The organism is Gemmatimonadaceae bacterium (genome assembly GCA_020846935.1).
GTDB lineage: Bacteria > Gemmatimonadota > Gemmatimonadetes > Gemmatimonadales > Gemmatimonadaceae > RBC101.
Genome location: JADLCY010000011.1, coordinates 576,714 through 622,061 on the forward strand (window position 1 = coordinate 576,714; position 45,348 = coordinate 622,061).

36 protein-coding genes (1 of these 36 cut by a window edge) are annotated in these 45,348 nt (G+C 66.9%); 11 read left to right on the plus strand and 25 right to left on the minus strand.

The genetic code is table 11. The features are described from left to right. Positions 1–2,584 carry the 5' portion of an Ig-like domain-containing protein gene (locus IT361_14980; GenBank protein MCC6318981.1) on the minus strand. Its footprint begins 797 nt before the window's first position, so the window shows 2,584 of its 3,381 coding nt (coding positions 1–2,584); its start codon is at positions 2,582–2,584; its stop codon lies off the left edge, out of view. A gap of 687 nt (positions 2,585–3,271) precedes the next feature. Between IT361_14980 and IT361_14985 the strand changes: the two genes are divergently transcribed. Next, entirely contained in the window at positions 3,272–5,359 is a 2,088-nt protein-coding gene (locus IT361_14985; protein MCC6318982.1) for an ATP-dependent helicase, read from the plus strand. 103 nt (positions 5,360–5,462) lie between these two features. Here the strand turns inward: IT361_14985 and IT361_14990 are convergent, their stop codons facing one another. Continuing rightward, positions 5,463–6,548: an aminopeptidase gene (locus IT361_14990; protein MCC6318983.1), complete on the minus strand. Its 1,086-nt coding sequence runs from the start codon at positions 6,546–6,548 to the stop codon at positions 5,463–5,465. A 380-nt stretch (positions 6,549–6,928) separates the two neighbouring features. On the opposite strand from IT361_14990, the gene dnaE reads away from it, so the two are divergent. From dnaE to IT361_15015, 5 genes are all read left to right on the plus strand, one after another. After that, complete coding sequence (gene dnaE / locus IT361_14995; protein ID MCC6318984.1) at positions 6,929–10,456, plus strand: DNA polymerase III subunit alpha; 3,528 nt, start codon at positions 6,929–6,931, stop codon at positions 10,454–10,456. A gap of 5 nt (positions 10,457–10,461) precedes the next feature. Next, positions 10,462–11,430 (plus strand): acetyl-CoA carboxylase carboxyltransferase subunit alpha, encoded by a 969-nt coding sequence (locus IT361_15000; GenBank protein MCC6318985.1) that lies wholly within the window; start codon positions 10,462–10,464, stop codon positions 11,428–11,430. A gap of 529 nt (positions 11,431–11,959) precedes the next feature. Further along, positions 11,960–13,468: a hypothetical protein gene (locus IT361_15005; GenBank protein ID MCC6318986.1), complete on the plus strand. Its 1,509-nt coding sequence runs from the start codon at positions 11,960–11,962 to the stop codon at positions 13,466–13,468. Further along, positions 13,465–14,994, plus strand: a complete 1,530-nt coding sequence (locus IT361_15010; GenBank protein MCC6318987.1) for a methionine--tRNA ligase — start codon at positions 13,465–13,467, stop codon at positions 14,992–14,994. Before IT361_15005 ends, IT361_15010 begins: the two co-directional genes overlap by 4 nt. A gap of 151 nt (positions 14,995–15,145) precedes the next feature. Further along, positions 15,146–15,925 (plus strand): hypothetical protein, encoded by a 780-nt coding sequence (locus tag IT361_15015; protein ID MCC6318988.1) that lies wholly within the window; start codon positions 15,146–15,148, stop codon positions 15,923–15,925. Positions 15,926–15,994: 69 nt separating this feature from the next. Here IT361_15015 and IT361_15020 read toward each other — a convergent pair whose 3' ends face one another. The 4 genes from IT361_15020 to IT361_15035 form a co-directional block, all read right to left on the minus strand. Further along, positions 15,995–16,447 (minus strand): hypothetical protein, encoded by a 453-nt coding sequence (locus IT361_15020; GenBank protein MCC6318989.1) that lies wholly within the window; start codon positions 16,445–16,447, stop codon positions 15,995–15,997. 288 nt (positions 16,448–16,735) lie between these two features. Then, complete coding sequence (locus IT361_15025; GenBank protein ID MCC6318990.1) at positions 16,736–17,296, minus strand: LemA family protein; 561 nt, start codon at positions 17,294–17,296, stop codon at positions 16,736–16,738. Between the two features lie 87 nt (positions 17,297–17,383). Then, entirely contained in the window at positions 17,384–18,097 is a 714-nt protein-coding gene (locus tag IT361_15030) for a nucleotidyltransferase domain-containing protein (protein ID MCC6318991.1), read from the minus strand. A 2-nt stretch (positions 18,098–18,099) separates the two neighbouring features. Beyond that, a complete protein-coding gene (locus IT361_15035; protein ID MCC6318992.1) occupies positions 18,100–18,972 on the minus strand; it encodes a TPM domain-containing protein in 873 nt (290 codons plus the stop codon). 177 nt (positions 18,973–19,149) lie between these two features. Here IT361_15035 and IT361_15040 point away from each other — a divergent pair, with 177 nt between their 5' ends. Both IT361_15040 and IT361_15045 read left to right on the plus strand, forming a co-directional pair. Continuing rightward, positions 19,150–19,839: a thioredoxin domain-containing protein gene (locus IT361_15040; GenBank protein MCC6318993.1), complete on the plus strand. Its 690-nt coding sequence runs from the start codon at positions 19,150–19,152 to the stop codon at positions 19,837–19,839. A gap of 4 nt (positions 19,840–19,843) precedes the next feature. Further along, positions 19,844–21,133: a hypothetical protein gene (locus IT361_15045; GenBank protein MCC6318994.1), complete on the plus strand. Its 1,290-nt coding sequence runs from the start codon at positions 19,844–19,846 to the stop codon at positions 21,131–21,133. Between the two features lie 9 nt (positions 21,134–21,142). Here the strand turns inward: IT361_15045 and IT361_15050 are convergent, their stop codons facing one another. The 6 genes from IT361_15050 to IT361_15075 form a co-directional block, all read right to left on the minus strand. Next, positions 21,143–21,784, minus strand: a complete 642-nt coding sequence (locus IT361_15050) for a hypothetical protein (protein MCC6318995.1) — start codon at positions 21,782–21,784, stop codon at positions 21,143–21,145. Positions 21,785–22,346: 562 nt separating this feature from the next. Then, positions 22,347–22,832, minus strand: coding sequence for a CHRD domain-containing protein (locus IT361_15055; protein ID MCC6318996.1), 486 nt, complete (start codon positions 22,830–22,832; stop codon positions 22,347–22,349). Positions 22,833–23,097: 265 nt separating this feature from the next. After that, positions 23,098–23,907, minus strand: a complete 810-nt coding sequence (locus IT361_15060; GenBank protein ID MCC6318997.1) for a DUF4397 domain-containing protein — start codon at positions 23,905–23,907, stop codon at positions 23,098–23,100. Positions 23,908–23,940: 33 nt separating this feature from the next. Next, a complete protein-coding gene (locus IT361_15065; GenBank protein ID MCC6318998.1) occupies positions 23,941–24,369 on the minus strand; it encodes a hypothetical protein in 429 nt (142 codons plus the stop codon). 67 nt (positions 24,370–24,436) lie between these two features. After that, positions 24,437–26,086 (minus strand): RagB/SusD family nutrient uptake outer membrane protein, encoded by a 1,650-nt coding sequence (locus IT361_15070; GenBank protein MCC6318999.1) that lies wholly within the window; start codon positions 26,084–26,086, stop codon positions 24,437–24,439. Positions 26,087–26,138: 52 nt separating this feature from the next. After that, positions 26,139–29,543, minus strand: a complete 3,405-nt coding sequence (locus IT361_15075; protein MCC6319000.1) for a SusC/RagA family TonB-linked outer membrane protein — start codon at positions 29,541–29,543, stop codon at positions 26,139–26,141. Positions 29,544–29,951: 408 nt separating this feature from the next. Here IT361_15075 and IT361_15080 point away from each other — a divergent pair, with 408 nt between their 5' ends. After that, complete coding sequence (locus IT361_15080; GenBank protein MCC6319001.1) at positions 29,952–30,980, plus strand: SMP-30/gluconolactonase/LRE family protein; 1,029 nt, start codon at positions 29,952–29,954, stop codon at positions 30,978–30,980. Between the two features lie 58 nt (positions 30,981–31,038). Here the strand turns inward: IT361_15080 and IT361_15085 are convergent, their stop codons facing one another. From IT361_15085 to IT361_15110, 6 genes are all read right to left on the minus strand, one after another. Next, positions 31,039–31,485, minus strand: a complete 447-nt coding sequence (locus IT361_15085) for a hypothetical protein (GenBank protein MCC6319002.1) — start codon at positions 31,483–31,485, stop codon at positions 31,039–31,041. Then, a complete protein-coding gene (locus IT361_15090; GenBank protein ID MCC6319003.1) occupies positions 31,482–31,694 on the minus strand; it encodes a hypothetical protein in 213 nt (70 codons plus the stop codon). Before IT361_15090 ends, IT361_15085 begins: the two co-directional genes overlap by 4 nt. A gap of 299 nt (positions 31,695–31,993) precedes the next feature. After that, the gene (locus IT361_15095; GenBank protein MCC6319004.1) at positions 31,994–32,515 is read right to left on the minus strand and encodes a transposase family protein; all 522 of its coding nucleotides are present in this window, start codon (positions 32,513–32,515) and stop codon (positions 31,994–31,996) included. A 74-nt stretch (positions 32,516–32,589) separates the two neighbouring features. Then, the gene (locus IT361_15100) at positions 32,590–32,745 is read right to left on the minus strand and encodes a hypothetical protein (protein ID MCC6319005.1); all 156 of its coding nucleotides are present in this window, start codon (positions 32,743–32,745) and stop codon (positions 32,590–32,592) included. A 324-nt stretch (positions 32,746–33,069) separates the two neighbouring features. Further along, complete coding sequence (locus IT361_15105; GenBank protein ID MCC6319006.1) at positions 33,070–35,460, minus strand: hypothetical protein; 2,391 nt, start codon at positions 35,458–35,460, stop codon at positions 33,070–33,072. A 1,105-nt stretch (positions 35,461–36,565) separates the two neighbouring features. Continuing rightward, entirely contained in the window at positions 36,566–37,027 is a 462-nt protein-coding gene (locus tag IT361_15110) for a hypothetical protein (protein ID MCC6319007.1), read from the minus strand. A gap of 59 nt (positions 37,028–37,086) precedes the next feature. On the opposite strand from IT361_15110, the gene IT361_15115 reads away from it, so the two are divergent. Together IT361_15115 and IT361_15120 are read left to right on the plus strand one after the other, a co-directional pair. Continuing rightward, entirely contained in the window at positions 37,087–37,869 is a 783-nt protein-coding gene (locus IT361_15115; protein ID MCC6319008.1) for a transposase family protein, read from the plus strand. 523 nt (positions 37,870–38,392) lie between these two features. Continuing rightward, entirely contained in the window at positions 38,393–38,623 is a 231-nt protein-coding gene (locus tag IT361_15120) for a PQQ-binding-like beta-propeller repeat protein (GenBank protein MCC6319009.1), read from the plus strand. Positions 38,624–38,689: 66 nt separating this feature from the next. On the opposite strand, the gene atpC is transcribed toward IT361_15120, so the two are convergent. From atpC to IT361_15155, 7 genes are all read right to left on the minus strand, one after another. Beyond that, on the minus strand, positions 38,690–38,941 hold the full coding sequence (gene atpC / locus IT361_15125) for an ATP synthase F1 subunit epsilon (protein ID MCC6319010.1): 252 nt from the start codon (positions 38,939–38,941) through the stop codon (positions 38,690–38,692). Positions 38,942–38,945: 4 nt separating this feature from the next. Then, positions 38,946–40,376 (minus strand): F0F1 ATP synthase subunit beta, encoded by a 1,431-nt coding sequence (gene atpD, locus IT361_15130; GenBank protein ID MCC6319011.1) that lies wholly within the window; start codon positions 40,374–40,376, stop codon positions 38,946–38,948. A gap of 108 nt (positions 40,377–40,484) precedes the next feature. After that, a complete protein-coding gene (gene atpG, locus IT361_15135; GenBank protein ID MCC6319012.1) occupies positions 40,485–41,345 on the minus strand; it encodes an ATP synthase F1 subunit gamma in 861 nt (286 codons plus the stop codon). A gap of 60 nt (positions 41,346–41,405) precedes the next feature. Further along, complete coding sequence (locus tag IT361_15140; protein ID MCC6319013.1) at positions 41,406–42,974, minus strand: F0F1 ATP synthase subunit alpha; 1,569 nt, start codon at positions 42,972–42,974, stop codon at positions 41,406–41,408. Positions 42,975–43,050: 76 nt separating this feature from the next. Beyond that, on the minus strand, positions 43,051–43,893 hold the full coding sequence (locus IT361_15145) for a helix-turn-helix domain-containing protein (protein MCC6319014.1): 843 nt from the start codon (positions 43,891–43,893) through the stop codon (positions 43,051–43,053). Continuing rightward, positions 43,890–44,360 carry an NUDIX hydrolase gene (locus IT361_15150; protein MCC6319015.1) on the minus strand — a complete coding sequence of 157 codons (471 nt, stop codon included), beginning with the start codon at positions 44,358–44,360 and terminating at the stop codon, positions 43,890–43,892. The genes IT361_15145 and IT361_15150 overlap by 4 nt, the downstream gene beginning before the upstream one ends. Continuing rightward, positions 44,361–45,110, minus strand: a complete 750-nt coding sequence (locus IT361_15155; protein ID MCC6319016.1) for an ABC transporter ATP-binding protein — start codon at positions 45,108–45,110, stop codon at positions 44,361–44,363. Between the last annotated feature and the right edge of the window lie 238 nt (positions 45,111–45,348).

The window sequence follows — 45,348 nt, forward strand, 5'->3', positions numbered from 1 at the left end:
CACCACCCGTGAGGATGGCCGGGAAGCCGATGCCCGTGATGAGCGGAGTGGCCACATCCACGGCGACCGTCTTCGTCACGGTGCCCGAGCTGTTACCGGCACGGTCAACGACGCTGGTCTCGTAGGTGTAGTAGCCGGCCGAGTCCGTGTTCGTGGCGGACGGGTACAGCGCGTTGACGCGGCCAGTGCTGCCGCCCGACGCGTTGATGCCCGTGCCGTACACGCTCGCGGTGTCGCGGCGGTACGTGTTGTCGTTCACGTCGACCGCGCCGAGGCGGCGGGCCGGCGCGCAGCTCGAACCGACGCCGACGATGCAGGTCGGGCCGGACGCGGCGAGGCGCGTGATCTTGACGAACTGCGGCTCGGCGCCAATGGTCGTGCCGAAGCCCGAACGCGTGTCACGATAGCGGACGCCGAAGTAGCCGGAGTCAGCGCGAATCGTGTTGAGCACGTTGCCCTGGTTCGACAGGACCTTGGTGTTGCCAAGGGTGTCGAGCGCCGGGAGCAGGATGCGCGGCTCGCCCGAGCCCACGGTGGCCGTGAGGTAGTCGAGCGTGGGCGCCGTGACGTCAACGCCGAAGTTCTGCGTGCCCGGCGACGTGCTGGTGCTGCCGAGGTACGTGATGCTGGCGTTGCCCAGGAGATCCTTCTCGGTCACGCGGCCGTTGTAGGCGTTGACCGTGAAGTCGACCGGGTTTTCGGGGATGTTCGTGGTGTTGGCAACGTGCGTGACCCACGCCGTGCCGGAGACCGCGCGATCTTCGTACTCGTACACGTCCGTCGAGGCGGCAGCAGTGCCGACGCCGCCGTCAACCGCGCGACCACGGGCCAGAAGGCCAGCCGACGAGGTGTCGTGACGGAAGGCCGCGTTGGCCCAGTAGTCGTTGGTGGTGGCCGCAACGAAGGCGTAGGTCGCGGTGCCCGGACCAGCGACGTCGATGCGAACCGGGATCGCGGCGGCCTGCACCATGAGCGCGGCGTTCGCGAAGAGCGTACCGATCGGCGCGCCGACCGGGTCGATGCCGACGACGGCCGCGGGGCCGGCGTTGCCATCAGCGCGGAGCGAGGCGGCGACGCCCGGCTGCACGTTGACGTTGGTCAGGCCGGTGCAGCTGAACGTGGCCGTGAACGGAGCCGCCGTGTCGGTCACCGCGGCGCCGCAGAGGCTCGCGTTGCCGTCGATCGAGGCGTCGTCCAGGTGGATCGTGGCCTGGGTGATCGTGTTACCCGAGTACATGACCGGGATCGTGTTGACCGTGGTCGAGGTGCCCGGGCCGCCGTACCACAGGAGGCCCACGCCCGACACCGCCGTGTTGCTCGGCAGGGTCCAGCGCGCGTGGAACGTGTCGGTGTTGTTCAGGTTGATCGTGATGGTGTTCGAAGCCGTCGGGCCCGAAGCAGCCGTCACGAACAGTTCCGCCTGCACGCCCGTCGAACCGTTCAGGAAGCTGACGGTCGAGGTGGAGTCGGCGTTGATGGTGTAGGCCGCGGTGTTGATGGAGAGCGTCACCGGGGCGTTCGGGGCACCATTGACCGTGAAGGCCTGCGAAGCGGCCGACTTGCTGCCGAGCTTCACGCGGACCGAGTCAAGCGTCTGGTTGCCCGCCGAGATGTTCATCGTGACTTCGATCTGGCCGGCGACGTTCGCGATGTTCACCGGAACGTTCGTGGCGCCGGTCGTGATCGAGGAGATCGAGACCGAGGCGCTGGCGACGTTGATCGTCGTAGCGACGGACAGCGAGTTGGTGTTGGTGGCGGCCGTGGTCGTGATGACCGCGGTGCCGTTGCCAACCGCCGTCACGAGGCCGGTGGTGCTGACCGTGGCGACGAGCGTGTTGGACGTCGCGTAGGTGTACGTGACCGTCGGCGTGCCAACCGTCGTGGCGCTCGGAACGAGCTGGACGGTCGAGCCGATGCCCAGGTTGGCCGTGGTCGGCGCAACCGTGAGAGCCGTCAGGTTGTTCGGAACGGCCACGACCGTCACCGCGAGGGCAGCCGACTTCGTGTTGTCGACCGTCGAGGTGGCCGTGATGACCGACGTACCAGCGGCAACCGCCGTGATCAGACCGGAGGTCTGGTTCACGGTCGCGACCGCGGCGTTGTTCGAGGCCCAGTTCACCGTGCCGGCGACGCCCGCATCGCGATCAACCGTCGCAACCGCGGTGGCCGTCTGGCCGACCTGGAGATTCAGCGCCTGCGGCGACACCGAGACGCTGCGAACGGCCAGCGCCGTGACGTTCACCTGCGCCGCGCCCGACTTGGACGCATCGACCGTGGAGACCGCGCGGACCGTGGTGTTACCAGCCGCAACCGCGGTGACCTGACCGGTGGTGGCGTTGACCGACGCGACCGCAGGCGTCGAGGACGACCAAGCCACGGTCGTGGCGGCGCCACCCGTGGTCTCGACGCTGACGCCGAGGGTCGCCGACTCGCCAACCTTGAGCGAGAGCGTCGATGGGCTCACCGTCACCCCGACGACCGCAACCGGCGTCGGCGTAGGAGCGGCGATGGATACGTCGTCACCGCAAGCCGCCAAGGCCGCAAGCCCGGCGAGTGCGATGAACGACCGAGAGAGTTTCTGCATTCTTTTCCCCCTTCTGCAGAGATGAGATTGTGCTGCCGTGAACCACATACGAACGACCTGCTGACCTACCACTTGTTGCGTCCTGCCATGCTGTGCCGCTGCGACCCGCACCTCCTGCCGCCCGACGGACAAGCGCCGACGGGAGGCGCAGCGCGGCCTCCGTCTAGACTGGAGACCCCACCTTGCTCCCGGCGGTCACTTCGATTTTCGAGCAGCCCGTGGACCCATCGCAGGCCCAAGTCCACAGCCAGTCAAAATACCCCCGAGCCGAAAGGGGGTCAAGGCAAACGAAAGCCACGCTTGGCTTTCCATTCGCCCTGCCCCACTCCGGTGCTCCGGGTCCTGCCCCGCCAGGTCACCCTCGCGGTCTGTCTCGCCCTGCGACCCATGACCTCCCGCGCTCCTGCGTCCGGGGTGCGTGGTGGCGCCGTCGGTCACACTGTCGCAATCGCGGCGCGAATGTACGCTCGTCAGGCACCCCGCGCCAGAGTGAATTTCCCCTAGGCAGAACCCTCCCCTGCCTGACGAGTTGACCCCCCATGACGATCGGCTCGTCAGGCGGGCAACTTGGGACGCTCAGATGGATGGCGCGTGGATACCGTGTACCAACGCCGCCCGCGCTCCGCCGCCCCCCGTTTTCGCCCGAACACCTTTCCCCACCCGAAGAAACGCCGCAGCTTTCCCGCCGTGCCCCACGCGCCGGACCCCGCCCCTCGCATCTATCCCAGCCGGAACGACCCCCTCACCAGGGCCGACCGGGATCTCGCCGCCGAACTCAACGCCGAGCAGGCTGCCGCGGCCACGTTTGGTAATGGGCCCCTCCTCATCATCGCGGGCGCGGGCACCGGAAAGACGCGGACCCTCACGTACCGCGTCGCGGACCTCATCCGGCGCGGCATCCCGCCGGAGCGCATCCTGCTCCTCACCTTCACGCGCCGCGCTGCCCAGGACATGCTCCAGCGCGTCGAACGCCTCGTCGGCTCGGCCAGCCGGCAGGTCCACGGGGGCACCTTCCACGCCACGGGGCACCGGCTGCTACGCCGCTTTGGCGCCGCCGCCGGCGTCCCCGCGGACTTCTCCATCATGGACCAGGGGGACGCCGAAGATCTCATGCAGCTCTCCCGGGCCCACCTGGGATTCGCCGACGCAAAGAAGAAGCGGTTCCCGAAGAAGGAATCGCTGCACTACATCTACTCGAGGCACGTCAACACCGATCTGCCGATCGACGGCATTCTCCGCGACGAGTTCCCGCCGTTCGTCGAGTATCTCGACGCCATCTCGGCGATCTTCGCGGACTACACGGATCGCAAGGCCGCTCGCAACCTGGTCGACTACGACGACCTCCTGCTCTTCTGGCTCGCCATGCTCGAGTCATCGGCGAGCCTCGCCGCCCGGCTCGCCGGCCTCTACGACCACATCCTGGTCGACGAGTACCAGGATACCAACGTCCTGCAGGCGCGCGTGCTCCAGGGCATGGCGCGCCCGCACGGCAACATCGCGGTGGTTGGCGACGACGCGCAGAGCATCTACAGCTTTCGCGGCGCATCCTTCCGCAACATCCTCGACTTCCCGCGCACCTTCGACGGGACGACGATCGTCACGCTCGAGGAGAACTACCGTTCGACGCAGCCGATCCTCGATGCGACCAACGCCCTGATCGCCAGGGCCGAGGAGCGCTTCACCAAGAACCTCTGGACGAAGCGGGAAGGCGGTGAGCGACCGTGGCTCGTTTCCATTCAGGATGAGCAGCAGCAAACGCGGTTCGTGGTCGAGCGGATCCTCGAGCTGCACGAGCAGGGGATGCCGCTGGGTGAGATGGCGGTGCTGATTCGCGCCGGGTACATGTCGGCCGACCTCGAGATCGAGCTGACCAACCGCAAGATCCCGTTCGAGAAGTGGGGCGGCCTCAAGTTCCTCGAAGCGGCCCACGTGAAGGACGTGCTGGCGTTTCTCCGGGTGCTGGAAAACCCACGCGACGAGGTGAGCTGGTACCGCATCCTGTTGCTGCTGCCGGGCATTGGAGACTCGACGGCGCGCGAGACGATCACCGCAATGGCGGATCGCGGCTGGGACCCGCGGGCGTTTGCGTCGGTCCCGGTGCCGCCACGCGCCCGCGCCGCGCAGGCGGCGCTGGGCACGCTGCTCGGCCGGCTCGGCCTGCCTGACGAGACGGAGGGTTCGGTGGGCCGCGACATCGCCCGCATCCGGACGCTCTACGACGATATCCTGCGCGAGAAGTACGACCGGATCGAACCGCGGCTCTCGGACCTGGAACAGCTGCAGGTAATCGCCAGCGGCTACCCGAGCCGCGCGAGCTTCCTCTCGTCGCTGGCGCTCGAACCGCCGCAGGCGACGCAGGATCTGGGCTTCGGGCCGAGCGATGACGACACCGACGCGCTGGTGATCTCGACGGTGCACAGCGCCAAGGGCAAGGAGTGGGACGCGGTATTCCTGATCTGGGCGGTGGACGGCTGGTTTCCGATGTCGCGGTCGTTAGGCAGCGACGAGGAACTGGAAGAGGAGCGGCGGCTCATGTACGTGGCGATGACGCGGGCCCGCAATCACCTGGCCGTGACCTACCCGCTCCACGCGTATGCGTCGCGCCGCGGCGCCGACTATTCCATCGACCAGCTCTCGCGGTTCATCGACCGTGAGGTCCGCGGACTGATGGAACGCGTGGTTCCACAGGTCGAAGCGCCCGACGCGCCGCCGCCGGAGCCCCAGGCGCCGATCGACCTGCGCGCCATCATGCGCGGGAGATTCGGCGCGCGCTGAACCGTTGACGGGGGCCGGTTCGAGGCACGGTGCATCTCGGATCCTGGCATGGCGATTCATGGCGGGGCGCGTGGCGTCAGCGCCTGCCCGAGACCATACCCGCTCATCGCCGCGCTTCGGGCCGCTCCATCCACGACCGCAGTGCGGCATAGGGATCACTCGCGGTGGCCACCAGGCGCCTGACGAGGGTGATGGTCGATGCCAGGTCGCCGCCATTCCGCCGGTGGAGCTCGTCGAACAGGTAGAGCTCGGAGGCATACGTGCGGCGGGCCAGCAGCGCGGCGTTGTCGAGCTGCAGGCGCGAGAGCCTGGCGCCGTCGAGGGTTCGCAGGCGCGGCGCGATGTCCCGACGCAGGACCGCACGCATGACCCCGTAGACCGAGTCGCGCGCGGCGATGCGGGCGCTCGACGTGCGCCCGGGCACGGCGAACACGCTGTCGATCTTGCTCGCGGTGGCTTCCCAGAAGGCACCCAGCAGCTTGTCATCCTCCCATTCGAGATCGGCGCGGCGCGCCATGTGAGCGTCTCCGCGCCGGCGGAAGAACTCCGCCGCGCCGCGGGCGCCGACGAAGCTCGCGAAGGATTCGTTGAACACCACCGACCCCTTCACGAAGAGCGTGGTGTGCAGCAGCTCGTGGATGACCGTGGCCGCCAGGCCGGCAGAATCCTGCGCGATCGTGGTCGACAGCAGCGGGTCGTCGAACCACCCGAGCGTAGAAAACGCCGAGGCAGGCCGCAGGTAGGTGTCGAAGCCCGCCTCGCGCATCGACGCCGCGGTGCGTGCGGCGAGCTCGAAGTCGAAGAAGCCCTTGTAGGGAAACCGCCCCACGACCGGAAACCACCACGTGTGTGCGGCCAGGGTGTCGCGCCGTGACGCCGAGAGCACCAGCACCAGGGTGTCCCGGTCGAGTTGCACGAAGGTGGTGAACTCCCGTGCGGCGCGGAGCCCGATGTGCTGCAGGGCAAAGGTGCGCACGTCGGTGACGAGGCGCAGGCGCGCGGCGGTTCGGGGCGGCGTCGCGGAATCGGCGAGCAGGTCGGTGATGTCCCGCCGCGCGGCAAGGATATGGGCCTCCTCCCAAGCGGCACGCGCGATGTAGCGACCCGTCGCGGTCACCGCACCGAGCAGCAGCAGGATCGCGACGACCACGCCGGCGATGCGCAGGACGATTCGAAGGAGGCGTCGCACGCCGCAAGGTCGTTTGGCGTCGCACGGAGTTCAACTGCGCAGCGGCTTCGCGGACGACCGGCGCGCAAGCGCGCGGGCGCGGAAGCAGGTGCGCATGCACGTGCGACGCGTGGGGGCGCGGGCGCCGCGCGGATGGACGCGCACCCGTGGGCAGCGGGCGCGGCGCTGATCAACGCACACCGCGTGGGGGCGCAGCAGCGGCACACACAGCCGCGCGACGCACCGGCGCGTTTGCCGAGGCCACGGGGCGCGCGCGGAGCCGCGTTCGTGCCCCCTCGACGCCACAGTCGGCGCAAGCTCTTGCCTTCCCCTTCCCGTCCGGGCTTCGTATGGAAGGCCCGCCCGCTCGCCCCTCGCCTCGCCCACCCGCGCCCCACGACGTGAGTTTCGTTCACCTCCACTGCCACTCCGAATACTCGTTGCTCGATGGCGCGAACCGCATCGATGACCTGATCCGGCGCGCCCAGGAGTTCGAGCAGCCGGCCCTGGCCATCACGGACCACGGCAACCTGCACGCGGCGTGGGAGTTCCAGGAGAAGGCGAAGAAGGCGAAGGTCAAGCCGATCATCGGCATGGAGGCCTACGTGGCCCCGGGCGACCGTCGACTGAAGACGCGCGGCGCGATGGGCCAGAAGCCGTATTACCACCTCGTGCTCCTCGCGCGCGATCTCACGGGGTACCGCAACCTGGTGAAGCTGTCGTCGCTGGCGTACACCGAGGGCTTCTACACGCGGCCCCGTGTCGACCGCGAGCTGCTCCGTCAGTACTCCGAGGGCATCATCGTCTCCTCGGCCTGCATGGCGGGCGAGATCGCGCACCACCTGGAACTTGGCGATCTGCATGGCGCCATCCAGGTCACCGAGTGGTACCGCCACGTCTTTCCGGACCGCTACTACCTGGAGGTGCAGGCGCACGATTCCGAGGGACAGGCACAGCTCAATACGCGGATCCTCGACCTGGCGAAGCGCACGGGCGTCCCGGTGATCGCGACGAACGACTCGCACTTCCTCAAGGCCGACGACCACGACGCGCACGACGTGCTGCTCTGCATTGGCCTGGGGAAGGACCGCGAGGACAAGGACCGCATGAAGTACGACGCGGGCCTGTACTTCAAGAGCGCGCCCGAGATGGCGGCGCGTTTTCCGGACCATCCGGAAGTGATCGCGAACACACTGGCGATCGCCGACGCCTGCGACGTGCAGTTCCCGAAGAAGTACCACGTGCCCGCCTTCCCGCTGCCGCCGGAGGCCGCCACCGAAAACGCGTTGCTGGTCTCGCTGGCATCGACCGGTGCCGGTGTGCGCTACGGAGTTCCGCTCCCCGCGCATGTGCAGGAGCGGCTCGACTACGAGCTGCGGGTGATCGCGGACTCGGGATACGCCGGCTACTTCCTGATCGTCGCGGATTTCATCAAGGCGGCGCGCGATCGCGGCATTCCGGTGGGTCCGGGACGCGGCTCGGCGGCCGGGTCGCTCGTGGCGTACGCCCTGCGCATCACCGACGTCTGTCCGCTGAGGTACGACCTGCTGTTCGAGCGCTTCCTCAACCCGGAGCGCGTGTCGATGCCCGACATCGACGTCGACTTCTGCTTCGAGCGGCGCGGCGAAGTCATCGAATACGTGCGCGAGAAGTACGGAAAGGAAGCGGTGGGCCAGATCGTGACGTTCGGCACGATGAAATCGCGCGCCGCGGTGAAGGACGTGGGCCGCGTGCTTGGCTTCACCCCGGCCGAAACCGATGCGCTCGCAAAGCTGATTCCCAACCAGCCCAACTTCTCGCTCACCGTTGGCGAGGCGATCGCGAAGATCGCCGACGTGCGCAAGCTCTACGAGTCGGACGACCGGTACCGGCAACTGCTGGACTACGCCGTGGCACTCGAGGGTTTGTCGCGGCACACGGGCGTGCACGCCGCCGGCGTCGTCATTGCCCCAGGACCGCTGGACGACTACGTGCCGATCTGCACGCAGGAGTCGCGCGGATCGGGGAGTGGATCGGACGAGCGGGTGGTGGTCACGCAGTACGACATGAACGCGCTCGAGAAGGCGGGCATGTTGAAGATGGACTTTCTGGGTCTGACCACGCTCACCGTCATCTTCGACACGCTGCGCGCGATCGAGGCCACGGGAGCCGTGGCGCCGGACCTCGACGCCATCCCGTACGACGACGCCGAGACGTACCGCATGCTGCGCCTGGGGCGCACGGTGGGCGTGTTCCAGTTCGAGTCGCCGCTGGCCACGGACATGTTGCGCGCGATGCGCTGCGACCGGTTTGACGATCTGGTCGCCTCCAACGCCCTGATGCGTCCGGGTCCGCTGGATGCCGGCATGCACAAGGTCTACCAGCGGCGCAAGCGCGGCGAAGAGCCGATCGTCTACGCGTTGCCCGAACTCGAAGCGATCCTCGAACCCACGTACGGCGTCATCACCTACCAGGAACAGGTGATGCGGATCGCGCAGGTGCTCGCCGGCATCTCGCTCGCCGAGGCCGACGTGCTGCGGAAGGCGGTGGGGAAGAAGGATGCGGAACTCATCAAGGTCGAGCTGGGCAAGTTCGTGTCGAAGGCCGTGGCCCGCGGCTATGACGCGCGCATCATCGAGGAACTCTCGGGGCAGATCGAGACGTTCGGTCGCTACGGGTTCAACAAGTCGCACTCGGTCGCCTACTCCGTCATCTCCTACCAGACGGCGTGGCTCAAGGCACACCATCCTGCCGAGTTCATGGCGGCGCTGCTGTCGTCGTCGATCGGCGACACGGATAGCGTGGTCAAGTTCATCAACGAAGCGCGCGAGCTGGGCATCACCGTGTTGCCGCCGGACGTGAACGAATCGGGCTACAAGTTCACGGTGGTGGGCCACAAGCGGATCCGCTTCGGGCTCGGCGCCATCCGCAACGTGGGACGCGCGGCCATCGACTCCATCCTGGCGGCACGCGCGACCGCGCCCTTCACGAGCCTGTTCGACCTCACCGAACGCATCGACCTGCGGCTGTGCAACAAGCGCGTGTTCGAGGCGCTGATCCACTCGGGCGCCGTCGACACGCTGGGCGGCCACCGGGCGCAGTACCTGGCGACGCTCGACGCCGCGCTGCAGGAGGCGTCGCTGCGGCAGAACGAACGGGAGACCGGGCAGTGGTCGCTGTTCGGCGAACCGGTCGAGGGCCCCGAGGGGGCGGGCCCCCACGGCGCGGCGCTCACGCTGCCTAACGTCGGGCACCTCTCGGAGTCGGAACGCCTGACTCGGGAGAAGGAAATCCTCGGGTTCTACATCTCCGGCCACCCGCTCGAGCCCTATCGCGCCGAGTGCGAGCTGTTCGCGTCGCACACCGTGTCGGCGCTCGGGACGTGGCAGGAGGGCTCGATCTCGCTGGGTGTGGTCGTCACCGCGATCAAGCGGCAGGTGTCGAAGCGGAGCGGCGCCGAGTTCGCGCGGCTCACGGTGGAGGACTTCTCGGGATCCTCGGAACTGCTCGTGTTTCCCGAAGCCTGGGCCGCGCTGGCGGATCGCATCCGGCCGGACGTGCCGCTGCTGATGAAGGGTGGCTACTCGCGCCGCGACCAGGGACAGGACAACCCGACGTTCATCGTGGAGTCGGTGCAGCGCTTCGAAGAGCTGCGGATCGCGGGGCAGGTCGCGGTGGAACTGGTGGTCGACGGGCCGGCGGCGGCGCGGGCAGGTGAAGGCGCTCTCATCGGGGGCGACCTCCCGCCTGGCGTCTTTCAGGACGTCCGGATCGTGCTCGAAGGGCATCCCGGATCGGCGCCGGTTGAGGTACGTTGGGAGGATGGAACGGGGGGCGTGGCCCGATTGCGGTCGCGCTCGCTCAAGGTGGCCGCGAATGGCGCAGCGCTTGGAGAACTTCGCGCGCTGCTGGGGTCGGACCGGGTGCGACTGATTCGCGTCGGAGGGTAACCGGAATGGCGAGTACTCCTACGCTCGAGTTCGAACGGCCGATCTTCGAGCTCGAGAAACAGATCGACGAACTGAAGAAACTGGCGGGTGACCAGCAGCTGTCGGTCGAGTCGGAGATCGCGCCGCTCGAGCAGAAGCTCGCGACACTGCGCACGGAGGTCTATCGCAACCTGTCGCCGCTGCAGCGACTGCAGGTGGCGCGCAGCAGCAAGCGCCCGTTTTCGCTGGACTACCTGCGCCTCTGCTTCACGGACTTTGTCGAGCTGCATGGCGACCGGCTCTTTCGCGAAGACGCGGCGATCGTTGGCGGCTGGGCCCGCCTGGACGGCGAGACGGTCATGGTCATCGGTCACCAGCGCGGGCGTGACACCAAGGAGAACCTGCGACGCAACTTCGGGATGCCGCACCCCGAAGGCTACCGCAAGGCGCTCCGCCTGATGAAGCTGGCGGAGAAGTTCCACGTTCCGGTCCTCACGTTCATCGACACGCCGGGCGCGTGGGCCGGCCTGGGCGCCGAGGAGCGCGGCCAGGCCGAAGCGATCGCGCGGAACCTGTTCGAGATGAGCCACCTCGAGGTGCCGATCATCGCGACCGTGATCGGCGAGGGCGGATCGGGTGGCGCATTGGCGTTAGGCATCGCCGACCGCGTCCTGATGCTCGAGAACTCGGTCTACTCGGTGATCACGGTCGAGGGCTGTGCCGCCATCCTGTGGAAGGACGGCAAGAGCCCGGAAATGCGCGAGCGCGCGGCCTCCGCGCTCAAGATCACCGCGCAGGATCTGCTGGAACTCGGCGTGATTGACGAGATCGTCCCCGAACCCGCCGGCGGCGCCCATACCAATCACGAAGTGGCGGCCGCTGCGCTGCAGGAAGCCCTGATCCGTCAGTACGAGGAGCTGCGCAAGATGAAGCCGGAAAAGCTCGTCAGGCGGCGCAGGGAGAAGTTCCTCAAGATGGGAAAGTTCACGGAATAGGAGCGTGAACGGACGGGCGGGTGGAGAGGAGCGAGTCGGACCCAGACGCTCGCCGAAGGGGCCATCGCGCGTGTTCGCGCGGCACGACGGCCGGAGCCCCGATGAGCTGGCCAATGGTTGGCGCCATCCGCGGCGCTGCCGTCGTGGGACGGATGCCGTTCAGGAACGCATGACGCAGTCGTGGCTCAACGCCCAGGCGGCACGGCGGATGGACGGGGAGAAGGATCGCCAGGCATTGCAAGCGACCTGGCGCCACGGCGAGCCGCAGCAGGCTCCGGACCGATCGATGCCGGACGGTCGGCGTCCGCGAGGATGGACGCAGGACGGACGAGCGCTGGTCGGATGGGCGGTTGGGCATGCGCGGTCGTGTCAAACGGAGGGCTCCCGGAGCGCTTCCCCGACCGCTTAACCTTGAGAGGCCCCTCAAATGGCGAGCGCTGCAACCCACGCCGAGGGCGAGGTGTTGCGCGTCGTTCATCCGTCGATCTCCCGGCATCCATCCGTCCCAGGTTCATCCGTCCACCGGCTCATGCTCGTCGAGGTTGCCTTCAAGGGAAACCGCAAGGAGTTCTTTCACTGGGACGCTGACGACGCGCTCCCGTCGAGGGCGCCGGTCATCGTCGAGGCGGATCGCGGCGAGGACCTGGGCTATGTGCATGCACAGGGAGAACACGCGGAGAAGCGGTTGAAGGGCGTGCCTCACGCTCCCGAGGAGGGCGTGACCAGGAGCGTGCGTCGCCTGGCGTCGACAGACGACGTCCATCGCGTCGAAGAGTTGCGGGAGCAGGACGACGTGGCACGACGCAAGGCGGTGGAACGGGTGAAGGCCAACGGGCTCGTCATGAAGCTCACGGATGCCGAGTGGCGCTGGGACCGTCGCAAGCTCACGATCTATTTCACCGCCGAGAAGCGGGTGGACTTCAGGAATCTCGTGCGCGAGCTGGCGTCGATGTTCCGCACACGCATCGAACTCAAGCAGATCGGCGTGCGCGACGAAGCGAGGCGACTCGGCGGCATCGGGCGCTGTGGGCGCGAATACTGCTCGGCGGCGTGGCTGCCTGACCTGCGGCCGGTGAACCTCGGCGTGGCGCGCGATCAGCGGCTTTCGCTCAACCCGACGCAGATCTCGGGCGCGTGCGGACGGCTCATGTGTTGCCTGCGCTACGAGCACGACTTCTACGTGCAGCAACGCAAACGATTCCCCAAGGAGGGACGCATCATCGAAACGGCACGCGGCGAGGAGAAGGTGGTGTCGAACGACATCTTCCGCGAACGCGTGACGCTGAGGAACGCCGAGGGGGAGAGTCGCATCGTTCCGCTGGCGGAGCTGCGACGCGAGTGGAAGGCAGCGCCGGACCGCACGATCGAAGACGAAACGCCACCCATTCCGTTCGAGGGGCTGAGCGATGAGGTGCTGCGCCTCCAGGACACCTCGGAGATGCCGGCGTGGCTGCCGCGAACGCCGACGGGTGGCCACGAGGCACGCCGCGCCTTGCCCGTGCGTGACGTCGAGGCGGCCGCGCGCGCCGATGCCACGGCGCCTGATCCGCGACCGCGCCGCGAGCGCGACCAACGACGGAATGCCGGTGAGCGTCGCCTGTCAGGAGAGCGTCCCGGAGCACGCCGAGGCGACGAAGAACGCGGAGACGGCGGAGCACTCCGAGACAGCCGAGAACGCGGGCCCGACGGAGAACGCCGAGGCAACCGGGATCTCCGAGGCAACCGAGAACGCGGACCCGACGGAGAACCCCGAGGCAGCGGCGAACGCCGAAACGACGGCGATCGTCGCGAACGCGCGCCACGGACCAGCCCGGAGCAGCAGACGTCTTCTGGGGCGGCAGGGGATTTCGGCGGCGAGGCGAAAGGTGCCGAGCCCGAGTCGTTGCCGCAGCGAAGCGACGCGCAGGCCGCGGGCGACGCGGAGTCTCAGGAAGGGCAGGAACGCCGGCGCAATCGGCGTCGCCGCGGCCGTCGCGGAGGGCGTCGCCCCGACGCTGACGGCGATGCCTCACCTTCGACCGACGGAGCGGATTCGTGAGCCGGCCGTTCTACATCACCACCGCGATCGACTACGCGAACGGTGACCCGCACCTGGGCCACGCCTTCGAGAAGATCGGCGCGGACGTGATCGCCCGGTACAAGCGTCTGGCCGGTGATCGCGTGCATTTCCTGACCGGCCTCGACGAACACGGGCAGAAGGTCGCCCAGGCGGCGGCCGACCGGGGCCTGTCGCCGCAACAGTTCGTGGACGCCATCGCCGGCCGCTTCACGGCCATGTGGACGCGGCTCGGCATCTCCAACGATCAGTTCATCCGCACGACGGACGCGGCACACAAGCGCGGCGTGGTGGCACTGATCGAACGCATTCGCGCGATCAGCCCCGACGACTTCTACGAGCAGACGTACGAGGGGTGGTACTGCGTGGGGTGCGAGCTGTTCAAGCGCGAGAACGAGATTGCCGACGGCAAGTGCGTGCTGCACCCCACGCGCGAACTGGCGTGGACGCAGGAGCGCAACTGGTTCTTCCGGCTCTCCCGACACGCGGAGTTCCTGCGGAACCTGATCTCGGGCAATGCAGCGTTCCTGCGACCCGAGTCGCGGCGGAACGAGATGTTGGCCCTGTTGGACCAGGGGCTGGAGGACATCTCGATCACGCGCTCGCGTCTCTCGTGGGCGGTGCCCTTCCCGCTGCCCTCCTCGTCTGGTGAGACGCAGGGCACGTGGGTATGGTTCGACGCCCTGCCCAACTACATCACGGCAGCGGGGTACCCCGACGCGTCGTTCGCCGACCGGTGGCCGGCCCAGGTCCACGTGGTGGGCAAGGACATCAATCGGCTGCACTCTATCGTTTGGCCAGCGATGCTGCGCTCGGCAGACTTGCCCATCCCGGAGGCGGTATGGGTGCACGGGTTCGTGCAGCTGGGCGGCGAACGCTTCAGCAAGTCCGCGGGGGTCAAGCTCGAGCTGGCGGATGCGACCGATCGCTTCGGCGTGGATGCGTTTCGCTACTTTCTCATGCGTGAGGTGCCGTTCGATGGTGACGGCAACTTCTCGTGGGAACGGTTCGAGGAGCGCTACACCGCCGACTTGGCGAATGCCTGGGGCAACCTGGCGAGCCGTTCGATCGCGATGGTGGAGAAGTACTGCCAGGGCCGCGTGCCCTCAGCGCCCCTAACCTCGCTTGATGAGGCGGACCGCACGGACTACGACGCGTATCACGCCGCCATGGACGGACGAGACGGGTATCTGCTGCACGAGGGCCTCAAGGCCGTGTGGAGCACGATCGCGCGCGGCAACGAATACGTCGATCGGCAGGCGCCGTGGAAGCTGGCCAAGGATCCGGCGCAGCGACCAGCGCTCGAGGCGACGATGGCGGCGCTCTGCCGGCACCTCGCCCGGCAGTGTGTGGCGCTCTACCCGTTCATGCCCGGCAAGTGCGAGGAGCTGTGGCGCCAGCTCGGAGCACCGTCGCACCTGCCCGATCAGCGGTTCGAGCACCTCGCGTCGCTCGATTGCGCCGGCTGGGCGGTGAGCAAGGGAGCGGGACTGTTCCCGAAGGGCTGACGACCGTCGTTCACTGACGCGTTGCTGCATCTCGGACATTGCGTCCGGTCTGGCCCGGTCGAGTGCGCCTCGTCACCGCCGAGGCTGTGACGTCAAGCCTTGTGACTCCGCGCCCGGAGAGCGCATTTCAGGGCGTCGCGTCCCTTTCGAAATGCGCCGCTGGACGATCCTGCTGATCTCGCACGACACCGAAGCTCCGCGGAGTTTCACGTTCACCGAACGCGCGTTGCGCGTAGCGGGGAGCGTTGGCGTGGGCGCCGCACTCGTCGCAGCAATCGGCGTGGGCACCCTCATTGCGCGGTCCGGAGATTGGCCGGCGCGCGACCCATCGCGCGCGCTCGCGCAGCACGATTCGGGCGCCTCGCCGCATGTGGCCGCGTTGCGCACGCAGGTGGGCGCCATTCGCAGCGCGCTCGACACCATCCGCGCGCAGGATGCGCGCATGCGGGCGATTGCGGGCGTGCAGACCGCGGCGGACTCGCTCCTCGCGCATGCCGCGCACCTGGCCGAGCAGTACCGTCTGCTGGGGAAGGCGGCGATGCGACTCGATACCCTGGACGTGCTGTCGCTGAGGCCCGAGAGCCTGCGGGTCGCGACCGCGAGTAATGCCCGGGTCCGTCGCAACGGCCGAGCCGTGCAGTGGGCGCCGACGCGGAGTGGCGCCGTCCTCGCCGGGTTCGACGCCGAAGTCGCTCGGGCGCAATCGGCGTCCGACGGTCGGTGGCAGATCGACCTTCGCGCTCCTGGGGGCCTCGTTGGCCGCGTCAGCGCATCGGGGCGACCGGTGGTGCGCGAGGGAGAGCGCGTGCTGGCCGACCAGCCGGTGATGTTCGTGGCACCGGCGCCTAACGCTGGCGACGCGTGGTATGAGTTGCGTCGCAACGGCATCGCACTGGACCCGACGTTCTCGCGCGGTGCGTTCAGGCCCTGATCGGGCGGGTGGTCTGCGCGTCCCCGCACGACTGTTTCCCGGTGCGCGGGACGCGAGAATGCAGGCGCCTTACGGGGGCGGGGCGACCGGGTCGCCACCACCCGACGTGCCTGTGGAGATGCCTCGAACGAGCAGACCGACCGCAATCCCACCGAGCGCGGCTACGATCACCGTTCGAATGGTCCTCGGGCGATCGATCACCCGCAGCTCCATTCTCGCCACCGCGGATCGCGGCACGCTGACCGGCTCTCCGGTCCAGGACACTCGGCGATCCTCGGCGGTCATGGTCTGCGAAACGGCGAGGCGCCACACGTTGGACTGCTCCTCGAGAAGTCGCCCGTCGAGGACCGTTACGTTGCGTCCGACGGTGGTAGCGAGCGACGAGCTTCCCTCGGGCGTGAGGAAGGACCGTACTTCGGTGCCGACCTCGGGCTGCGGCGTGGCAAGCGGCACGTACTTGTAGCACGCACCGAGGCTCGCGGCGGAGAGCGCGAGGAGAATGCGGAAAGCTGGGCGAGTCATGGTGGCGAAGTTGCCATCGAGGGGCCTCACATACAAGCGACACCCGGGGGTCCGAATCGCCCCATGTGACTCGTCACTGGCGCGAACCCTTGCCGCGGCCCCCGAGCAATCCGGCCATACCCGTGTCGATACGAAGGCCTCGCCGAGGGCCACTGCCCCGACCACCGTGAGGGGCCGCCACCAGCCAGGTACGTTCGCGAATGCTGAGTCCGACCCCTTCTTTCTTGCTCCTGGCTTTCTGGGCCGCGCTCGACCTCTGCTCCTGGGCTCTATGGGCCCCGCAGTGGCCTACTTGCTGAAATCCACCTTCGGCGCTTCCCTCGCCTCGGGCGTCGTCACCTCGAAGTACTCGCGGGCCTTGGCCCCGATCACCTTGGCCGTCAACACCGCCGGGAACCGCCGGATGTACGTGTTGTAGGTCTGCACCGCCCCGTTGTAGTCGGTCCGGGCCACGGCCACGCGGTTTTCGGTGCCCGTCAATTCATCCTGCAACCGCAGAAACGCCGCGTCAGACTTGAGCTGCGGGTAGGCCTCGACGGCGATCATGAGCCCGCGCACGGCCGCGGTGACCTGTTCGTTGGCGTTGGCCATTTCCTTCGGGTCGCCCTTCTGCAGGGCGCCCTGCAGTCCGGCACGCGCCTGAGCGACCTGCGTGAAGACTTCGAGCTCCTGCTTGGCCTGCCCCTTCACCGTTTCCACGAGATTCCCGATGAGATCGTGCCGGCGCTGCAGCTGCACCTCGATCTGCTGCTTCCCGTTGTTGACGTTTTCGTCGTAGGTCTGGATGGTGTTGTAGCCGCACCCGGTGAGGGCAAGGCTCGTGGCGAGGAGGGCAGCGCGGAATCGCATGGGGGAACTCCGGAGAGAGGTCGGGGCGGTCAGGAACATGGAACGTGTGCGGGCAGCAGGGGGCGACGATGGTCGCAGTGAAGCATCTCAGGGGACATAGGCATCGAGCCACGCAGCCAGCGACTGCACGGTCGCGAGGTATCGCTCGACGACAGCGGCAAGATCGCCCGCCGGCATCGGATCGTTGTGTCGTACATGCCGAAGCACGCGCTGCACCGCACTGGTGTCGAGCGTGGTCCGCTCGCTCACCCGCTCGCAAACCACAAGCGAATCGGCCGAGGGCGCCTCGCCGTACATGCGCAGCACCGCACGAAACAGCACCATCACCGTGCTCACCGAATCGGTGAGCATCGTGCGCAGCGCCTTCTGATCACCATCGGCCAGCAAGATGGCGTGGCGCATCCGGAACAGCTTGCTCATCGCCTCGTGCTCGAGCTGGAGACGGAGATCCTTCATGTCCACGACGATACCCGCGATGGGCAGGTCGCCGGCGAGCACATGGTGGTGCGCCAGGATGTCGGCGTACTCCATCGGAAAGATGTCGGCCCCGCCCAGCCATTCCGTGCGCGTCATCGTGAGCGGCGGCGGATTACCGGCTTCGCGCCACCCGCGGGCGATCGGCGCCTCGCGGTGCAGGTGTTCCATCGTGATGTGCTCCACGACCACCAGCACGTTGAGGTCCGAATGCTTCGCGATGTGTTCGCCGCGCGCCGCGGACCCGTAGAGCGCCACCGCCACGAGGTCGTTGCCGTAGATCGCCCGCAGCTGAGCGATGAGGTCATCAAGAGTCATCTTCGCCATGGTCACCAACTCCCGCTGGAGCCGCCACCGCTGAAACCACCTCCGCCACCAAACCCGCCAAAGCCACCACCGCCTCCACCCCAGCTGCCGCCACCAAAGCCACCCCCACCCCATGAGCCGCGTCCGTGTCGGTATGAGGTCGCGTTGAACGCCTCGGACGCCAGGAGATACAGGCACCCGCGCCTCCGACCTCCCCTGGCACTCGCCATCATCACGAAGAGCACCAGCAGCACCACGAACACCACCAGCGCAGAACTCGGCTGCACGGTGCCGCCGCCACGTTGGCGCTGGACGAAGCGCGAATCCACGACCGTGGAGTCGAGCGAAAACGAAAACTCGGTCGCGTATCGCTGGGCGAGCCGCTGCGTGATCAGCTCGAGAGCGCTCGAATAGTCCTGTGCCTGCAGGTACGGGATCGCCTCCCGACGGATGTCTCCGGCGATGGCGTCCGTAATGAAGCCCTCGGCGCCCTGCCCCGTCTGGATCGAGATCTGCCCGCGGCCATCGGACGCGGTCTCCTTTGGGATCAACAGCACGACGACCGCGGCGTTGCGCGAACGGTCCCCAATCGCGGCGTTCGAGCCGACGCGCCATTCACGCCCAATCCGGAGGGCCACGTCGCCCACCTCGCGCCCCCCAATGTCGGGCATGGTCACGACGACGATCTCGCCGCCCGACGCCGCCTTCACGGCAAAGATCGCCCGGTTCATCCGCGCCACCGCATCGCCAGACAGCACGCGGGCCTCGTCCACGACCATGTCGGCCTCGGAGGCGCTGAAGCCGCGTGGCGGGGATGGAATGGCGACGGCCTGCTGGAACCAGAGCAACGCGCCCGCGAGGGCAGGAAAGAGTACCGTCACCAGTCGGTGGGGCACGCAGGCGAGCGCAACGTTTGAACGCGGTGGGTCACTGGGCGAGTGTGGTGGCCGGGACGGCGCGGTGGGAAGGCTGGTCGAGTCCGGCGTGCCTCGGGGACCCCGACGCCCGCGCCGTGTATCTTACACCACGCGAAACCATTCGTCCGGGTTTCCGGCCCCCACCCTCGCATCGTCATGCGCCCTGCGCTCCTTGTGATCGCCGCCGTCGCGGTGGCCGCCTGCACTCAGGCCGACGCCAGACCGCTGGCCGCCAACGCACCCAGAATTGTCGACCTGCCGGCTCAGGCCCCCGGGGGACAGCAGAAGGCCCTGCCGGACCCACGCGTCACCCGCGCTGACCTCGCGCGCATCGACGGAAAGCCCGAGGCCAAGCTCTGGATTCTCGTCGTGAGCGACTTCCAGTGCCCCTTCTGCAAGGAATACCACGAGAAGACCGAGAAGCAGGTGCACAAGGAGTTCGTGGAGACGGGCATCGCGCGGCTCGCGTACATCAACTACCCGCTCAAGATCCACAAGAACGCCGTACCGGCGGCCGAAGCCGCGATGTGCGGTGGCGCCCAGGACAAGTTCTGGCCTTTCCATGACCGCCTCTTCGCGACCGTCGGCACGTGGGGCAACCTTGCGAGTCCCTCCGCGGCGTTCGAGGGCATCGCGGCGGAACTCAAGCTGAACGTCCCGATCTGGAAGAAGTGCGTTGCAGACCACGTCATGGTCCCGATGATCCAGGCTGACTACCAGCGCGGGTCGAGTGCCGGCGCATCCTCGACGCCGACGTTCCTCATCGGCCGGGTCGTGATCCCCGGAAACGCGCCGATCGAGGTCTTTCGCACGGCGGTGAAGGAAACGCTGGCCGGCACCATGTAGATCCGTGCACCCCATCACGCGAGCGGCCTACCTCATCGCGGGGCACGCGGCGACGCTCGCCTCGGCGATCGCGCCCAAGGGTGGCCGCAAGGTGCTGCGATCGCTGGCGGCACGGCGGGGGGGGCTGGATGAGTGGGAGGCGTGGGGCCGCACGCGTCGCGACCCGGCGCGCCCCCTGGCCTGGTTCCACGCCCCCTCGGTCGGTGAAGGTTTGCAGGCTCGACCCGTCATCGACTTGATCCGCGCGCGACGCCCCGAGTGGCAGGTGGCCTACACGTACTTTTCGCCGAGCGCCGAGTCGTTCGCCGCGAAGTTGCCGGTGGACGTGGCGGGGTACCTGCCCTTTGACACGCCCCGTCAGGGCCAGCGCCTCGTGGCCGCGCTGCAACCTTCGGCGCTGGTGTTCGCCAAGCTCGATGTCTGGCCGCTGCTCTGCGAGGCGGCACACGGCGCCGGGGTCCCGTTAGGCATGGTGAGCGGGACGGTGTCGCGGGGTTCCCGGCGTCGGGGGGGGCTCGCCCGCGCGCTGACGCGGGACGCCTACGCGCTGCTTGATGGCGTGGGGGCGATCTCCGATGACGACGCGCGCCGTCTGGTTGAGCTGGGGTGCCGGCCGGCGTCCGTTACCGTCACCGGCGACACGCGATACGACCAGGTGTGGGCCCGCGCACGCGGCGTGGATCGCGCGCAGGGCCTGGTCGGCGCGCTCGGCTCGCCGCGCCCGACCATCGTGGCGGGAAGTACGTGGCCGAGTGATGAGGCGGTGGTGCTCCCGGCATTCCTGGCCACGTGCGAACGAGTACCACGTGCCCGGCTCATCATCGCCCCCCACGAGCCAACCGACGCGCACCTCCGGCCGATCGAACGTTGGGGCGAGGCCTCGGGCGTGGATCTCGCGCGCCTGGGCGCGCCTGACGTTGGTGACGCCGACGTGGTGCTGGTCGATCGCGTCGGCGTGCTCGGGGACCTGTATGCACTCGGCACATGTGCGTTTGTCGGCGGCGGCTTCCACGCGGCCGGACTGCATTCCGTGCTCGAACCGGCCGCGTTCGGCATTCCGGTGATGTTCGGCCCAAAGCACGAGAAGAGTCGCGATGCCGGGCTGCTGCTCGAGCAGGACGGCGGCGCGTCGGTGCGAGGGGTGGCCGAGCTGGCCGATGCCATGACCCGCTGGCTTGGACCGGGTGCTGCGATCGCGGGCGACCACGCGCGAACGGTGGTGCAGGACGGCCTGGGCGCCGCGGAGCGTGCGTTTGACCTGGTGTCGCGGTTGGTGGATCCCGGCGAAAACTGATCCCCAGGCCTAACGAGTCGCCCCGGTGAGGCCCGGCGGTCGATACGCGACGGAGAGGCCGATTCCGTTACGCCCGAAGAGGTCGCCGCCACCGAAGAACGCGGCGCCACGGATCGCCAGCACGCTGGTCACTTCCCACGATGCGCCGACGTCGAAGTCGATGCCGATCCCCGAGGCGTCGCCGCAGTGGCCGCAGAAATCGAGCGACAGCCGCGGATGCACGTACGGTGTCAGCGTCGTGTTGCCGTCAAGTTCGAAGCGATGTCCCGCATTGATACCGACGGGGAGGCGCAGGGTGACGGGATCGCCAAGTGCCGTCCCGGCACCGGCGGTGAACAGGAGGTCGAGTGGAACTTCGGAGGTCGAGCGGGTGAGCTGAAAGGCGTACTGCGCCCCGAGCGCGAGGAGGTTGCTCCGACCGCGAACATCCGGCGCGACCAAACCGGCCTCGAGCGTGAACTGCGAGCGTGAGGCAAGCGCTTCACGCCACTGGATGATGAGCGTCGTCCCTCCCCTGCCGGCATCCGCAACGCCGGCGTTGAACTCGCGGTGCTCAACGACCGGAGTCTGGAAAACTGGATAGGACCAGGCCTGGGCGTGCGCGGTGGCGACGGGAGCGAGCAACGTGAGGGCGACGAGGGGGAAACGCATGGTCATGGGTCGTGGTGTGCGGGGGCAGTCTCAGGAGCCATCAGCCAGTGCTGCGTGCCCTGCGACAGGCGTCGGCTCGCTGCGGACGAGCGGGAACGGGGAGCTGCCGTCGGGGCGCATGATGCGCGAGCCGAAACAGTTCATCCGTTCATCATACCCGGACAACCTAACGAAAGGTTCAACCGGAACTCGAAGGGTACGCCTCGGGGAACGCCGTGATTCACGCCGACCGGGGACAGGGGTGCTGGGCCGAAGGGCGTGGACGGCGAGTTGTCGTCGCCGAAGGGGCGCGACCAGGACGAGGAGGTCGAATCCTCATCAGCGGAGGGCGCGTGGGCGCGCGCGAGCCCGATTACTCAGGTCAGGGACAACAGCAGGGGTCGGAGCCGCGGCTGCGCGGCGCCCGGCGACGAAGGCACGGCGGTCGGGCCGACCTCGTCGGAGGGGCGCGAGGAGGGTCGATCGTTCTCCCGAGAAACGTCCGAGGGCGCCGATCCGCATGGACCGACGCCCCCTGGAGTTGTTCGCGCAGCGCTTGGGTCGCTGCGGCGCGTTCGGCGTTTTACGGCGAGACCTGACCCCGGATCTCGCCGGGAGGATACCGGCGCGTGTGCACATTGAGGTAGGTCGTGCCCGCCCGGATGCGCTTCAGGAGCGAATCGTAGTTGAACACCCCGGAAAAGGTGGACTGTCGTGTGGCGATCCCGCTGTTCAACACGCCGGTGACGCCACGCCCGGTGGTCGGGCCACCAAAGGTGAAGTACATCACGGGTCCCGAGCTGTTCACGTCGCCGGCGTGGAAGTGCCCGGCGGTGATCGAGTCCATGCCGGACACATAGACGACCCACTCGATGCTGTCGGGCGAGAGGACCGTCACCACCGCGCTGCCGGTGGCCGTGGTGGTGACGGCGTTGGGCTTTTCGTTGAGCCCGTTCAGGGTGACGACGTACCGCTCCCTCGCCGGCGTGGTCGCGTCATCGTCGTCGCCGCACGCGACGAGGCTCATCGCCCCGAACGCGCAGACGAACAGCGCACTGCTCAAGCGCATGTGGTCTCCTGCGATTGCTACCCATGGCTCGGCGAGGCACTGGGGGGTGCGCCGTTCCAGTTGCGCGAAAAGCTAACCCCGCTGGTTGCGGGCGAAAACCCGGCGCGGCACTCGACGACCCTGTCCGGCGCCTTCGGCGCTGACGGGATCCGGGTGTACACACGCCCGGCGCCCCAAACGATCGAGGCCAGGGATCAACTCCCCGGCCTCGATCGTGCAGGTCGTCATGACAATGGACCGTCACACGACATGAGCGTTCCCGTGTCTAGCGCGGCACCCGGTCCACCAGGTACAGGATGCCCGGCGTGGAGAATCCCTGTGGCGCAAGTGATCCGGCCACCGAGCGTGGCACGACCAGAGCCGTGATGGCTGTCCCACCAATGTCGGTGCCACCGATGGCGGTAAGTCCGTTGATTGCTGCAGAACCAACCGGCAGCGCGCTCGCCGGGGCCACCACGGTCGACGCTCCTGGCGCCGTGGCCTGCAGGGCGCGCGCCCCTGTCGCGACCAACTGGTATGCCGAGGCTGTGCCGTAGGCCACGCCCGACACCAGGCTCGCAAAGGTGCCCGTCGTCGACGACGCGGTGCCCACATCCACGCTGCCCAGGTTCACCCCGGCGTTCACGACCCGCACCGCGATCTGGTTGGCCCCGATCGTCGCAGGGACCTGGTCCTCCAGCACCCACAGCCGGTCGGCCGGCGCACCGCCAGGCCGCGCCAACCCGAGGTGAATGACCGTGTAGTAGGTATTGGCCGTGAAGGTGATCGACGTGTCCATCACGATCTGCGACGTGATATTGATGTTGTCGCTCGTTGGGAAGATCCGCAGGCGACGCGCCCCCGCGCCCATGGCCTGATATGGCGTATTGGCCCGGAAGGTCATCCCGTACGCCCACGGTGAGTTGTCGACCGCGTCGATCGGGCGCCAATCCATCGCCGACGTATCGGGGACCACGTGCACATAGCGTACGTACGCAATCGGCGCGGTGGGGGCCAGCTCCACGCCGGGGTCATTCTCGCAGGCGACCAGACTGAGTGCCGGAATGACACCAAGCAGGCGAACCAGAGCTCTCATGAGTCGATATCCTCGGCCTTGAAAGTCGACCGTTCAGTGGGAAAACCGAAGGAGGGAAATGCGAATTGTCTCGGGTCCTGTGGGCGGGTTCGACGGGTCTCGCTCACGCCCGCCGGACAGGAGTTGACGCGTCACGATGAAGGCAATGATGCCACCGCCGATGCCGGCCACGGCCAGTACGGTTCGTCCTCGCGACAGAGCACGCGCGTTGACTCTGGCCACCTGTGCGCGCGGAATGGAGACGCGTTCACCGCTCCATTGCGCCTCGCCGTCCCGGATCGACCTCACCTTGAACACCTGCATGTCGAAGGCGGCAGGCGAAAGCGCCACCAGCCGACCTTCGACCTCCACGAGGCCACTCCCGAGTCGTTCGGCCAGTGCGACGCGCCCTTCGTCGGATATCTCGAGCGCGACACGCTCACCGGCGGCAGGCGCCGTCCCCACGTCGAGAGGAACGCTCACGTAGCAGCCTCCCAACGCGAGGGCGACGCCACACATGGCCACGACCCGGCCGGCTGGCACCAGCACCTCAGAACCCGTAGGTCCCGCGAGGCGCGGTCCCTGGGCCGCCGCCCCCCAGGTCGTAGAACGGCCGACCGCGGGAATCCATCTCCTGATAGGGCACCGGGAACTGGAAGGCCGTCCCCGTGATGAGATCCCCCCAGCCGCGTCCATCGAAGTACCATGAACCGAAGCGACCGTGCGCCAGTTCCATGCGCAGCTCGTACTTCATCGCTTCGAGGATCGTGCCGCATGCCGTCGAAGTGAACGCCGGCCCGACCGGAACGCGCGGAACGCAGCTCGCACCTCCAGGCACCACATCGGTTGCCGACGTGATGACCCCGGCGAGTGCCGGCAGGCCCGCACGGACCCGCGAGATGTCGATTCGAGCGGCGGCCTGGGCAAACTGGTTCTTCCGGATGTAGCCCTCGGCGGCGATCAGGTTCGCCTCCTCGGGGCGGAACTCCGGCCACTTGCCATTGTCGCCGGCGTTCCGGATGTACTTGTACCGGATGTAGTCGTAGTTCGACGTGCCCCACGGGTCGCCGGGGACATCCTGACCGGTCACACGATTGCGAACGTAGGGCATCGTGGCGTACGAAGCCGGTTCGGCCGCGGAGGCCGCCTGCTGCAATGCGCGTGTGTTGCCCGCAGGCCATCGCTTGTCAGGCGACTGGATCAGGAAGTCCGTCCGCGTCGTGAGCGGACGGGCGAGCCACGCATCGTACTGGCCGGACACGTCGGCCATGCCGTAGTACATCGGTGAGATCTGGCTCCAGCCCGCCGAGACATACATCTGGCTCGACTGGAACCCGATACTCCACCCGCTGGAGCCACCCACCGTGGCCTCGACCACATCGGTCACGCCGCGCGTCGCATCGGCAATGGCGAGATCCCAGTTCACCGCGGCACGTTCGGCCGGCGTCCGGGCAACGCTGACACGGAAGCGTGCACGCATCTGCCGGACGACCTGCAGGAACAGGTCGCGTGACAGCGTCGTTCCCGACATCCACGCGGCGGGGGCGGGATATCCTCCGGATCCCGTCGCCGGCGCCGTGAGCGCAATGGCTTCCGCACTGTCAAGGTAGGTGATGGCGGCCTTCATCGCGTCGCTGTAGGACGCGAGCCCGGGCACGGAATCGCTCGCCATGCCCGGGCCGACAACCGCCACCGAGTCGAACAGCAGCGAGAGCTGGCCAATCGCACACGCCATGCCGAAGAAACCGAACGACTTGACGCGCGCGAAGAACCCGTCGGACACGAGGCTCGGTTGATCCTTCTTGATTGTGTTGAGCGCACTCAGGCCGTTGGCGAGCTGCCGCGCCAACCGAGCCTCGGCGGAATAGAGACTGAACGGCTCTCCCGTCCCCGGTCCGCCACGGGAATTGACGATGGGAGTTCGCGGGATACCGACGCGTACGCCCATCGAGAAGTTGTTCAGCTGTGAGTACGCCTCGAGACTCAGCATCAGGAGCTGAGGCTGGACCGTAATGGCCTGGTATCCGTTTCGGCACTGCTGATAGCCGGTGCCGATCGTCTGTTCGATCGTTGCGGGCGCCGCGAACACACGCGCCACGTCGGGGTTGTTGTCGTTGTCCGCAGACAACGCGCTGTCGCAGGCAGCCACCGCCACGAACATCAGGGCCGCCGTCGGGAGGAATCGGTGGAACGCAGTCATCGGCAATCCTCGGGTGGGCAGGGATGCCAGTCGGCATCCCCGCAAGGCGACTCTAGAAGCGGATTCCAACGGAGAACGTGAACGTGCGCATCTGCGGATACTGGTAGGCCGCGACCGCCGTGATGGCTGAGCTGTTCAGGTTCGTGCCAGACACACCGACTTCCGGATCCCACCCGGTGAAATCGGTGATCGTGAGCAGGTTGCGCCCGATCACCGACAGTGACGTTTCGGGCAGGCCCCAGAGCCGCCCGAGCTGATAGCCCAGCGTGACCTCGCGCAGCTTGGTGTAGCTGGCCTTCTCCGAGGTCAGGTTGTTGGCCCCGAGAATGTCATAAAAACCGCCCACGCCGGCCGAGTTATCGGGCGCCGGTGCCCGCCAGTAGTACCCGATCGGCTTGGCATCGCCCACGGATCTGCCGGCCTGGTCCTGAGCGCGCGTCGTGAAATCGCCGAGCGACCAGTGGCGCTCCTCATTCGCCACGTGTTGCCCGATCGCGGCATCGATGAGGAAGTAGAGGTTCAGCTTCTTGTACCCGATGGTGTTCGACAGCGTGTAGCGCTGCTTGGGCAGCGTGTTGCCCACGCGATCGAGCACCGCGTTTCCGGTGGAGTCGCGCCGGACGATCGGCATGCCCCAGCTGTACTGCGGAATGCCCCACGGTGCGTTCACGGTGCCGCCAGCGTTCGCGCAGTTCACGACGCCCGTTGTGCCGGTCGGGGATCCGTTGCGAACGCAGCCAGGGTTCACCGCCTGCCAGAGGTTCTTGGTAATGCCATCCTGCGGCGTGTTGCCTGAACCGACCCAGACCACGAACCCCTGGTCATTCTTCTGGTACGCCTTCCCAACACCGCAGTCCGCGTTGAACGGAGCCGGCAGCTGCGCGCAGGACGTGACGAAGTTGCGGCCCCAGATCGTACCAATGCGCTCGCCTTCCGCAAATCGGAACGTCGACGATTCCGTCGTCTGGAAGAAGGGCGGCACGCCAAGCTTGGTGATGTACGAGAACGTCTGGTCCCAGCCGATCCGGGCGTTCCACGAGAGGTCTCCGCGGTTCACGACCGGCAGGTTGAGGGACACTTCCCACGTCTTGTTGTCGAGCGTGCCCGCATTCCTCCACTGGTTGAGGAAGCCCGACGCGCCGGGAACGGGGACGAGGATGATCTGATCGGTCGTGGACGCCTTGGCCCGCGTGATCGTCAGGCCGTACTTCGAGAACAGCTCCGCGTCCAACCCGACCTCCCATTCGCGCGTGTACTCGGGACGCAGGTTCTTGTTGCCCAGCGTCTGCGCCGTCACCGCGCCACCGGCGCCGATGGTGAAGGTCTCGTATTGCGCCGAGAAGCGCGGGCGGCCACCAGCCGTTCCGTAGGAACTGCGGATCTTGAAGTCGTTGATCGCGCCCTTGGCCGGCCACCAGGCTTCGTCCGACGGGCGCCATGCCGCCGACGCCCGATAATACGTCGCCCATCGGTTGTTCTCGCCGAACAGCGATGACCCGTCGCGGCGCACCAGTCCGTCCACGATGTAGCGTCCACGGAAGTCGACGGCAGCACCGAGCACCGCTCCGATGGCCGAGACCTTCTGATTCGACGAGCTGACCGTCTGGGATGCCGTCACGTTGTTCAGCGTGCTGAGCCCCGGGATGGCCAGCGTGTTGCCGCTGTTGTCCTGGCCGTTCCCGTATTGCTGCTCGAACGCGTAGCGCGCGTTGAGGCGAGCATCGAGGCCTTCGCGCAGGAAATTCGAGCGACGGGCGGTCCCGGTGAGGGACATGTTGATGTTGTCGTCCCGCGACGTTTGCTCGTTGCGATCGCCGATGCCGGTGGTGCCCGTGGTCGTGGTCACGCGATAGCCGCGGTCGCGCTGGAAGTAGTAGTCCCAGCGGCGGCGGTCGTAGCTGGCGTTGCCCTCGAAATCCAGCCACGACGTGGGGGCAAAGCGCGTGGTGTTGGACGCGAGGAACCGGTCCGTTTGCTGACGACCCTGGTTCGCCTCGTTCCAGTACAACGGATTGGCGTTTTGATCGCCCTGATTGAGCGGATTCGATCGCACGAAGAGCCGGCCGAACGAGTCACGCCGCAGGAGGTCGACCCCGACCGGCACGCGCGTCAGGCGGAAGAACTCGCCGTCGAGATACTGCGTGTTGTTGGAGTAGAACGTGTTGACCTGCGTCGTCCACTTGTCGTTCACCTGCTGGTCGGCGTTGAGTCGGAACGTGTTCCGGTTGTAGCCGCGCAGGAACTCGACGGCACCCTCCTGGCGGAGCGAGGAGGCCGAGGCGTACACACCGGTGTTGTTGTAGCGCCCGGTCATGTCGAACGTGGCGTTGTTGAACAAGCCGCTCGTCGTCGCCGACTTCACCGGATCGTACATGCGCGGGAAGTACCGGGTCTGGAACGTGCCCCGAAGCAACGGTTTGGAGAGGGAGAGTGCGATGCCACCGTCATTCTGGAAGAGCGCCGGCGCCAGGGCGTTCCCACCGCCCTGCTCGTTGATGCGCAGCGCCTCGGCCTCGAAGTCGATGGTGCGGAGGCACTGCGGCTGGCCGTTGACGAGCCCCGACGCGGCGTTGGTTGCCCGCATGCAGAATCGCTCGTTCTTCTCGTCCATCATCAGGAAGTGATTCCGTGCGAGCGGGAACTCCCCGGCGATATCGTTGAAGCCGAACTCGTTGCGCACGTTGAACCGTGTGCCCGCACGCCCGGCCTTGGAGCTCTTCGTGGTCACCTGGATCACGCCGTTTCCGGCGCGCGACCCGTACAGCGACGACGCCGCGGCGCCCTTCACGACCTCCACGGTCTCGATGTCCTGCGGATTCAGGTCATTGAGGCCACCGTCGTAGATCACGCCGTCCACAATGACCAGCGGCGCCTGAGAGCGACCGCTGGCATTGAGCGACTTGGGTCCGCGCAGCACCACGGCCGGCGCGGTTCCCGGTCGACCGGAGGGCGCAACGATCTGCGCGCCAGTCACCTTGCCCTGCAACTGCGTGAGGGCGTTGGTCCCCGGCACCGGAAGGTCTGCCGCATTCACCTGGTCGACGGTGATCGCCAGCTTCCGCTTCTCGGTGGCGCCCGTGACCCCAGTGACGACGACCTCGGAGAGGCGGTTGATGTCCACCTCGAGCCCGAAGTTCTCCGTGTGGGTGCCGGGACTCAGCGTGATCGTGCGTGCGAGCGGCTTGAAGCCAATGGAGCGCACTCGGATGGTGACCGACTGGCCACGGACTCGCTCGGCCGGCAGCACGATGCGATACGTGCCCTGCTCATCCGTGCCCACGGAGGCGTTGAGCTCCGTGATGGTGACGTTGGCCCCGAACAGCGGGCCACCTCCCTCCAGCCGTGAAACCTTGCCAGTGACGATGGTGCCCTGTGCAAGCGCCGACGTCGCGCTCAGGACGAGCGCGAGTGCGCACGCGGACAGGGACCACTGCTGCGCGGACAGCAGGTGTCTCATGCGACCTCCCAGGGGCGTTGTGGGTGGGGAGTCGAACTGCGCTGGGCCGGAGCGGACTGGGGGGAGTTCGTTCCGGGTATGTGAGGGCCAAAGTGCAGACTACAGGTGCCTTTGGCAAGGGAAGGAAAACCCCGTGGTGGAATCCCGCCGGCTCGCCCCATCCCTGACGTCACCTCAGCAAGGGGCCGCCGGATACCGCGCGTTCGCCACAGCAGACACCTCGCGAGTGCATCAAGTCGAGGCACGGACCGCGAAAGGCATTGACGGTGACCGTTCCGCCCTCAGGGGATTCTCATGAGCTTTGCGCTGCAGCGCTTCGCTTGCGCGTCGCCATGCGGACGCGGCGGACCCTTCACGTCGCGCGCGCGTCGACATTCATTGCCATCGACTCCGACTTCGTGACCCATCATGACTGGTTCCGTCATCCTGCGCTCCGCGCTCTCCTGCTCGCTCGTGCTCGGCGCCGCCGCCGCGGACGCTCAGCAAGCGGCACGACCGCCCTACACTGTCGGGAATCCCGTAGGTCTGCCCGTCGTACCAGGCGCGGGCGCGGTGTTCACTCCGGTCTCCGCCAACGTGAAGATGTTCGGCGCGATCTACTCCGCCGAGAGCTGCTCGTACGACGACGTGCGCGGCCTGATCGTCGTCCCAAACCGTGGCGTGCCGCAGGCCGTTCAGACGAACAACGCCTGGGTCTCGCTGATCAACCACGACGGCTCGGTGCACACCGCGCGCTGGATCGGCGTGCAGGCCGCCGGCGCCCCGCGCGCCGCGCTCGAGCCGCCACTCGTGCTCAACGAACCGCTAGGCAGCGACATCATGGGCGGCAATCTCTACCTCGCCGACCGCGACGGCGGCACCACGCCAGACGACCCCAGCGTCTCCGTGGTGCGTCGGTTCGACATGCGGACGGGGACGCCGAACGGAGAGATTCGCGTGGCGGGCTCCACAGGCTTCAACGACATCGAGGTCGCCAGCGATGGGACGATCTACGCGACCCAGACCGGTGCGGCGGATGCACCCACCACCTGGCACGTGTGGAGGATCACGCCAGGCGGCGCGGCCAGCATCCTCGTGCAGGGCGCTCCGTTGCGTCAGCCGAACGGCATCGCGCTGGACGGCGAGGGCCGGATCGTGGTCGTAAACATCGGAAACGAAGAGGTGCTCACCTTCTCCACCGACGGCCGGCTGGTCGCCACGGAACGGGCCGTGCAGGCCGGCAACGACGGCCTGGTAATCATGCCCGGCGGGACCAAGTACGTGAGCAGCGTGATCAACGGCGGCATCTCGCGCATCCGGCCGGGCCAGCCCGCGGACCTGATCGCGAGCAACGTCCCGAGCGCGGCCTCGATGTGTTACGACGCCGGAGCGAACCAGCTCGTGGTGCCGATGAACGCGAACAACGGGCTGGCGTTCATCTCCCTCGGCCGGCCGTAGCCGGCCGGGATAACCCGCGAAGCAGCCGCAACGAAACCGTGCGTCCCGGAGGCGTCCGCTACTGCCCGCCCCGCCGACGCACGTCTTCGATGTCCCGTGGCCTGGCGGATGCCCGCTTGTTCCTGAGCAGGTCGGCGCGTCCAAGGAAGGCGACCGACACCCCGAACATCACTCCCGGAACTCGCTGTGGCCAGGCATCCTCGAACGCAACCGCGAAAATGTCGGTGAGCACATCGATCCGGTAGGGTGGGAGGCCGAGCTGAACCACGCGATCTGGCGCCTCGAAGTCCTGCGCCTGAACGCCAAGGGACTCGAACGGTGCTCCGAAAGCCACCAGCGCGAGCCAGACGCGCATGGCATTGTCCGGTGACCTCTCGACCCAGAGATCGAGGTCGCCGGTAACGCGCGGCACACCATGAGCGGCAAGGGCGTGCGCGCCGACTACCAGAAAGCGGGCGCCTGCCGCATTCATCTCCACCAGGACGTCCCTGAACGGCTCGATCATTCGTCCGCGTTGTGCTCGCGAAGCGTCGCGAGCACAACCGGCATGGCGTTACGCGTGTACGACGGCAACTGACGACCCGAGAGGCGCCACGCTTCCAGGGTGAGGACGCCGACGGCGGCAACTCGCTCGTCCACCGACCCACCCATCCGCGGATCGCCAGCATCTTCGCTGCCAAGGGACGTGATGCGGACCGTCATGCGGCGCTTCATGCGCTTCAAGTTAGCGCTTGCTGGACGGGCGCGCCTGACGGCGCCGGGCTGACAGCACTCCGCTCAGGAGTCAGACGCGTGCTGGCCCGACAGGTCGCGTCGGCCGCCCGAACGGGCGGAACGTCTCCCCGAGTTTCACGCACGCCCTTCATGCCCGTGAATGCGCGGCGACCGCGCGAGGGCGCCAACGTTTGTGGCGTGAGGCGCGATCGTCAGCTGGCTGGAGCCTCAGAGGTACACGCGCCCGCGCATCGTCGTCGCCACCGAGCGGTACTCTCGCCACTTCTGGCCACGCAGGATCAGCTCGACATACGGCTGCCGGATGCTGATGGCTCGAACGATGCGTTGCGCCATGTTACGAGCCGCGCCTCCATCGCGGCCTGATCGATCGCCCGCACCGTGTCCAAGCTTAAGCCAAACCAGTCCGCGACCTGCTGGATCGGCAGGACGGCGGTGAGCCGAGCGACGCTATCGACGAAGCGCCGCGTCATGCGGGCATATCGGTCCAGCCACGGCAACGCTTCCACGGTGGGGCCACACGTCGCGCAGACCACCCGGGCCTGCGGCACGACGAGCCACGTCTCGGCATCCAGGATCGGCAGTCCCCGAATCCGGCGGTCGGCGACGTCATGCACCTGGGCGCTCGCGTGCCCGGAGCGACTGCAATACCGGCGCGCCGTCGGCACCGCGTCGAGGCAAATCGTGACCTGTGGGGCGCCGGACGCGGTCCCACCGGGCTGCAGCGTCACTTCGCGAATCACAAACCCCGGCCAGCCCCCCAGCAGGGCGGTGATCTCTTCGTAGGCCATCGGACGCCTCACGCCGTCGGGTCGCGATGCGCATGCCACACGCGCCCGGGTCTGTCACCCGAGGTTCCCGGAAATCCCCGAAGAACCTAGAAAAGAGTCGGGTGGATGTGATACTCGTCGCACAGATCCGAAATGGGGATCTGGTCGACCAGGTGACTGCGCAGGATCGTCGCCTTCTCATCCGGGGTGAACTGGCGTCGAGCACCGGTCTTCTTCTGTCGTTTCCCGTTGCGACCCGTCATGACTCCTCCGAACTCCACGATACCAAGTGTGGAGGGGTGAGGAGTCACATTTCAACTGAAGCGGAACACGGCGAGGCACTGGGGGGTGCGCCGTTCCAGTTGCGCGGTAAGCTAACCCGGCTGGTGAACCCGGAGAGGGCTGCTGTCGTTCACGCACTCATTTGGGGTTCCTGTTCGACCAGGTACACGACTGCGGCCGCGGCGAATGCCCCTCCCTGAGGTGCGGCGCTGCCACCGACGGTTCGAGCACAAGTAGCGTCGGCGAGTGACACGACGACGGGGAAGCGCGGCGCGCTTCCCCGTCGTTGTCGTTGCTCCCCAGCATCAGGGCAGTGAGATGATCTGCGTCTGGGTGAGGATGCGGTTGAAGATGTACACGTTGTCGATGAATCCGTCGAACTGCCCCGGCGACGTACTGGCTTGTCGACCGATGAGGAGGTCGGCGACGATCGCCGGCGCAGCTGCCGTTGCTGCACCAGACGTGTAAGTACCCGGCACGGGGTTGCCGTCGAGGTACACCTCGGTGAACCCGCTCGGCCCGAACCGCCTGACGATCGCCACCTGGTGCCACTGGCCGTCATTCATTGTTGTGAGGCCGTTGCCATTCGGGGCGTAGAACATGCCCGTGGCCGACCCGCCCGCTGAGCAACACTGGAACCCGGAGCCTCCCGGCTGGAGGTACGCGAGGAAGTGGATGACGTTTCCAGGCTCCCGTCGTGACACGGGGATCATTCCCACGCCAAGTGGCGTGAATTGCTTTCGGACCCAGAACACGAGGGTCAGGTCGTTCGTCAGGCCCGCGAGGATGGGGTTCGACGGCACGGACACGACGCCGAACGGTCCGAAGGACATGGCGGTGTTGGCCTTGCCGTCGTGGCCCGCGACGGTCGTCGTCTGCAGCGCTGTGCCATGGTTGGAGTTGCCGCTACTATCGTCGCCGTTGCCATCGAGCGGATAGAACGCGGCGAGACCTGTCGGGATCGGCGGCGTTGGCGGTGCCGGGATGTTCGCAAGGGCCGCGATCGTGGCGGGACTGAGCATGCCGCGATAGACCCTCACGTCATCCACGCTTCCACGAAACGCGTTGGCGCTCGTGTACGGCACCGAGCCGACGCTAAAATCGACGTCGATCGCTCGCGCCGAGAACGAGAAGCCGACGGTGCTCACGAACGCGCCATCGTAGTACAGGCTCATGGTCTGCTTGACGCCATCGAAGACTTGCGTGACGTGGTGCCACTGGCCCGTCGGAGCGCTGCCGGTGGACGCGTATGCCGAGTGGCAGGATTCTGTTGGTGTGCACGCGGAGACGAATGGCGTCGCGTTGGGCTGCAGCTGGACGGACGCGCTCATGTCATTCCTGCCCATGCTGTAGACGAGCATGTTGTCCGGCCCGGGCGGAAGCTGATCCGGCTTCATCCACAGGGCGACCGTGAACTGGTCGGTGCTCTTGAACGCCAGCTTCGAGCTTGGGGTGACGGGCGCGTTCATGAGGCTCGTGCCACCGGCGAAGCGGACGGCGCTTCCGGTCCCCACGCGGCCGGGGACGAAGAGCGCGTTGGTCAGGGTACCGTTGATCGGGTTCGCCGTGACGTCGTCGGCATTGCCGTCGAACTTGTAGTGCGCGACAAGGACCCCGGCACTCGGGACGGGCTTGAGCAACGCCTTGACGTGATCGACGACAGTTACGCCAATCCCCGTCTTGTTGACGAGCATGAGGTGATCGGTGGATGCAAACTCTACGCTGCCTGCAATCGCACGAGCCCACGCCGGCCGTGCCGACGACTTGGCCACGAATCCGTCGTGATCGTTCGAGGCCACGGGGCTGCTAGGGTGAAGCTCCAGGGTGCACCCGAGGATTCGCAGTCCGGCCTCCGTTACCACGTCGTAGTCGATTGCTGGCACTGTGGTAGTCCCCGACACTGCCACGACGACGTCATCGTCCGACCCCAGATAGGAAGCACCGCCCGACGGAAACAGACGCCAAACGTCCTTCTGTGTCTGTGAGCCAGAAAGCGCCGCAAGCTTGCCGGCCACAACGTTGTGCCACCAGCCCCAGTGGTTCGTGCATTGCTGCATCGCGTCGGACTCGAGGTCGTACCGGGCATCCGCCACCCCGGTACCCCATCCTGAATCTGCTGCAGGAGTGCCTTCGTGAGGACTTCCGAGCGTCAGAACCCTGTCCACGCGCTGGCGTGGCGTATTGCCGTTGCGTCCATCGTGGAGCTTCAGGAAGCGTCGAGCCACGACTCCACCCAGGGAATGGGCGACGAGGGTCGCACGCTTGCCGTTGTGAAACGCCATGATCTTCTGGATCTCGGTGTGGAGCGCGTCCGCGGCAGCGTCCACTCCTTCATTCGACGGGTACTTCAAGTACCAGATCTGGTATTCATCGTCGATCTTCCACCCCGTGTTGTCTGGCAACTGCAGCTCTGGCGTGAAGTCCTCCCAGTAGCTCAGATCGGGAGACCAATTGTCAAAGTCGTCGCAGCTGGAGTTTGCAGCAACAAGCCCGTGAACGAGAATCAATGGCCGCTTCGTCGGATCTGCGACGGCTCCGTTGGGCAGCACCGACGCATAGTTGTTCTGACACGTTTGGGGAACGGAGGCAATCACCAGATGCACGGACAACGATCCGAAGACGTTGACCGACCACTGGTACTGAATGGATGGTTGAAGCGTGACGGGATCGCGAACGAACGAGGCCGTAGCGCTCACCTGAGTCCTGGACTGTATGAGCCTCGTGGCAGGATCGAGAAACAGCGCGTAAGGAACTCGCTTTTGACCGGCGGGCAGAGGCTGGTCCGGGATGCGGAAGGTAAGTTGAAGTCGCGTCCCTTGTGGAGTGCTCTGGACGGCACCTCGACCGAATCCCCTCATTTGCGCAGTGGGCAACGGTGAGGGGTCGTCGACACGAAGGTGCGTCACCAGGGAGAGTGGCGTCTTACGTCCCGGGAGCACTGGGACGGCTGAGCTCTCCGACAACCCGATCTTCAACGGCGCCGCTGCAGTTGCCGGTACGGTGGCAACCAGACTCGGACCCGATGGCAGGGAGACGGTCGTGGCGACTCCCGGTGGCGCGACAGCTTGACGAGCTTCCAGGACGCGGAGAAGCGCAACCACCGCTGAGGCTCCGGGTTGACCGAAGACCCTGACGACCACGCGGTTCCGTGCATCGAGCTGCAACGTCCTGCTCAGTTCACCGCCGCGTGCTGACTCTGTGTCTTTCCGGCTCAGAATCAACACGCCGTTGACAGAGACTTCCGCAGCCGCTCCCAGGCTGGCCCGGACCGCGAACATGTAGCCCGTTGCCTTGTCACCGGGGAGCAGTGCCTCGATGGTTACACTGGTCTTTCCCGAGGGCACGACGACGGCCTTGGGCCCATATGTGCATTGAAAGCACTCGCCGGTTGGAGGAATCACGTCACGCGATGCTTGCAGCGGCGCGGCAAGAGGAGCATTCGCCTGCGTCACGACAGAGTCTGAGCACGCGCCAAGGATCAGAACAGCAAGTAGGGCTGCAACTCGACGGTAGTAGGTGGACACTGGGCGCCTCCTGGACATGGCCGTGGTGTCACCATGATCCACGAGTGCTGTCACACGAGCGTCTTATTGTAACGGCGACCCCTCGTGCTGGAACGAAGGCGATCACTGTTCGGCGGTGATAAGTCGTGGAAATGCCGGAGCTACCGAGAAATGACGCCTGGCTGACGCGGGCCATTCGGACCTGTAAGCGGAGGATCACTGGCCGTCGCTCTCCATCGCCTGCGCGACACACGGAAGGAGCCACGATCGGCTACTCCCGCGTTGTTGGTGGCCTTCGTCAGGCAGCGATTGGCGCCGGCGTCGCAGGCGGCACTACCAGCACCGGCGCCGACGGCGGCCCCACCGCCTCATCGGGCGCAGACAACCGCGCGAAGCGCGAGATCGTCCGCCACTCCGCCAGCTTCGACGGCGACCGCTCCAAGTGCGGTGACACCATCGCGTCGAGGATCCTCACGACGCTCCGCCCTCGCGCATACTGCTGCCGAAGCGCCGCCGTCGAGGCCGACCGCCTCCCGAAGTCCGACGCGCGCGCATCGATCCCTACCCGCAGGTCCGCGGCCGACCTGCGCAGCTTCTCCACGAAGTCCTCCGGGAAGCCGATGCTCACGAACGACGCCTTGTGTTCCTCGACGAAGTCCGCGACGCCCTCCGCGTCCGCGATGGTGCTGGTGTTGTCCCGCGCCGTCAGCAGCGACAGCGACGCAACGAGCGGCCTCCGGAGACAGCACCGTCGCCGCATGACTGATCGGGCGCAGGAACTCGCGTCGCACCGCGGCGATCTGCGCCTGCTTCACCCGCGTGCTCGCGGCCGCAGCCGAGGTGCGGGAGCGCCGCGCGCAGCGGCGCCATCCGGTCTTTGCCGCGCCCGAACGGCTCACCACCGGCCCGAACCAGGTGTGGAGCTGGGACACTACGCGCCTCAAGGGGCCGGCGACGTGGACGTGGTACCACCTCTACCTGCTGCTCGATATCTTTAGTCGCTATGTGGTCGGCTGGCTGGTCGCCCCTCGCGAATCGGCCGCCCTCGCCGAACGACTCATCGCGACGAGTTGCGCGCGACAGGGGATTCTTCCACGCCAGCTGACCGTCCACGCCGATCGGGGCGGCGCGATCACCTCCAAGCCCGTGGCGCTGCTCCTGGCCGATCGGGGCGTCACGAAGACGCATTCCCGGCCCCACGTCTCGAACGACAATCCGCTCTCCGAAGCGCAGTTCAAGACGCTCAAGTATCGTCCCGCCTTTCCCGGTCGTTTGGCTCCCTCGTGGACGCGCGCACCCACGGAAACGTGTTCTTCCCTTGGTACAACACGGCGCATCGCCACCGCGGCCTCGGACTGCACACGCCGCACGACGTGCACTACGGCCTTGCCACCGCGCGCCCGGCCGCCCGTGCGGCCGTCCTCACCGCCGCGTACGGCCGGCATCCCGAACGCTTCGTGCGCCACTGCCCGCTCCCGCCCATGCTGCCCACCGCCGCGTGGACCAATCCCTCCAACTCCTCGGCGCATCGCCCGCGTTGGAGGACGTCGCTCAGTAAACTCAACCACCCGGTATCTCAACTCCGTTGACAGGCTCCGTTGAGCCCTCCCCTTCTTGCCGGCGAGCGGCTCAGCCCTGGCTCCGTCTTCGGGTTGACGCCTGCGGAGCGCGCCCAATGCCGCACCGCGTTTGCGTCCCTCCGCAACGAGGGAATGTTTACCCCACCGTCGCTGCAAGGCAGCGTCGCATGGCCAGGGCTGTGGGGAGGAATGAACTGGGATGGCCTCACATGGGACCTGTAAGGCATCGACTCGTCGCGACAGTCAAACGAGTCGCCATGGTAGTCAGATTGCACCACAGAAGTCGCGCGACGGCCCCGGCTACGGCAGATCAGCCCATCGAATGGTTAGCGCAGGATGGAAGCCCGTACGCAGCGACCAGGGGACCGCTCGTGGTGGCCTCCGGAACACCATGTTCGCCCCCTCCGTGGGGTAAGGTCGTGGCACTCGAAATTGCGAACTCGCGAGTTGACATCGCGTGGGAACGTCCCTTGGGAACCGTCCCTTGGCTACAAGGTCACAAGGGCTACGAGAGCTGGGGCTCGCTCTCATTTGGAGGACCATTGATGATCGCTTCTGGCCTCACCTTTGTAGCGGGCTCGCAAGACGGCAAGATTCGCGCACTCGACGTGTCTGACGGTAGCCCAGTTTGGGAGCGTCAGCTTCCAGCGGGCGGACAAGCTTCACCGATGACCTACGTCCTCGACGGCAGGCAGTATGTCGTAGTCGCTGCGGGCGGGCGAAGTGGAATCGGCGCACCCGGAGACTGGGTTGTCGCGTTCAGGTTAAGGGAGTGACAGCGGCAGAATCGGGGAATAGGCCAGACCCTGTGAGCCTGGCCTATTTGAATGCCGCACATGTGCCTACACCGCCTCCGCCCTCTCCGTCACCACCCGCACGTTGTCATCGACCACCTGAAGAAACCCACCCTCCACCGCGAACCGCCCGGCCGACCCACCCGCGCCGAGCCGCAACGTCCCCTTCCCCAGCAACGTCATCATCGGCGCGTGCGAGGTGAGGATCCCCACCTCGCCATCGAACGCCGGCGCGGTCACCTGCTCCACCTCGCCCTCGAACAGCGTCTTCTCCGGAGAGATCACCGAGACCTTCAGCATCGCCCTAGCCCTTCGCCAGCTTCTCGGCGTTGCGCACGATGTCGTCCGCGCCGCCGCACATGAAGAACGCCTGCTCCGGATACTGGTCGAACTCGCCCTGCGTCAGCCGCTCGAACGAGCTGATCGTCTCCTCCAGCTTCACGTACGCGCCCTTCATGCCCGTGAACTGCTCGGCCACCGCAAACGGCTGCGACATGAAGCGCTGAATACGCCGGGCACGACCCACGATCTTCTTGTCGTCCTCCGACAGCTCTTCCATGCCCAGGATCGCGATGATGTCCTGGAGTTCCTTGTAGCGCTGCAGAATGCGCTGCACTTCGGTGGCCACCTTGTAGTGACGCTCGCCGATGAACTGCGCGTCGAGAATGCGCGACGACGAATCGAGCGGGTCCACGGCGGGATAGATGCCGAGCTCGGTGATCTTTCGCGACAACACGACGGTGGCGTCGAGGTGCGCGAAGGCAGTCGCCGGCGCAGGATCGGTGAGGTCGTCCGCCGGCACGTAGATCGCCTGCACCGACGTGATCGAACCGTTCCGGGTGGACGTGATGCGCTCCTGCAGGTCGCCCATCTCCGTCGCCAGCGTCGGTTGGTAACCCACGGCGCTCGGCATACGGCCAAGCAGTGCGGACACTTCCGAACCGGCCTGGGTGAAGCGGAAGATGTTGTCGATGAACACCAGCACGTCGGCGTTCTCGCGATCACGGAAGTACTCGGCAACCGTGAGGCCCGAGAGACCCACGCGGAGACGCGCGCCGGGCGGCTCGTTCATCTGCCCGTAGATCAGCGCGCAGGAGTCGATGACGCCCGACTCCTTCATTTCGAGATACAGATCGTTCCCTTCGCGCGTACGCTCACCCACGCCGCAGAACACGGACTTGCCGCCGTGGCCCTTGGCGACGTTGTTGATGAGCTCCATGATGACGACGGTCTTGCCCACACCGGCGCCGCCGAAGAGACCGATCTTGCCGCCCTTCACGAAAGGCGCGATCAGGTCAACGACCTTGATGCCCGTCTCGAAGACTTCGGTCTTGGGCTCGAGGTTCACGAAGTCCGGGCGCTTGCGATGGATGGGCCAGCGCTCGGCGCTCGCCGGGATCGGCTCGCCGTTGTCCACGGGCTCGCCGAGCACGTTGAGAATGCGGCCTAACGCGGGGGCGCCGACGGGCACGGAGATCGCGGCCCCGGTATCGATCGCGTCCATGCCGCGCGAGACGCCGTCGGACGACGACATGGCCACCGCGCGCACCTGGTTGCGACCGATGTGCTGCTGCACCTCGACCACGACGTTGACGTCTTCGCCGGCTTCCGTGCGTCCGGTGACGGTGAGCGCGTTGTAGAGCTCGGGGAGCTTGTCGGCGTCGAATTCGACGTCCAGCACTGGGCCGATGACCTGGACAACCTTACCCGCGGTCCTGGTGGCAGTTGCGCTCATATCGTGACGGGTGACTCGTGGTTGGTGACTGGGTGACTCATTCGTTGCTGACGGCTCGCTGCGCACCGAGTGAACGACGCGCGGCACCGGCCGGAGCCGGTTCAGTACCTACTCCAGGGCCGCGGCGCCGCCGACGATCTCCGCGATTTCCTGGGTGATCGCGGCCTGACGGGTGCGGTTATAGGTGCGGCGGAGCACGTTGAGCATCTCGCCCGCGTTGTCCGTCGCGCTCTTCATGGCGGTGCGACGGGCGCCCTGCTCTCCCGCGGCCGTTTCCACGAGCGCGCGATAGACCTGGTTGCGCACATACAACGGCAGCAGGTCCGACAGGATCGCCTCGGCGGATGGCGCGAGGATGTAGTCCGGCGCGGCGCCCTTCCGCTCGGGCGGAGCCACGGGAAGTATGCGGCTCGTCGTGGGCGGCGTGGAGAGCGCAGAACGGAACTGCGCATACACGACGTACACCGCGTCGAGCTGACCATCGATGAACTGCTGCATGATCCCGTCGATCAACGCGCTCGCGTTCTCGGCGCTCGGCTTCTCGGAGATCATGGTCGTGACCGAGGCGAGCTGCTCCCCCACATAGCGGAAGTAGCCGACGCCACGGCGACCCTCGACGTGCAGGTCCACCGCCACGCCGCGCTCGCGGAGCCGCGCCAGCAGGCCGCGGGCCTCGCGAATGAGGTTCGAATTGAAGCCGCCGCACAGGCCGCGGTCCGCGGTCATGAGGATCACGGCGGCGCGCCGCTCGCGCTCCGGCTGGCGCAGGAGCGGAAATCGTTCAGCGAGATCCGGCGAATAGAGACCCGAAAGCACCTCGGCGAGCGCATTGGCGTACGGGCGCGCCGCGGTCACGCGATCGAGCGCCCGCTTCATCTTGGCGGTCGCCACCATCTCCATGGTGCGCGTGATCTTCCGCGTGTTTTCGGTCGTCTTGATCCGACCTTTCAGCTCTCGGCCTTTAGCCATCGCTTGTTACGGACGTATGGGCGATTGACGGATTGACTGCGGGTGACGGGTCGGAGCCGGCTACTTCCAGCTCTTCTTGTAGGCGGCGATGCCTTCCTTGAGCGTCCCTTCCGTCTCCTTGCTCAGCGCCTTCTCCTTGCGGATCGCTTCGCCGACCTGCGGAAACTGGGCGCCCATGAATTCGTGGAAGCCCCGCTCCCACTCGCGGCAGCGGTTCACCGGCACGTCGTCGAGGTGACCGTTGGATACGGCGTAGATGATCGCGACCTGCTGCTCCACGGCCATCGGCGAATACTGCGGCTGCTTGAGCACTTCCACCGTACGCGCGCCGCGCTCGAGCTGCCGCTTGGTCGCGGCGTCGAGGTCCGATGCGAAGGCGGCGAAGGCTTCGAGCTCGCGGTACTGCGCGAGGTCGAGACGCAACCGACCGGCAACGGAACGCATGGCCTTGACCTGCGCCGAGCCTCCCACGCGGGACACCGAGATGCCGACGTTGATCGCGGGACGGACGCCGGCGAAGAACAGGTCCGACTCGAGGAAGATCTGGCCGTCGGTGATCGAGATGACGTTGGTCGGGATGTAGGCCGAGACGTCACCGGCCTGCGTTTCGATCACGGGGAGCGCGGTGAGCGAACCACCCGGCTTGAAGATCGTCTTGTTGTCGACCACGCTCGGATCTTCGCTGAGCTTGGCGGCACGTTCGAGGAGGCGGCTGTGGAGGTAGAACACATCGCCCGGGAACGCCTCACGGCCCGGCGGCCGGCGGAGCACCAGCGAGAGCTGACGGTACGCCGCGGCCTGCTTGGAGAGGTCATCGTACACGCAGAGCGTCGCCTTGCCCTCGTGGTACATGAAATACTCGGCGATCGCTGCGCCCGTGTAGGGAGCGATGTACTGCATCGGCGCCGGATCCGACGCCGCGGCGACGACGACGATGGAGTACTCCATCGCGCCGGCCTGCTTGAGCTTCTCCACCACCGACGCCACCGTCGACGCCTTCTGGCCGATGGCCACGTAGACGCAGATGACGCCCGTGCCCTTCTGGTTGATGATCGTGTCGATCGCGATGGCCGTCTTGCCGGTGCCGCGGTCGCCGATGATCAGCTCGCGCTGGCCGCGACCGATCGGGATCATCGAGTCGATGGCCTTGATGCCGGTCTGCAGCGGCTCCTTCACCGGCTGCCTGACGATGATGCCCGGCGCCGGAGACTCGACGCGACGGGTCATGGTCGCCGCGATCGGACCCTGGCCATCGATCGGCTCGCCGAGTGCGTTCACGACGCGACCGATGAGGGCGGGACCGACGGGGACTTCGAGCACGCGCGCTGTGCGACGCACCTCGTCGCCTTCCTTGAGCTGGAGATAGTCACCCAGCACGACGGCGCCGATATTGTCCTCTTCGAGGTTGAGCGCTACAGCCGTCACCTTGTTCCCCGTTTCCGACGAGGTCACGTCGAGCATCTCGCCGGCCATCGCCTTGCGCAATCCATAGATGCGGGCGATGCCGTCCTTCACCTCGAGGACGGAACCGACCTCTTCGACATCCAGCGCGTGAAGGTCAGCCGCTTCGATTTCGCGGAGGAGGATGTCCTTGATCTCGCCGGGGCGCAGGATGGTTTCGGAGGCCATGTCGGGACGGTGCGTAAGGATCGGACGACGGGCTGTCTTTGGGGCTTGTGAAAATTATCACAAGCCCCTGGGGCATTCAATGGGACGGTCTTGGTTTGTTGGGTCGCCGGGACCGGTTTCGCCCCTGGCCGAACCGCTCGAACAGGTCAACCGCCCGGAGCCGAGCCAGCGAGGTTGGGCGCGTCCCGATGATCCGTTGGGCGGTCGTGCTCAGATGCGAAGATGAAGCGAAACCGAGCACCTTGGCCACGTCTCCCACGTCGTACCCGGGGTTCTTGGCCAGCTCGGCGGCCGCCAGAAGACGCACCAGGTCGATGACCCGCTTGATGTTGGGCGCATTGCTCCCCGCCGCGAAGGCTCGGCTCAAGTGTTCGCGCGTGATGCCCATCCCGGAAGCCAGGGTCTCGGTGAGTACAGGGCGCCCACCGTAGCCGACGAGAGACGACCAGGCTTGGCGACGGAGCGGGGTGTCGATGTGCAGCACGGGGTGTGGCTCACGAAGCGCGACCGCAAACCGACGGGTGAAGCTGAGCGGCAGGATCAGGTCGAGCAGATGCCCATCGTCCACGGAATCGACGGCGAGGTCGGCGAAATCGCTGGCCGCGCAGCGGGCGACCACGGACGCATCGGTCGATCGCAGCGGGGTCAGGCCGACGAACGGCGTGCTCGGGTATTCTCGCGCCAGGTCGATGGCGTGCGGGGTCTCGTCGTTCGGGGCGCCGAGGTCAACGAGGGCCACGTCAACGAGCTGACGGTGAAAAGCCGCGCGAAAGTCCTTGAGCTGGCGCGCAAGCACGAGGTGGTGGTGCCGCCGGGGAAACGCCTGGCGCGCGAGCGCACGCGACCGATCCCGCACGGCGAGGACGGCGATGGTGAGCGGCCCGGTGGACGCACCGCTGCGATCGACGGGGCGTCTCACGAGGTGCCAGCGCCGGGATCGACCATGCCGGACGCCTTGCGCAACACGGCACGTGCGTTTTCGTAGGCGACGAGCGTCATCGCGCTGTCGAACGTCTCCCATCGACAGGCCGTGATCCCCTCCTCGCGCTGTGGCGTGGTATGCTCGGCGTCGGTCTCGAGGAGGAAGAAGTGGCAGACCTTGTGCACGAGCCGACCGCGAAAGCGGAAGTACCAGTCGATGGTCTCGATGGCGCCGCGCAGTCTGAGGGCCACGAGACCGGTCTCCTCGGCCACCTCGCGCAGAGCGGCGTCGGCGGGCGCTTCCCCGTTCTCGACGTGTCCCTTGGGAAATCCCCAGTTCCTGTACGAGTCGCGGATGACGAGAAAAAGCGGCGCGTCGGGCGTCCGGCGCACAACGATGCCGCCCGCGGAGATTTCCTCCCGGGTCTCGTCGTGCCGCTGGCTGCGGGCGCGCGCGGGCGTCACCTACACACCGGCAGCCACATTCGGTTCGGCGCGGCCCTCGACGAACTGGCGCACCTCCTCGTCACGGGAGTTCCGGATCTCGTCCACGGTGCCGACCTGTCGCACCCTTCCCTCGTAGAGCATGGCGATGCGCGTGCCGACGCGGAACGCGGACTTCATGTCGTGCGTGATGACGATCGAGGTCACGCCGAGTCGGTCGCGCATGCGGACCATGAGGTCATCGATGACGGAGGATGTGACCGGATCGAGGCCGGTGGTGGGTTCGTCGTAGAGGATGTACTTGGGCCTGAGGGCAATCGCGCGTGCAAGACCAACGCGCTTGCGCATGCCGCCGGACAGCTCGGCGGGAAACTTCTCATGGACGTTAGGCAGGTCCACCAGTTCCAGCACTTCCGCCACGCGGTCGGCGATCTGCCGTTCGGTCATGTTTCCGCGCTTGCGGAGCCCCATGGCGACGTTGTCGCCGATGTTCATGGAGTCGAAGAGCGCGGCGAATTGAAAGACGTATCCGATGGAGGCGCGGAGCTCGGAGAGGTCGCGTCGCGAAAGTCGGGGGACATCGTGGTCGTCGACGAGGACGGTGCCCGCGTCCGGGGTGAGAAGGCCGACGATGTGCTTGATCGCGACGGACTTTCCTGAACCGGAGTACCCGATGATGACCATGGCTTCTCCCTCTCGCACTTCGAGGGAGAAGCCCTGGAGCACGCGTTTCGAGCCGAAGGCCTTGTAGACGTTCTCGAAGACGATCATACCAAGGGGACAGGCGGTCGGGCGGACAGATAAGAACGACGGACGGCTGGACCGCGAACGGAGCGACGAGTGCCGTCGAAGCCTGGTCGTGTGCGCGTCCCGGCTCGGAGGCGGGGCACGCCTCGCGCCGCTGGTGGACCGGGAATCAACATCACGGATGTGATGCGTGAAAGGGTGGTGCGGGCTGGTGGCAAACGAAAAGCGGGGCCCCCGGGGGTGCCGCGCGTCGGTGTCGCGC

Excerpts from the sequence above, each read along its gene's own strand:
- IT361_15000 (MCC6318985.1), top strand. The coding sequence starts at position 10,462 with ATGGCGAGTACTCCTACGCTCGAGTTCGAACGGCCGATCTTCGAGCTC.
- IT361_15005 (MCC6318986.1), top strand. The coding sequence starts at position 11,960 with ATGCTCGTCGAGGTTGCCTTCAAGGGAAACCGCAAGGAGTTCTTTCAC.
- IT361_15015 (MCC6318988.1), top strand. The coding sequence starts at position 15,146 with ATGCGCCGCTGGACGATCCTGCTGATCTCGCACGACACCGAAGCTCCG.
- IT361_15020 (MCC6318989.1), bottom strand. The coding sequence starts at position 16,447 with ATGACTCGCCCAGCTTTCCGCATTCTCCTCGCGCTCTCCGCCGCGAGC.
- IT361_15025 (MCC6318990.1), bottom strand. The coding sequence starts at position 17,296 with ATGCGATTCCGCGCTGCCCTCCTCGCCACGAGCCTTGCCCTCACCGGG.
- IT361_15030 (MCC6318991.1), bottom strand. The coding sequence starts at position 18,097 with ATGGCGAAGATGACTCTTGATGACCTCATCGCTCAGCTGCGGGCGATC.
- IT361_15040 (MCC6318993.1), top strand. The coding sequence starts at position 19,150 with ATGCGCCCTGCGCTCCTTGTGATCGCCGCCGTCGCGGTGGCCGCCTGC.
- IT361_15050 (MCC6318995.1), bottom strand. The coding sequence starts at position 21,784 with ATGCGTTTCCCCCTCGTCGCCCTCACGTTGCTCGCTCCCGTCGCCACC.
- IT361_15055 (MCC6318996.1), bottom strand. The coding sequence starts at position 22,832 with ATGCGCTTGAGCAGTGCGCTGTTCGTCTGCGCGTTCGGGGCGATGAGC.
- IT361_15060 (MCC6318997.1), bottom strand. The coding sequence starts at position 23,907 with ATGAGAGCTCTGGTTCGCCTGCTTGGTGTCATTCCGGCACTCAGTCTG.
- IT361_15070 (MCC6318999.1), bottom strand. The coding sequence starts at position 26,086 with ATGACTGCGTTCCACCGATTCCTCCCGACGGCGGCCCTGATGTTCGTG.
- IT361_15075 (MCC6319000.1), bottom strand. The coding sequence starts at position 29,543 with ATGAGACACCTGCTGTCCGCGCAGCAGTGGTCCCTGTCCGCGTGCGCA.
- IT361_15080 (MCC6319001.1), top strand. The coding sequence starts at position 29,952 with ATGACTGGTTCCGTCATCCTGCGCTCCGCGCTCTCCTGCTCGCTCGTG.
- IT361_15085 (MCC6319002.1), bottom strand. The coding sequence starts at position 31,485 with ATGATCGAGCCGTTCAGGGACGTCCTGGTGGAGATGAATGCGGCAGGC.
- IT361_15090 (MCC6319003.1), bottom strand. The coding sequence starts at position 31,694 with ATGAAGCGCCGCATGACGGTCCGCATCACGTCCCTTGGCAGCGAAGAT.
- IT361_15100 (MCC6319005.1), bottom strand. The coding sequence starts at position 32,745 with ATGACGGGTCGCAACGGGAAACGACAGAAGAAGACCGGTGCTCGACGC.
- IT361_15110 (MCC6319007.1), bottom strand. The coding sequence starts at position 37,027 with ATGCGGCGACGGTGCTGTCTCCGGAGGCCGCTCGTTGCGTCGCTGTCG.
- IT361_15120 (MCC6319009.1), top strand. The coding sequence starts at position 38,393 with ATGATCGCTTCTGGCCTCACCTTTGTAGCGGGCTCGCAAGACGGCAAG.
- atpC (MCC6319010.1), bottom strand. The coding sequence starts at position 38,941 with ATGCTGAAGGTCTCGGTGATCTCTCCGGAGAAGACGCTGTTCGAGGGC.
- atpD (MCC6319011.1), bottom strand. The coding sequence starts at position 40,376 with ATGAGCGCAACTGCCACCAGGACCGCGGGTAAGGTTGTCCAGGTCATC.
- atpG (MCC6319012.1), bottom strand. The coding sequence starts at position 41,345 with ATGGCTAAAGGCCGAGAGCTGAAAGGTCGGATCAAGACGACCGAAAAC.
- IT361_15140 (MCC6319013.1), bottom strand. The coding sequence starts at position 42,974 with ATGGCCTCCGAAACCATCCTGCGCCCCGGCGAGATCAAGGACATCCTC.
- IT361_15155 (MCC6319016.1), bottom strand. The coding sequence starts at position 45,110 with ATGATCGTCTTCGAGAACGTCTACAAGGCCTTCGGCTCGAAACGCGTG.